47 protein-coding genes (1 of these 47 running past the window's edge) are annotated in these 57,671 nt (G+C 63.3%); 23 read left to right on the forward strand and 24 right to left on the reverse strand.

Features of this window, described 5'->3' with window-relative positions; translation table 11 throughout:
- Window positions 1-215 precede the first annotated feature (215 nt).
- Window positions 216-626, forward strand: a complete 411-nt coding sequence (locus R4P65_RS28440) for a VOC family protein (RefSeq protein WP_230817473.1) — start codon at window positions 216-218, stop codon at window positions 624-626.
- Window positions 627-716: 90 nt separating this feature from the next.
- Here the strand turns inward: R4P65_RS28440 and R4P65_RS28445 are convergent, their stop codons facing one another.
- Both R4P65_RS28445 and R4P65_RS28450 read right to left on the reverse strand, forming a co-directional pair.
- Entirely contained in the window at window positions 717-1,691 is a 975-nt protein-coding gene (locus R4P65_RS28445) for a sigma-70 family RNA polymerase sigma factor (RefSeq protein ID WP_317828996.1), read from the reverse strand.
- 53 nt (window positions 1,692-1,744) lie between these two features.
- Window positions 1,745-2,476: a GNAT family N-acetyltransferase gene (locus R4P65_RS28450; RefSeq protein ID WP_317828997.1), complete on the reverse strand. Its 732-nt coding sequence runs from the start codon at window positions 2,474-2,476 to the stop codon at window positions 1,745-1,747.
- A gap of 215 nt (window positions 2,477-2,691) precedes the next feature.
- Here R4P65_RS28450 and R4P65_RS28455 point away from each other — a divergent pair, with 215 nt between their 5' ends.
- Window positions 2,692-3,462 carry a hypothetical protein gene (locus tag R4P65_RS28455; protein WP_317828998.1) on the forward strand — a complete coding sequence of 257 codons (771 nt, stop codon included), beginning with the start codon at window positions 2,692-2,694 and terminating at the stop codon, window positions 3,460-3,462.
- 528 nt (window positions 3,463-3,990) lie between these two features.
- Window positions 3,991-9,474, forward strand: coding sequence for a carboxyl transferase domain-containing protein (locus tag R4P65_RS28460; RefSeq protein ID WP_317828999.1), 5,484 nt, complete (start codon window positions 3,991-3,993; stop codon window positions 9,472-9,474).
- Window positions 9,475-9,564: 90 nt separating this feature from the next.
- Here R4P65_RS28460 and R4P65_RS28465 read toward each other — a convergent pair whose 3' ends face one another.
- Window positions 9,565-9,693 (reverse strand): hypothetical protein, encoded by a 129-nt coding sequence (locus tag R4P65_RS28465; RefSeq protein WP_317829000.1) that lies wholly within the window; start codon window positions 9,691-9,693, stop codon window positions 9,565-9,567.
- Window positions 9,694-9,965: 272 nt separating this feature from the next.
- On the opposite strand from R4P65_RS28465, the gene R4P65_RS28470 reads away from it, so the two are divergent.
- Window positions 9,966-10,913, forward strand: coding sequence for an aldo/keto reductase (locus tag R4P65_RS28470; protein WP_230817470.1), 948 nt, complete (start codon window positions 9,966-9,968; stop codon window positions 10,911-10,913).
- A 1-nt stretch (window position 10,914) separates the two neighbouring features.
- Here R4P65_RS28470 and R4P65_RS28475 read toward each other — a convergent pair whose 3' ends face one another.
- Together R4P65_RS28475 and R4P65_RS28480 are read right to left on the reverse strand one after the other, a co-directional pair.
- Window positions 10,915-11,685 (reverse strand): hypothetical protein, encoded by a 771-nt coding sequence (locus R4P65_RS28475; RefSeq protein WP_230817469.1) that lies wholly within the window; start codon window positions 11,683-11,685, stop codon window positions 10,915-10,917.
- A gap of 136 nt (window positions 11,686-11,821) precedes the next feature.
- Window positions 11,822-13,033, reverse strand: coding sequence for a hypothetical protein (locus R4P65_RS28480; RefSeq protein WP_317829001.1), 1,212 nt, complete (start codon window positions 13,031-13,033; stop codon window positions 11,822-11,824).
- A 103-nt stretch (window positions 13,034-13,136) separates the two neighbouring features.
- Here R4P65_RS28480 and R4P65_RS28485 point away from each other — a divergent pair, with 103 nt between their 5' ends.
- A complete protein-coding gene (locus R4P65_RS28485; protein WP_317829002.1) occupies window positions 13,137-14,483 on the forward strand; it encodes a DUF5691 domain-containing protein in 1,347 nt (448 codons plus the stop codon).
- Between the two features lie 59 nt (window positions 14,484-14,542).
- Here R4P65_RS28485 and R4P65_RS28490 read toward each other — a convergent pair whose 3' ends face one another.
- The 5 genes from R4P65_RS28490 to R4P65_RS28510 form a co-directional block, all read right to left on the reverse strand.
- On the reverse strand, window positions 14,543-15,673 hold the full coding sequence (locus R4P65_RS28490) for an acyl-CoA dehydrogenase family protein (protein WP_317829003.1): 1,131 nt from the start codon (window positions 15,671-15,673) through the stop codon (window positions 14,543-14,545).
- 8 nt (window positions 15,674-15,681) lie between these two features.
- Window positions 15,682-16,857 carry an acyl-CoA dehydrogenase family protein gene (locus R4P65_RS28495; RefSeq protein ID WP_317829004.1) on the reverse strand — a complete coding sequence of 392 codons (1,176 nt, stop codon included), beginning with the start codon at window positions 16,855-16,857 and terminating at the stop codon, window positions 15,682-15,684.
- 107 nt (window positions 16,858-16,964) lie between these two features.
- Complete coding sequence (locus tag R4P65_RS28500; protein WP_317829005.1) at window positions 16,965-17,411, reverse strand: hypothetical protein; 447 nt, start codon at window positions 17,409-17,411, stop codon at window positions 16,965-16,967.
- 66 nt (window positions 17,412-17,477) lie between these two features.
- Window positions 17,478-20,012 carry an ABC transporter permease gene (locus R4P65_RS28505; protein WP_230817456.1) on the reverse strand — a complete coding sequence of 845 codons (2,535 nt, stop codon included), beginning with the start codon at window positions 20,010-20,012 and terminating at the stop codon, window positions 17,478-17,480.
- A gap of 4 nt (window positions 20,013-20,016) precedes the next feature.
- On the reverse strand, window positions 20,017-20,790 hold the full coding sequence (locus tag R4P65_RS28510; RefSeq protein ID WP_317829006.1) for an ABC transporter ATP-binding protein: 774 nt from the start codon (window positions 20,788-20,790) through the stop codon (window positions 20,017-20,019).
- Window positions 20,791-21,052: 262 nt separating this feature from the next.
- On the opposite strand from R4P65_RS28510, the gene R4P65_RS28515 reads away from it, so the two are divergent.
- The 4 genes from R4P65_RS28515 to R4P65_RS28530 all read left to right on the forward strand — a co-directional run bounded on the left by R4P65_RS28515 (window position 21,053) and on the right by R4P65_RS28530 (window position 25,686).
- Window positions 21,053-22,615, forward strand: a complete 1,563-nt coding sequence (locus R4P65_RS28515) for a long-chain-fatty-acid--CoA ligase (RefSeq protein ID WP_317829007.1) — start codon at window positions 21,053-21,055, stop codon at window positions 22,613-22,615.
- Window positions 22,616-22,637: 22 nt separating this feature from the next.
- Complete coding sequence (locus R4P65_RS28520; RefSeq protein WP_317829008.1) at window positions 22,638-23,048, forward strand: YchJ family protein; 411 nt, start codon at window positions 22,638-22,640, stop codon at window positions 23,046-23,048.
- A 56-nt stretch (window positions 23,049-23,104) separates the two neighbouring features.
- Window positions 23,105-23,695: a hypothetical protein gene (locus tag R4P65_RS28525; protein ID WP_317829009.1), complete on the forward strand. Its 591-nt coding sequence runs from the start codon at window positions 23,105-23,107 to the stop codon at window positions 23,693-23,695.
- Window positions 23,696-23,787: 92 nt separating this feature from the next.
- Window positions 23,788-25,686, forward strand: a complete 1,899-nt coding sequence (locus R4P65_RS28530; RefSeq protein WP_317829010.1) for an ABC transporter ATP-binding protein — start codon at window positions 23,788-23,790, stop codon at window positions 25,684-25,686.
- Between the two features lie 101 nt (window positions 25,687-25,787).
- On the opposite strand, the gene R4P65_RS28535 is transcribed toward R4P65_RS28530, so the two are convergent.
- On the reverse strand, window positions 25,788-27,563 hold the full coding sequence (locus tag R4P65_RS28535) for a DEAD/DEAH box helicase (RefSeq protein WP_230817450.1): 1,776 nt from the start codon (window positions 27,561-27,563) through the stop codon (window positions 25,788-25,790).
- 102 nt (window positions 27,564-27,665) lie between these two features.
- Here R4P65_RS28535 and R4P65_RS28540 point away from each other — a divergent pair, with 102 nt between their 5' ends.
- The 4 genes from R4P65_RS28540 to R4P65_RS28555 all read left to right on the forward strand — a co-directional run bounded on the left by R4P65_RS28540 (window position 27,666) and on the right by R4P65_RS28555 (window position 31,927).
- Window positions 27,666-28,493, forward strand: a complete 828-nt coding sequence (locus R4P65_RS28540; RefSeq protein ID WP_317829011.1) for a carbon-nitrogen hydrolase family protein — start codon at window positions 27,666-27,668, stop codon at window positions 28,491-28,493.
- A gap of 55 nt (window positions 28,494-28,548) precedes the next feature.
- The gene (locus R4P65_RS28545; RefSeq protein ID WP_317829012.1) at window positions 28,549-29,175 is read left to right on the forward strand and encodes a phosphoribosyltransferase; all 627 of its coding nucleotides are present in this window, start codon (window positions 28,549-28,551) and stop codon (window positions 29,173-29,175) included.
- A gap of 126 nt (window positions 29,176-29,301) precedes the next feature.
- Entirely contained in the window at window positions 29,302-30,000 is a 699-nt protein-coding gene (locus tag R4P65_RS28550) for a hypothetical protein (RefSeq protein WP_058228429.1), read from the forward strand.
- Window positions 30,001-30,139: 139 nt separating this feature from the next.
- A complete protein-coding gene (locus tag R4P65_RS28555; protein WP_317829013.1) occupies window positions 30,140-31,927 on the forward strand; it encodes a long-chain fatty acid--CoA ligase in 1,788 nt (595 codons plus the stop codon).
- A gap of 55 nt (window positions 31,928-31,982) precedes the next feature.
- Here the strand turns inward: R4P65_RS28555 and R4P65_RS28560 are convergent, their stop codons facing one another.
- Genes R4P65_RS28560 through R4P65_RS28570 form a run of 3 tightly spaced genes read right to left on the reverse strand, consistent with a single transcriptional unit; the run spans window position 31,983 to window position 35,125 of the window.
- Window positions 31,983-33,008 (reverse strand): NAD-dependent epimerase/dehydratase family protein, encoded by a 1,026-nt coding sequence (locus R4P65_RS28560; protein ID WP_317829014.1) that lies wholly within the window; start codon window positions 33,006-33,008, stop codon window positions 31,983-31,985.
- A 48-nt stretch (window positions 33,009-33,056) separates the two neighbouring features.
- Window positions 33,057-34,427, reverse strand: coding sequence for an FAD-binding oxidoreductase (locus R4P65_RS28565; RefSeq protein ID WP_317829015.1), 1,371 nt, complete (start codon window positions 34,425-34,427; stop codon window positions 33,057-33,059).
- On the reverse strand, window positions 34,424-35,125 hold the full coding sequence (locus R4P65_RS28570) for a FadR/GntR family transcriptional regulator (protein WP_317829016.1): 702 nt from the start codon (window positions 35,123-35,125) through the stop codon (window positions 34,424-34,426). The genes R4P65_RS28565 and R4P65_RS28570 overlap by 4 nt, the downstream gene beginning before the upstream one ends.
- Before the next feature lie 92 nt (window positions 35,126-35,217).
- Between R4P65_RS28570 and R4P65_RS28575 the strand changes: the two genes are divergently transcribed.
- Window positions 35,218-35,835 (forward strand): cysteine hydrolase, encoded by a 618-nt coding sequence (locus R4P65_RS28575; RefSeq protein ID WP_317829017.1) that lies wholly within the window; start codon window positions 35,218-35,220, stop codon window positions 35,833-35,835.
- 5 nt (window positions 35,836-35,840) lie between these two features.
- Here R4P65_RS28575 and R4P65_RS28580 read toward each other — a convergent pair whose 3' ends face one another.
- Window positions 35,841-36,482 (reverse strand): alpha/beta hydrolase, encoded by a 642-nt coding sequence (locus tag R4P65_RS28580; RefSeq protein WP_317829018.1) that lies wholly within the window; start codon window positions 36,480-36,482, stop codon window positions 35,841-35,843.
- Between the two features lie 83 nt (window positions 36,483-36,565).
- Here R4P65_RS28580 and R4P65_RS28585 point away from each other — a divergent pair, with 83 nt between their 5' ends.
- On the forward strand, window positions 36,566-40,009 hold the full coding sequence (locus R4P65_RS28585; RefSeq protein WP_317829019.1) for a TM0106 family RecB-like putative nuclease: 3,444 nt from the start codon (window positions 36,566-36,568) through the stop codon (window positions 40,007-40,009).
- 28 nt (window positions 40,010-40,037) lie between these two features.
- Here the strand turns inward: R4P65_RS28585 and R4P65_RS28590 are convergent, their stop codons facing one another.
- Entirely contained in the window at window positions 40,038-41,213 is a 1,176-nt protein-coding gene (locus tag R4P65_RS28590; RefSeq protein WP_230817439.1) for an amino acid deaminase/aldolase, read from the reverse strand.
- A gap of 70 nt (window positions 41,214-41,283) precedes the next feature.
- Complete coding sequence (locus R4P65_RS28595; RefSeq protein ID WP_230817438.1) at window positions 41,284-41,931, reverse strand: TetR/AcrR family transcriptional regulator; 648 nt, start codon at window positions 41,929-41,931, stop codon at window positions 41,284-41,286.
- 78 nt (window positions 41,932-42,009) lie between these two features.
- Between R4P65_RS28595 and R4P65_RS28600 the strand changes: the two genes are divergently transcribed.
- Window positions 42,010-43,323 (forward strand): D-arabinono-1,4-lactone oxidase, encoded by a 1,314-nt coding sequence (locus R4P65_RS28600; protein ID WP_317829020.1) that lies wholly within the window; start codon window positions 42,010-42,012, stop codon window positions 43,321-43,323.
- Window positions 43,324-43,326: 3 nt separating this feature from the next.
- On the opposite strand, the gene R4P65_RS28605 is transcribed toward R4P65_RS28600, so the two are convergent.
- The 4 genes from R4P65_RS28605 to R4P65_RS28620 all read right to left on the reverse strand — a co-directional run bounded on the left by R4P65_RS28605 (window position 43,327) and on the right by R4P65_RS28620 (window position 47,184).
- Window positions 43,327-44,292, reverse strand: coding sequence for an adenosine deaminase (locus R4P65_RS28605; RefSeq protein WP_003945144.1), 966 nt, complete (start codon window positions 44,290-44,292; stop codon window positions 43,327-43,329).
- A 6-nt stretch (window positions 44,293-44,298) separates the two neighbouring features.
- The gene (locus R4P65_RS28610; RefSeq protein ID WP_230817435.1) at window positions 44,299-45,060 is read right to left on the reverse strand and encodes a crotonase/enoyl-CoA hydratase family protein; all 762 of its coding nucleotides are present in this window, start codon (window positions 45,058-45,060) and stop codon (window positions 44,299-44,301) included.
- A 35-nt stretch (window positions 45,061-45,095) separates the two neighbouring features.
- On the reverse strand, window positions 45,096-46,289 hold the full coding sequence (locus tag R4P65_RS28615) for a class I adenylate-forming enzyme family protein (protein ID WP_317829021.1): 1,194 nt from the start codon (window positions 46,287-46,289) through the stop codon (window positions 45,096-45,098).
- Window positions 46,290-46,383: 94 nt separating this feature from the next.
- Window positions 46,384-47,184: an enoyl-CoA hydratase/isomerase family protein gene (locus R4P65_RS28620; protein WP_317829022.1), complete on the reverse strand. Its 801-nt coding sequence runs from the start codon at window positions 47,182-47,184 to the stop codon at window positions 46,384-46,386.
- Here R4P65_RS28620 and R4P65_RS28625 point away from each other — a divergent pair.
- On the forward strand, window positions 47,183-48,583 hold the full coding sequence (locus R4P65_RS28625) for an FAD-binding oxidoreductase (RefSeq protein ID WP_317829023.1): 1,401 nt from the start codon (window positions 47,183-47,185) through the stop codon (window positions 48,581-48,583). The two genes, R4P65_RS28620 and R4P65_RS28625, sit on opposite strands and share 2 nt — an antisense overlap.
- On the opposite strand, the gene R4P65_RS28630 is transcribed toward R4P65_RS28625, so the two are convergent.
- Together R4P65_RS28630 and R4P65_RS28635 are read right to left on the reverse strand one after the other, a co-directional pair.
- On the reverse strand, window positions 48,543-50,027 hold the full coding sequence (locus R4P65_RS28630) for a DHA2 family efflux MFS transporter permease subunit (protein ID WP_230817431.1): 1,485 nt from the start codon (window positions 50,025-50,027) through the stop codon (window positions 48,543-48,545). The genes R4P65_RS28625 and R4P65_RS28630 overlap by 41 nt on opposite strands.
- 2 nt (window positions 50,028-50,029) lie before the next feature.
- Window positions 50,030-50,653: a PadR family transcriptional regulator gene (locus tag R4P65_RS28635; protein WP_230817430.1), complete on the reverse strand. Its 624-nt coding sequence runs from the start codon at window positions 50,651-50,653 to the stop codon at window positions 50,030-50,032.
- A 144-nt stretch (window positions 50,654-50,797) separates the two neighbouring features.
- On the opposite strand from R4P65_RS28635, the gene R4P65_RS28640 reads away from it, so the two are divergent.
- The gene (locus R4P65_RS28640) at window positions 50,798-51,487 is read left to right on the forward strand and encodes a GNAT family acetyltransferase (protein ID WP_317829024.1); all 690 of its coding nucleotides are present in this window, start codon (window positions 50,798-50,800) and stop codon (window positions 51,485-51,487) included.
- A gap of 23 nt (window positions 51,488-51,510) precedes the next feature.
- Window positions 51,511-52,545 (forward strand): glutathione S-transferase family protein, encoded by a 1,035-nt coding sequence (locus tag R4P65_RS28645; RefSeq protein WP_317829025.1) that lies wholly within the window; start codon window positions 51,511-51,513, stop codon window positions 52,543-52,545.
- Between the two features lie 12 nt (window positions 52,546-52,557).
- On the opposite strand, the gene R4P65_RS28650 is transcribed toward R4P65_RS28645, so the two are convergent.
- Window positions 52,558-52,968 carry a VOC family protein gene (locus R4P65_RS28650; protein ID WP_317555185.1) on the reverse strand — a complete coding sequence of 137 codons (411 nt, stop codon included), beginning with the start codon at window positions 52,966-52,968 and terminating at the stop codon, window positions 52,558-52,560.
- A gap of 154 nt (window positions 52,969-53,122) precedes the next feature.
- Between R4P65_RS28650 and R4P65_RS28655 the strand changes: the two genes are divergently transcribed.
- The 4 genes from R4P65_RS28655 to R4P65_RS28670 all read left to right on the forward strand — a co-directional run.
- Window positions 53,123-53,872, forward strand: coding sequence for a hypothetical protein (locus R4P65_RS28655; RefSeq protein ID WP_230817426.1), 750 nt, complete (start codon window positions 53,123-53,125; stop codon window positions 53,870-53,872).
- Window positions 53,873-53,940: 68 nt separating this feature from the next.
- On the forward strand, window positions 53,941-54,942 hold the full coding sequence (locus tag R4P65_RS28660; RefSeq protein ID WP_317829050.1) for an ABC transporter ATP-binding protein: 1,002 nt from the start codon (window positions 53,941-53,943) through the stop codon (window positions 54,940-54,942).
- Window positions 54,939-55,712, forward strand: a complete 774-nt coding sequence (locus tag R4P65_RS28665) for an ABC transporter permease (protein WP_317829026.1) — start codon at window positions 54,939-54,941, stop codon at window positions 55,710-55,712. The genes R4P65_RS28660 and R4P65_RS28665 overlap by 4 nt, the downstream gene beginning before the upstream one ends.
- Before the next feature lie 36 nt (window positions 55,713-55,748).
- On the forward strand, window positions 55,749-57,671 hold the 5' portion of the coding sequence (locus R4P65_RS28670) for an ABC transporter ATP-binding protein (RefSeq protein ID WP_317829027.1). It continues 1,887 nt past the right edge of the window; only the first 1,923 of its 3,810 coding nucleotides appear in the window; its start codon is at window positions 55,749-55,751; its stop codon lies beyond the right edge, outside the window.

Here is a 57,671-nt window from a genome sequence, read left to right on the forward strand (position 1 = left end):
GGTGTCCGTGTCGCTCTGACCTGGACAAAGTTACGCGAAGATCAACACAACACCAAATCGCCAGGTCAGAGCACTGCTGCGGGTTAACAACCGAGAATTTCCTCGAATTTTCTCCTACCGCGATGATTTTCTGTCGCCGCTGCGGTCTGTATGAGCAGGAACCAACAGGAACCGAAGCGATCAGTAATCAGTCAACCGACTTCAAGGAGCACTCCATGTCTCGTCTTCTCTTCGTCAACATGCCCGTGAAGGACGTCGCTGCCACGCGGGAATTCTTCAGCGGCCTCGGCTTCGAGTTCAACGACATGTTCAGTGACGAGAACACCGTCTCGATGATCGTCAGCGATTCCGCCACGGTCATGTTCCTGAACGAACCCCGTTTCGGGGACTTCATCTCCGACGACATCTGTGACACGTCGAAAGCTCGCGAGGCACTGATGTGTGTGTCGGCCGACAGCAGGGAAGAAGTCGACACCTTCGTCGACGCAGCGATCGCTGCCGGCGGTAGCAAGTGGATGGAGCCCCAGGATCACGGCTTCATGTACGGACGCGCATTCCGCGACCTCGACAATCACGTCTGGGAGGTCATGTGGATGGACCCGGCTGCGACTGTTCCCCAGCAGTAGCGCATAGCAACAGCAGTAGCGCATAACAACAGCAGTAACGAGTAGCCGCGCGGGTCCTCCACACGGGAGGGCTCGCGCAACTCCTTGCCCCTACAACTCTGCAGGCAATCCGAACCTTGCGAACAGACTCAGATCGAAGAAACACGTCACGTGCGAGATCCCGGACTCGGTGACATCGAGAACGTGCAACTGGAAAGCACGGTGAACCCCATCGGGCTCGCGCATATAGAGGCCGAACGCCGGCTGGCCATTGGCGGCGGTCGGTAGTAGCCGCATAGCGCCTGGTCCGTCGGCCGGGCATTTGGTTGCGATGAGCTGCCCGATTGCCTCGGGGCCCTGGTACCAACCGTCGAACGGAGGCATCTCCCAGATGGCTTCGCGCGTGAACAGCTCAACGATGGCCTCGACGTCGTAACTCTCGAAGCTGTGCACGTAGTCGCGAAGCAACTTCCGGGCAGCCTCGGTAGTCGGTTCCACGAGATCGTCCTCAGTGGGCCCGATGTGATTGATCTGCGCGCGAGCCCGCTGCAGCAGGCTGTTGACCGCAGTGGTTGTGGTGTCCAGGGCCTCCGCAACTTCCGACGCCTTCCACTGCAGAACGTCACGCAGGACTAGAACCGCACGTTGGCGCGCGGACAAGTGCTGCAAAGCGGCAACAAGCGCGAGCCTGACCGAATCGCGATTGACGACCATGACAGCCGGGTCATTGACGTCGCCCAACGCGGAATCCGCGATCGGTTCCAACCAGGCAATCTCGTTGCGTTCGATCAAATCGTCGGCCGGGTCCGAACTAGGTGCGCCGAGGCCGGCCGGGAGTGGACGCCTCGATCTCCCCTCCAGCGCGGTCAGGCAGGTATTCGTCGCGATGCGGTAGAGCCAGGTCCTGAGCGATGACTGGCCTTTGTAACCGTCGAACCCGCGCCAAGCCCGGATGAACGTCTCCTGGACTTGGTCTTCGGCGTCGTGGATCGACCCCATCATGCGATAGCAGTGCGCCAGCAACTCGCGGCGGTACGGATCGGCAAGAGTGAGGAAATCACTGTCCAACGCCTGATCGACTGTCATTTGTTCAGACTAGTGGCCGAGCGCCCGAAACACAGGCGCCGGCGAGAATTGGATCAGGCGGGCGCCTGCACCGCGGTCAACCGGGATTTCTTCCGGAGCACGAATCCCAGTGCTTCGTAGAGTCTGATCGCATTCGTATTCGATTGCACTGCATGGAGAAACGGCAGCTCGCCGCGCTCGCGAATCCCGGCAGCGACGGCACGGATCAGCGTCGTACCCAGGCCTCGACCCCGAAAGTCGCTGTCAGTGCACACCGCACTGATTTCCGTCCATCCCGGAGGGTGCAACCGCTCCCCCGCCATGGCAACAAGTCTTCCGTCGACGCGAATGCCGTAATAGCTGCCCATCTCGACGGTACGAGGAAGAAACGGTCCGGGCTTGGTGCGCTCGATCAATGCCAGAATTTCGGGAACGTCGCCCGTTCCGAGAAGTTCGACCGACGGATCAACGGAGACTTCGAGTGCGGACCCGTCCATCTGCACCGAGCCGAACTGATCCACAACGCGCCATCCTTCCGGCGGGCGATGATCAAATCCTCGTAAACCTACTGTGCCGCCTGGCCCTACGAGTGCGAGTAGGTTCTCCCAGTCTTCGGCGTCCAACTCGGGCGGATGACCGACAAACGGCGCGACAGTCGGGTCGTATCGCGCAACTCTCCCTGCCCAGCGAGCAAATTGCGCATGATGTCCGCGAAGTCCTTGTCGCACAGGGTCGTCCAGTGGATGGGTGTCGACATCCGTGTCAACCGTCTCGACAAACGACGCCAGGGTAGCCTCCGTGGTCATCGAACCTCTTCCTACCCAAGTCTGCCAGTGATGGAAGCGAACGAAACTCCCCGTCCACCTCGATCACAACGCTATGAACACTTGCTGTCGTAGTCTCCGGATAGAATCAAGATGATTCTGATTTCAGCCGCACTCCCGGCGACAACCAGGGTTCGAGCGCAGATTCTCACCAAGACTTTCGTCGCGACACCTGACCAACCGGAAGGCTGTTTGTCATGAGCAACCCCGACCCGATCAGATCCGCATTCCACCAGCTGCCACTGAAGGAGATGGACGCTGCGACGCTGGTCTTCGCCATCGAGAGCGCCGTCGACGAGATGGCACTCCCGGGCGAAACATTGCGGCTCGCCATGGAGGTCGCGACCCTCGCGCACCTCGATCAGTTCAGAAAAAACGGAATCAAGTCAAGCGAGGATCCCTACATCGTTCATCCCCTTCGGAATGTGTTGCGGCTGCTTCGGTACGGGTGCTCCGATGTCGAGATCCTGAGCGCAACCGCGCTTCACGACACGGTCGAGGACCGACCACACGCCGTCATCGCACTCCTCGGTGGCCAGACTGCGGACGACATGTCCGCATCCGAAGCGCAAGAACGTGCGTCAGCACTTATCGCCTCGCACTTCACCCACAGAATCGCCGAACTTGTTGAGGCAGTGACTAATCCAATCGACTACCCGCAAGACAACACCACCGGCTACCAGGATCACGTCATCCGCGTGATCGCGGATCCCGCAGTGTTCCTCGTGAAGTTCAGCGACTTCGTCGACAACGCGGGAAGCGTGAAGTACCTGAACGGGACCGACAGACTGAGACTGGTCACGAAATACGAACCACTTGTGGAGCACTTCAAGCGGACTTCACTTGCTCTCGGCAACGCATTGCAGCTCCCTTCCGGAGGACTCGACGCGATCGCACAGCACATCGCAACCATCGAAGGCGATTTCTCGAATACGGTCCGACTGGACATAAAAAATACTCGCCAGTAGTACCGATCAGTAATAATCGAGCAATCGGGAGACTTCTCCGAATACGCGATTTTGTTACCAGTGAGTATTCACTTTCTTGCCAATTTCATCACCATCGTGATCCGTGTCACAGAGCCGAATCTTATTGCACCACAATGACTTAACCCTATAGGTGTAACCGTGGTTCACGTTGACTAATATTCTTCAATTCGCCCAGGTGACATGAGCGTCGACATACTGCATTCTTAGATAAACCAGGGATTCCCTGGAAGCAGACACAATATGTTGCTGATTCGTGATTGGAGCGGTTCTGAGTCCACGCCTGCAGGGTGGCGCACAAGGCACACGTGGTGCAGCAGCGCACACGGTGCTTCGGCGCAAGGGACTCGACGAACCGGAAGGGCAATCACCTGCCGACGCGCAACCGGGGGAAACACAGCGCATCGCGGCGTAGTTCACGAACCGGACAATCCGGGTATGTGGGACACGGTCGGCTCATATCGCAACGTACGTGACGAAGAATCTCATCAAGGGACGGTGGCAGTGACAATGTTCAAACGAATCGCAGTGGTCAATCGAGGTGAGGCCGCGGTCCGCCTGATCAGGGCTGTACGCGAACTGAACGCCGAACACGACCACGGCATTCGCGTCATTGCACTGCACACAGAGGCCGAGCGGCGCGCCATGTTCGTCCGCCAGGCCGACGAGGGCGTGACGCTGCGCAGCACCGGCGCCGGCAGTCCGTATCTCGACTACGCCGAACTCGAGCGAGCACTTCTCGCAGCCAAGGCCGACGCCGTCTGGGTCGGCTGGGGCTTCGTGGCCGAGGACCCCACGTTCGCCGAGATCGTCGCGAAACTGGGCATCACGTTCATCGGTCCGAGTGCCGACGCGATGCGTCTGCTCGGCGACAAGGTTGCCGCCAAGATCCTCGCCGAAAAGGTCGGCGTACCGGTCGCACCGTGGAGCGGCGGGCCGGTCGAGACCCGCGCCGACGCACGCCGTCACGCACAGGCAATCGGTTACCCACTGATCATCAAGGCTCGCAGCGGCGGCGGTGGACGCGGCATCCGCAAGGTGTGGGCCGAGGACGAACTCGAAGTTGCGCTCGAGCGCACTCAGGGTGAGGCCGAGCGCTCGTTCGGCGACCCCGTCGTCTTCCTCGAACGCCTTGTCACCGATGCGCGCCACGTCGAGGTACAGATCATCGCCGACAACCACGGCAACGTCTGGGCTCCGGGCGTTCGTGACTGCTCGATTCAGCGTCGCAACCAGAAGGTCATCGAAGAATCCGCTTCCCCCGTCCTCACCGAAGAACAGTCGGACCACCTCAAGGAGGTCTCGGCCGAACTCGTCAAGGCAGCCGGATACCACGGCGCCGGCACGGTCGAATACCTCTACCAGCCCGAGAACAAGCTCTTCACCTTCCTCGAGGTCAACACGCGCCTTCAGGTCGAGCATCCGATCACCGAGGTCACGACAGGCATCGACCTCGTCAAACTGCAGATTCTCGTGGCCAGCGGTGAAGAGTTGGTCGGCGACTGCCCGCCCGCGTTCGGTCATGCCGTCGAGGCTCGCCTCAACGCAGAAGACGCCGACAACGATTTCGCTCCCGCGCCCGGCACCGTTCAGCTGCTGAAGTTCCCCCTCGGCTCGGGCATCCGCGTCGACACCGGCATCGCGGCCGGCGACGTCATTCCGCCTGACTACGACTCGATGGTCGCGAAGGTCATCGCGTGGGGCCGCAACCGCTCAGAGGCACTCGCGCGTCTGCGCACCGCCCTCCGTGAAACCACCGTCGTACTCGACGGCGGCACCACCACCAAGTCTTTCCTCCTCGATCTCCTGGATCGCGACGAGGTCATCTCGGCATCCGCGGATACCGGCTGGCTCGACCGCACGGGCGCCCTCACCGGCGCCACACGCCGCGCCGACGTCGCACTGATCGCCACCGCCATCGATGCCTACGACGCCGAAGAGTCCCTCGAGCGTGCGGCCTTCCTCGCCTCGGCACGTGGCGGTCGCCCCCGCGCCAATCACGCGATCGGACGTACCGTCGAGCTCAACTACCAAGGTCAGGCATACAAACTGACAGTCGGGCGCATCGGCCCGCACCGCTACCGCGTCGACGGAGACGCAGGCGACATCGAGGTCGACGTCGATCGTCTCGGTGACTTCGAGTCACGTCTGGTGATCGGTGATCGCCGCTTCCACGTCGTTTCCGTCGTGAGCCCGGCTCGTTATCTCGTCGAGGTCGACGGCATCAGCCACCAGATCAGCCAGGACGACGCCGGAGTGGTGCGCGCGCCGGCTCCTGCCGTCGTGGTGGCCGTACCGGTCACGGTCGGCGACGACGTCGAAGCCGGCTCCACTCTGGTCGTGCTCGAATCCATGAAGATGGAGACCGCCGTCCGCGCTCCCTACGCGGGCAAGGTGCGAGAAGTTCTCGCTACCGTCAACTCGCAGGTAGATGCCGGCGCGCCGCTCCTGCGTGTCGACCAGGTCAGCGAGGAAGCTGTCACGGAAAAGGCTCAGCGAGTCGAATTCGATCTTCCTGCTGCGACTTCCGGTACCGACGCCCGCGACGACGCACTGGCACAGCTCGAAGCGCTGACCGCGATGCTCAGTGGTTACGACGTCAGCGGCAAGCACGCCAACGCTGTTCTGGCCGAGTACGACGCACTTCGCAGCGCACTCGAATCCGAGGACCGCGTACTGGTGCAGGCCGAACTGGCCGTGCTGACCACCTTCGCCGACATCTGCGAGCTCTCGCGCAACAAGCCCACCTCGGGTGAGTCGGCGAAGGACGAATCCGTCCACAGCCCCCGCGAGCACTTCCACACCTTCCTGCACTCGCTCGACGCCGAGCGCGAAGGTTTGCCCGCGTCGTTCCGCACGAGACTCGAACGCGCACTTCGCCACTACGACGTCACCGATCTGGAAGATCGCCAGGCCGTCGAGGAAGCGGTCTACCGACTCTTCCTGGCTCTGCAGCGCATGGAAGCCCAGATCCCAGTCATTGCAGCACTTCTCGAAGGCTGGCTGGTCGGTGACAAGGCGCCCGGTTGCTCGGCTCAGGAGCTGAACGAGGTTCTCGATCGACTCATCGTCGCGACGCAGGTCCGCTACCCCGTCATCGGCGACGTCGCCCGCAACCTTCGCTTCCGGTTCTTCGACGAGCCGCGAATCCGTAAGGTTCGCGAAGACGTCTACGACGGGGTACGCGGCAACCTCGCCTACCTCGAAGAGCAGCCGGACGCTGCTGATTTCGACGAGCGGATCGCCAACCTCGTCGCCACCCCCGAACCGCTCCTGGACCTGCTGGGTCGAAAGATCGGCCTTGGCAACCGCGATGGCGGGCCGCTGCTCGAGGTCATCACACGTCGCTACTACAAGATTCACTCCTTCGAGGACGTCCGCGTTTTCGAGCACGTCGATCGCCGTTTCGTGACCGGTAACTTCGATCTGAAGGGCGACGGTCTGCACCTGGTATCGACGGTGGCCGAATTCGACGCTCTCGGAACCGCTCTCGACGATGTCGCGACGATCGCGCAGGATGCTCCGTCGGGTCGCGGCCTGGTGGTCGACATCTACCTCGACTGGCCGAATCAGCCCGCTGACGGCGACACGCTCGTCGAGACACTGCGTACCGAACTCTCGCGCAACGAGACGATCACCCGTTCACGGCGCGCTACGGTGATCATCTGCAACCCCAACGGGGATCCGGTCCGATGGGTCACCTTCCGTCCAGTCGACGGTGAACTGGTCGAGGACCACATCATTCGCGACATGCACCCGCTCACGGGTCAGCGCCTGGACATGTGGCGCCTGAAGAACTTCAACGGAAAGCGCCTCCCGGCTCCGGAGAACACCTACCTGTTCCACCTCTCTGCCAAGGAGAACCCGAAGGACGAGCGTCTGATCGCTCTGGCCGAAATCCGCGACGTGACACCGCAACTCGACGACGAAGGTCAGATGGTTGCTCTGCCGGCCATCGAGCGCACTCTTGCCGCCTGCCTCGACGGCATCCGCCGTGCGCAGTCCCAGCGCGGGGACAAGCGTCGACTCGCAGCCAACCGCGTCGTGCTCTACGTGTGGCCGGTCGCCGACGTTCCCAGCGAACGCTTCTCGGTGATCGCCCAGAACGCAGCCCGACTGACCGTCGGTGCCGGAATCGAAGAGATCACGCTCATCACCCGCCTGAAGGACCGAAAGGGTGGCGCACCCAAGGAAGTTGCGCTGCGCTTCTCCTACCGCGCGGGTGCCGGTGTGGTCATCAACAAGACCACTCCCCCCACCGAACCTCTGCTCCCCCTCGACGCCTATGCGCAGAAGGTTCAGAGTTCGCGGGCACGCGGCACGGTGTACCCGTACGAGCTGGTTCCGCTCCTGACCGGCACCAAGGGCACCTTCGTCGAACACGACTTCGACGAAGCGGGCGTCCTGTCCCCCGTCGAGCGTCCGTACGGACTCAACAAGGCCGGCATCGTCGTCGGTCTCGTGAACACTCCGACGCCGCGCTATCCCGAGGGGATGACCCGTGTCGCGCTCTTCGGTGACCCCACCAAGGCGCTCGGTACCGTCGCCGAGGCCGAGTGCTCACGCGTGGTCGCTGCCATCGACCTGGCCGAGAAGTTGAACGCTCCGGTCGAGTGGTTCGCACTGTCCTCGGGTGCCACCATCTCGATGGAGAGCGGCACCGAGAACATGGACTGGGTCTCGCGTGGCCTGCGCCGGATCATCACCTTCACCCAGAACGGCGGCGAGATCAACATCGTCGTCACGGGAATCAACGTCGGCGCTCAGCCCTACTGGAACGCCGAAGCCACCATGTTGATGCACACCAAGGGCATTCTGGTGATGACCCCGGACAGCGCAATGGTGCTGACCGGCAAGCAGTCTCTCGACTACTCCGGCGGTGTGTCGGCCGAAGACAACTTCGGTATCGGTGGTTACGACCGCGTCATGGGCCCCAACGGCCAGGCTCAGTACTGGGCCCCCGACCTCACCGCGGCGTGCGAGATCCTGTTCCGCCACTACGCACACTCGTACCTCGCTCCCGGCGAACGGTTCCCGAGGCGCGCGGCGACCACGGACCCCGTCGATCGCGACGTGCGTAGCTTCCCGCACACCCACCCGTCAAGCGACTTCGAGACGGTCGGCGACATCTTCTCCTCGGCGAAGAACCCGGATCGCAAGAAGCCCTTCGACATTCGCACCGTGATGCGTTCGGTGGTCGACCAGGACCACTCGGTACTCGAGCGTTGGGCCGACATGGCCGGCGCCGACACCTCGGTCGTTCTGGACGCGCACCTCGCCGGACATCCGGTCACGGTGGTGGGCATCGAATCCCGCGCGATCCCGCGTAAGGGTCGTTTCCCCGCCGACGGCCCCGACACCTGGACATCGGGAACGCTGTTCCCGAACTCGTCGAAGAAGACGGCCCGCGCGATCAACGCCGCAAGCGGCAACCGTCCGATCGTGGTGCTGGCCAACCTGTCCGGCTTCGACGGTTCGCCGGAATCGCTGCGCAATATCCAGCTGGAGTACGGCGCCGAAATTGGCCGCGCCATCGTCAACTTCGACGGACCGATCGTGTTCTGCGTCGTTTCCCGCTACCACGGCGGCGCGTTCGTCGTGTTCTCCGGCGCGCTCAACGACAACATGGAAGTTCTTGCTGTCGAAGGTTCGTTCGCCTCGGTGCTCGGCGGCGCCCCGGCCGCCGCAGTGGTCTTCACCCGTGAGGTGAACACCCGCACCAACAACGATCCGAAGGTGCAGCAACTTGAAGCAGACTTGGCAGCAGCCAAGGACGACACGGAGAGAGCACATCTGCGCGTCGAACTGAACGCTCAGCGCATCGCCGTCCGCTCCGACAAGCTCGGCGAAGTGGCATCCGAATTCGAAGCGATCCACAATATCCAGCGGGCCCGAGAGGTCGGCTCGGTGGATGAGATCGTCCCTGCCGCAGAACTGCGTCCGCAGATCATCGCAGCAGTCGAACGCGGCATGAAGCGCGCACTCGCGCAGTAAGTTTCTCCACACGTCGAGCGGCCCCCGCGAAATGCGGGGGCCGCTCGATGTGTATTCGGACCGCCGAATCGTCTCCAGACCGCACTTCGCTCAGACACCTTCGAGGGCCTCCCCGATCTCTTCGAGGACGTGATTGTGCCGCCCCATTGCGATCAGATGCCCCGCAGAGATGGTCACCGCCGCTGGCCCCTCGATTTCGAAGGCCACCATCAGTCCCATCACCGCAAAGTAGGCAAACAGTCAATCCACCGACACGGCCGTCGAGGAGCATGGTGTTGGCGTCGCCGGATCGCTGTCGGTCGACGCCGCGCCGATCCCCTAACAGCAGTCCATCGAAGAATTCAGCATTCGGACCCAACCCAACACCGACGGCGGCAATCACGATCCGATACATTTTTCGGCGAACCTGGCGAGGGCGCGCCATCGTCAGTGCTATGAGAGGGTACGGTGCGGGATGCAGCGACCACCTTCATCGACGGGAGTTCCACACAGTGGCGATCATCGGAAATTCGGACCTCGACATCTTCCGACTTAGCTTGGGCGGCAACCCTTTCGGTTGGACCGCAGACGAGCAGACGTCCTTCGAGATCCTCGACTCGTTCGCCGAAGCCGGTGCAAACTTCATCGACACCTCCGACTCGTACACGGCGTCGGCTCCCGGAAATTCCGGTGGGGAATCCGAAACGATCATCGGGAAATGGATCACCGATCGCGGACTACAGAACGACATCGTCGTCGCCACCAAGGTGGGTAGCCATCCCGATTTCAAAGGGCTGAAGGCAGACAACATCGCAGCCGCAGCAGAGGCGTCGCTGCGCCGTCTGCAGACGGACTGCATCGATCTGTACTACGCGCATTTCGACGACCCGCAGACTCCGCTCGAAGAAACGCTCGAAGCCTTCAATTCGTTGGTCGTCGCGGGCAAAGTTCGCTACCTCGGAATCTCCAACTACAGCCCCGACCGCATCCGCGAATGGTTGCGGATCACCGAAGAGAACGGTTACGCCGCGCCGATCGCGCTGCAACCGCATTACAACCTGGTGCACCGTAAGTCGTACGAACCTGAACTCGCCGAGATCGCCACCGACAACAACATCAGCGTCTTCCCGTACTTCGCTCTCGCGTCCGGCTTCCTGACCGGAAAGTACAAGACCCGCGCAGACATCGAAGGCAGCTCCCGCGAACGACTGACCGCTGGATACTTCAGCGACGCCGGACTCGACGTCGTCGCAGAACTGGCGACAATCGCGCACGCACACGACAGCGAGATCTCGACAGTCGCGCTGGCCTGGCTGCTTACTCGACCGGGCATCACCGCACCGATCGCGAGCGTGAGCCGGCCGGAGCAGCTCCCCGCGCTACTGGACGCCCCGAACCTCGTTCTGTCGTCGAATGAACTGGACACGCTCGAACGGGTGTCGGCGGCAGTCGGCGCCTAGATCAGGCAGTTTTGAGATGGGCACCGAGGGCAGTGTTGTTGATCGTCCAGAACGACCAGCCGTCATGGCTCTCGGTGTCGCCTGATATGTGACCGGTGACGGCATTTGCGGCGGCGGTCGGATCGGGGAATCGGCGGCCTTCCATCGGTCCGCGCATGATCTCGACCATCTCGGTGGTTTCGTCGAAGCGTCCGACCCAGCGGTATCCGTGGCAATCAGCCGTCATCTCGAGGCGATTGTCGACAACTTCGATCTCCTCGACACCGCTGGCGCGGCGCTTCTTCGCCGCGACCGGCGAAGCCTTGCGCTTGGCTGCGACCGGTGTCTCGACGTGAATGCTCGGATCCTTTACGGCAGCGAGGCCCAGAGCATCCCACCGATCGTGACCGTGCACGACGCGTCCGCGAGGGATCGCGTGATGACCGGTGCGATTGCGTCCGGGGCTGTCCATGATCCAGAGGTCGACCTCGGCGCGGATGTCGTCCGCGACCTCGTTGGAGGGCAGCATGAAGAACTCGTGCGGATCTGCTGCCAGGTCGACGAAGACCCAGAACTGCGAGCGCGTGTCGTCACTCTCGAGCGACTCGTCCTGACGCCTGGCCTGCCAGTCACCGTCGAGTTTGGAACGTACTCGGACGATTCGGCTGATGCCGTCTGCGCCCGTCACCTCGACGGGGTTACGACGTGAGTGCGTGAGGCGGACAGCCTTGCCCCCACGCTGCGTAGCTTCGGAAATGAACGCATTGATGCCGCGGCTTGCGGTGTCTTCCATGATCGACCTGTCTTGAAGCGGATACGCCCGCATCACCGGATCGGCACGGGGTTGAGCAAGGAGCGAATTCTCGGCCAGTTCTTCGTTCGTGCGGCCGGTCAGTACCTCCGACCTTACAGCTCCGACGTCGGCCTGACTACGGCGCCCGACGCTCGTTCCCAGAGGTCAGCAGTGCAATGTCCCCGTAAAGAGCCGCGCGGTGAGCGAACATGAGCTCTTCCACACCGTCGAATTGATCCCCGACGTTGTGCGTGTTTGCGGCCGAAAGTTCACGTGAACCGGAGCGCGCAAGGAGGTCGTCGATCCGGCTGTCGAGGCTCGCTGCATGCGCAACCGCGCGCTGCGAACTCAACTGATCCTCGGCCCGTGCGACCAGGTCACCGATCCGCGCGAGCGCCGCGACGCGTTCGACCAACTGGTCCCAGACCGCGCCGAGCGCTTCCTTGCGCGAAGCGATCCCGGCTCGGGTTCCCTCGTCGCGTGCCAACGCGGCCGCGTCGTCCAACTCCGCGAGAATCGAACGCAGCGCTACGGTATCGACGGCGATCTGGGTGATCTCGTCGGCCAGGTCGAGTTGATTGCGTTGGATGACAAAGTGGTCGGAATGCCAAGCGCTGGAGCTTTCGATCCGGTCGAACAGATTTCCGGCGAGGTAAAGAAGAGCGTCGTACTCACCTGCGCGTCCTTCGGGTTCGGAATCGACCAGTCCGTCGAGGACCTCCGCGATCCGCCTACTCGCGTCGGCGATGACGCCGGTTCTCTGGACCCGGCCCAGCTGGGCGGCGAGTTTGTCGAGCGCAGCGTTTCCGCCACTTGCCACGACGCCCAACCCCACCGGCAGCTTGGCTGGAACCGGGGTGCGGGTGAGCCCGGCAAAAAGTGCCTCACGTTGCTCGACGTCGAGATGAAGGCCGTCGCGGCGGTCCTTGCGAATGGCACGGACACTGCTCGCGAAGTGACGATTGGAATGCACTATCGCCGAACGCATCGACTGAACGCGCTTGTCGAGCGTCTGCACCCGCCGTTCGAGGACTACCTGAACAGGACCGATGCGAGTCGAGAACAGTCTGCGTCTGGTGCGGGCCAGTTCGTCGGTGAGGTAGCGCAACTCCGAGAAGCCGCCGATCTCCGGGAACGAGCGCCCGACACTGCGCCGGTTCGCCAGGATCGATCGCGTCGACTCGTCCGCATAGCCACCGGCAATCAGCAGTGCGACATCATCGGACAACTCCGGCCGGTTCGACTCGACGGTCCCCGCCGCACACCACTCCCTGACTCGAGTGGAGATGAGCGTTCGCCGTTCGGTCACCGACGCCACGACAAAGACGTCGTCAGTTCCGTCTGTCATCTCACGCCTCCTGCTGGTCGCCGGTAACCACTGTTCCAGAATCTGCCGACACGCGCCCGACCCTGCCCCTGAGCCCGACGCACCCCTGCCATACCGTAGGCGGGTGACCTCCCTGCGATCAGACGCGCACGCAGGTCACTCGCGCGCATCGAGGACTCCTCCAGCAGTTCAACCGCTGCTTCCCGACCTCGCGATCGAACAACTTCAGTCCCTGTTGCAAGTTCGTTCCTGGACTCTCGCGGAATGGTTCGCGATGGCCGACCAACGCGGATTCCTCGCGCCCGCTGCCAGCGTTCCGCTCTTCATGGAAGCCGCGCTGAAGTATCCCGAGCACCGCGAGGCGCTACTACGCCTCGCCGGTCGACGCGGGCAGTATCTGGCGGAGCAGAACCCGGATTGGGCCCAGCTACGACGAATCGGATCACGCCGGGACGAGCTGTGGCTTTCGCCCGATCCGGACGACCGTACGGCATGGTTCGATTACATACGTACGGTCGACCCGGAACTGGCGAGTGAAGAGCTCGAAATCGCCTGGAGCGAGGCGCCGACGGCAACTCGCCTGCATTTCCTCGACCATCTCGACGTCGGGCTGGGTGAACACGACTACGCACTCCTCGAGCGCGCACTGGACGATTCAGCCGTGCGGGTCCGTGAGCGCGCAATTCAACTCCTGCGGCAACTCCCCCGATCTCCGTTTGCCTCTCGCATGGTCACTCGCGCTCAGTCGTGGGTGCGGCTCGAGACGAAGCCGTTGCGACCCCGCCTGGCCGTCCGATTGCCGGGTTCGCTCGACGACCTCGCATTCCGAGACGGCATCGAAGACGTCCACTACAAGAACAAAGGCATCCGGCGCTGGTGGTTGCGTCAAGTTGTGACCGCCACTCCGCTGGCACTGTGGGAATCGATGGCCGGGTCGGCACGCGGCGCCCTCACCATCCCCGTAGAGAAGCAGTGGCGCGACGTGATGATCGAATCATGGACTGCGGCAACCGTTCTCCAGAAGAACACCGCGTGGGCGTCGGCTTTTCTGGAGCGGGACGGGCGCACGACGGACCGGAGAATCGTTGCCATCGCGGACCCGCGCGAGCGCGTCGAGTACATCGTCGCCGGACACGCGGACGAGTACCTTCTGGGAGTCGACGGCAGCGCGCTACTCGACGGCATCGACCGCCCGTGGCCACTGGCCGTCGCCGAAAAATTGTTGAATGCCTTGGAAAACGAAGCGATGGAGCATGCTGCGACGGGCGAGGACTTAGGCATCCACTCGCGTCACAGTCACTTCTCCACCCTACGAAGTGTGCAGGCGAGCTTCCCTTTCGAAGCGATTCCGCTTCTGCAAGACGCGGCGTCCCGGACGGGTGACGTCGGATGGAAACAAGCGTTCACCGACAGCGCCGTCAATATCGAGCAGCGCCGTCTCCGCTTGAATGTATTGCGCAATCACCACTGAACGGCGAGGGGGCCGCGCCCCGCTAACGGAGTGCGACCCCCTACCTGAGTCGTGAAAGGTCAGACCACGCTGACCATCTCGTGATCAGCCACACCGGCAGCCAACACCCGAAGGTGGTCTTCGGTGCTACCGAGCGTGTGCTCGATCGCAACGAGTCGGCTCACGTAATGACCCACCGGGTATTCGGCGGTCATACCGATGCCACCGTGCATCTGAATTGCTTCCTGACCGATGAGCCGAGCCGAACGCCCGATCTGCAACTTCACCCGCGAAGCGATCACGGGATCGACGACGCCGTCGGCAAGGGACATCGTCGCGTAGAGACTCATACTGCGCGCCAACTCGAGCGAGACGTACAGGTCGGCAGCGCGGTGCGTCAGCGTCTGGAACTTCGCGAGCGGAACACCGAATTGCTTACGCGTCTTGAGGTATTCGGTGGTCAGTCGCAGCGCCTCTTCCATCGCTCCGACAGCCTCGGCACACAGAGCAGCCTGCTCACGGATCTGCGCGGCTTGAATCAGAGCGGAAGCGTCGCCGCCCTCACCGAGCGCTTCGGCCGGAGTGTCGGTGAACTCGATCTGCGCACCGCGCAAACCGTCGTGAGTGGCGTAAGACTTGCGCACCAAACCGGAGGCATCGCTCTTGACGAGGAACAGTCCGACGCCACCGCTGGGGAGCGCAGCGCTCACGACGAGGATGTCCGCCGTCGCGCCGTGCCCGACGGGATTCTTGATCCCGGTCACGGTCCAGCCGCCGTCGACCTGCGCCGCGGTCGTAGCACGTTCGGTTGCCGGCCAACGGATTCCGGGTTCTTGATCGGCGAACGCCAGGAACGTGACGCCTTCGGCAACACCGGGAAGAATCGACGACCGCTGCTCTTGGCTGCCGCCTTCGGAGATGAGTCCGCCCGGCGTCACGACCGCGTCGAGTACCGGCTCAGGGGCCAAGCGTCGACCGATCTCGGTCATGACCGCGCCGGTTTCCACCGGACCCGCGTCCATGCCGCCGTCGTCCTCGGAGAACGTCAGGCCAAGCAAGCCGACCTCGGCCAGCTGCTTCCAGACCTGCGGGCTCCATCCGGGATCGGAGTCGATGATCGCATTGCGCTTCTCGGCGTCGTAGCTGCGCGCGAGGAGATCCTTGGTGGTGTCGCGGAGAAGTTTCTGCTCGTCGTTGAGTTCGAAGTCCATGCCACGCCTCACAATCCGAGGATCGAGGAAGCGATGATGCTGCGCTGCACTTCGCTCGATCCGCTGTAGATGGATACCTTGCGGTAGTTCAAGTACGTCGGGGCAGTGAGCTGCGCCCAGCTCGCGGAGGCGATGTCGCTACCCGCGTCGTACGGCAGTGAATCGGGGCCGGCCACGTCCATCAGCAGTTCGACACTCGCCTGCTGCAATTCGGAACCGCGAAGCTTCAGCAGCGACGACGCCGGATTCGGCTGTCCGTCAGCAGAACTGGCGACCACTCGGAGCTGAGTGAGCTCGAGGGCAAGCAATTCATTTTCGAGTTCGGCGAGTCGGGCAGCGAAGAGCGGATCTTCGAGCAGTGTTCCGTTGCCGACCTTGACCTCGGCAGCGCGAGCCTTGGCCTGCGCGAGACGAACCTTCGAAAAACCGACGCGCGTGACACCCGTGCGCTCGTTGCCGAGCAGGAATTTGGCGTAACCCCAGCCCTGGTTCTCTTCACCGACCAGGTTCTCTCCCGGGACGCGGACGTCCTCGAAGAACACTTCGTTGACCTCGTAGCCGCCGTCGATCAGCTTGATCGGGCGGACCGTGACGCCAGGCGTCTTCAGGTCGACGAGGATGAACGAGATGCCCGCCTGACGCTTGGGCGCATCGGGGTTGGTACGCACGAGGCAGAAGATCCAGTCAGCGTACTGTCCCAGCGTCGTCCACGTCTTCTGGCCGTTGATGACCCAGTCGTCTCCGTCGCGGACCGCACGAGTCTTGAGCGAAGCGAGGTCGGAGCCGGCCTCGGGTTCGGAGAATCCCTGGCACCACCAGATGTCGAGGTTCGCAGTCGCCGGAAGGAACTTCTCCTTCTGCTCCTGCGAGCCGAAGGCTGCGATGACCGGACCGACCATGTTGGCATTGAACGCCAACGGTTCGGGGACCGACGCGAGCTGAAGTTCGTCGAGCCAGATGTTGTGCTGGACCGGAGTCCAGTCCTTGCCTCCCCACTCGACCGGCCAGTGCGGTACCGCCAGACCGTGAGCGTTGAGGATCTGCTGCGCCTCGACCATACGGTCGCGCCCCAACTCCTCACCGTGGGCGTACGCCTCCCTGATGTCCGCGGGGATTTGCGTACGGAAGAACGTCCGCATCTCGTCGCGGAACGCTAGTTCCTCGTCGGTCAATGCCAGGTTCATCGGGATTCCTTCGCACTCGAAACCGGATTCATGTTCGGTTTGACCGTACCCCGACGACTCTGGAGGCGGAACAGGTACCGCAAAAAACGGCACTCAGGGCCGACTCCCTACACGGTTTTGAGGACCAACAAGTAACCCCCGCCCGCAGCGTCGATGCTCGTTTCGACTTTCAGCGATGGAGCCAGCCGCGACAACCGATCGATCAACCAGTCCGACGCTTCCTGGGCGTCGTCCTTGCCGGGGCAGCGAGCGACGGCGACGCGGCCACCCTTTCGCTCGAGTTGCTCCACGACCCCGATGATCGGAGCGGGATCCACGACGAACAACCGATCCGGCCATTCCACAACAGGTTTGACCGCACCCTTCTTGGTGTTGCATGCGCGGTGTGCCAAGCGTTCGACGCCACCTTTGGTCTTGCCACCCTTTTTTGCGGTGTTGATGCTGTCGATACTCGGTCCGCGCGGATCGTTGACGGACATGTCCGGATCGACCGTTTCGTCACACAGCCAGCAGCGCCAGGATTCACGTTCGCCGACTTCTTGAAGGGTGCTCATGCGGCAACGGTACCGTGCGCACTTTCGGCTGTTACCGCTACCAAAAGTGCGCACGGGCCGAAGGCCCTACATGTCCGCAATCGCCTCCAGCGGCTTCGTCTTGGCCGCTCTGTTGGCCGGCCACAGCGCCGCCAAGACTCCGACTACACCGGAGCCGATCAGCATTCCGACTACCTGACCCCACGGGATCGTGATCTTGTCGAGGCCCTGATCCGCGAGAGTGCTGACGAACGCCCACCCGAACGCGATGCCGAGAACAACTCCGACTGCCGCGCCGTACACCGCGATGAGCACCGATTCAAGGTAGATCGTGCGTCGCATCTGTCCTCGCTGCATGCCGACAGCTCGCAGCATTCCGATTTCTCGTCGCCGCTCGACCACCGAGAGTGCCAACGTGTTGATGATGCCGAGGATCGCGATCACGACCGCGAGTGCCAGGAGACCGTAGAGGATCGCCAACAACGTGTTGATCTGCTGGCCCTGAGTTCCCTTGAACTCCTCGCGATCCTGCACCTGGACGACAACGTACTTCTCCGTCGCAGTTTCGAGTTCGGAACGCAGCGTCGTCAGATCCGCCCCCGGCTTCGCCTTCACCAGAACCACGAAGTCCGGCAGGCTCTCCGCCGGCATCAGCTTCCGGTACGCCTCGTCCGAGACGATCCACGAACCGATCAGTTGGTTGTCCTCGAACACTCCCGCGACAACGGTCTGGTACTCGACGCCGCCGGGACCGGTCAGCGTCTGAGTCGAGCCGACAGTCCACCCCTTGTCGTCCGCAGTCGACTTCGAGACAAGCATGTTGTTACCGGTCAGATCGACCGTGCCCTCGAGGATCTTGTACTCGAGCACGCCTTCGATCGGGCCGTCGAACGAAGCGCCCTGCTCGTCCTCACCGTCGACCTTCGCGCGCACTCCATGCAAGGACGTCGCGCTCTGCACATCGGGCACCTGTCGGACGGCGTCGGCCGCACCGCGCGGCACACCGATCGCGTTGGGACCGGTCAGGATGTAGTCGGCCGAGACACCCACGTCCACCAGGGCATTGATGCTCGCCTTGGCCGAAGATCCGAACACTCCGATGACCGTCACCAGCATCAGGCCGAGAGTCAGTGCGAATGCCGTTGCGGCCGTGCGACGGGGATTGCGCACCGCGTTGGTACGAGCCAATCGGCCGATGGCGCCGAACGGCTTGGCGAACACGGCACCGAGCGCACCGACGATCGGCCGCGACAGTGCCGGAGCACCGAGAAGAACCGCGATGATCAACGAGAACGCGCCGAGTCCGACTATCAGAGCGGCGCCGCCGCCGGTACCGCGAGAGCCGAACACGAGCAGTGCCACACCGACCACGCCGAGGATCGCACCGATCAGCGTCCGCACTCGCAGTGAGTCACCGGTAGAGGCGAACTCCTCACGCATGGCCGCCACAGGTGGGATCTTCGACGCACGACGAGCCGGGGCGTACGCACTGAGCGTCGTGACGACGACGCCGACCACCAACGCGACGATGATCGTGCGGGCACCCACCTGGAGCGGGCCTTCCGGCAGACCGACATCGAATGTGTTGAGCAGACTGCGCAATCCGTAGGCGAGACCGATACCGCCGAGCAGACCGATGATGCTGCCGATGAGTCCGACCACGAGCGCCTCGGTGACCACGGAACGGCCGACCTGCGCTCGGCTGGCACCGATTGCACGCAGCAGTGCCAGCTCACGAAGGCGCTGCGCCACGATCATCGAGAAGGTGTTGTAGATGATGAACGTTCCGACGAGCAGAGCAATCGCACCGAACGCCAACAGGAAGTAGTTGATGAAGCTCAGCGCCGAGTCGACCTCGGCCTTGGTCTCCTCACGAACCTGGTCACCGGTCTGCACCTTGAGATCAGGGAATACCTGCTCGACGCGTTGCTGCAGTTCCGTCTGCGAGACCCCGGCGCCCGCAACGTCGATGTATTCGACGTGCCGACCGTCGGTGAAGAGTCCTCGTGCCTGTTCGTCGGTGAAGAGCGCACCGATGAATCCACCGGTGTCGCTACCGGCACCTTCGTAGATGCCGGACAGCGTCACGTCCACGATTCCGCGGGCCGGTGCCAGAACCTTGGCGGAGTCCCCCACCTTCAGTCCGGCTCGCTCGGCGGCGCTGGTGTTCAGCGCGACCTGGCCGGTCTGTGTCGGAGGCGCGCCCTCGACGAAAGTGTCGGGTTCTGCAATCGCCTGGCCCGGCGGTAGGTAGGACTGACCGATACTCGGCGCGCCGCCGGTCTGAACAGCACCGCCGTCTGCATTGATCAGGACGATTTGTCCGCTGACGGCCGGGGCTACCGCCCGGACGCCGTCGACCGCCGCAAGTTTGTCGACGTCCTCCACTGGAACGCCGCTGGTGTTGCGGTCTTCCATCGATACCCGGACGTCGACGCCCTGGGCGGTGTTCTCGAAAATCGAATCGAAAGTCTTCTGGAGGGTGTCGGTGAAAACGAACGACCCCGCGACAAAGGCCGTGCCCAGCACCACTGAGAGAACCGTCAGCGCAAGTCGCACTTTGTGTGCCGCCAAGTTGCGCAGGGAAACCTTGCGCATAGGCGAGTTGCTTACCGAAGCCATGTGCTCAAGCCCCGGCTTCCACGTTCACGACCGCCTGCGGAGCGTCCAGACGCTTCATCCGGTCGAGGACCGAATCCGCCGTCGGCTCGCGCAATTCGTCGACGATCTTGCCGTCCGCGAGGAATACCACCCGATCGGCATACGCCGCTGCCCGCGGATCGTGCGTCACGATCACCACGGTCTGATTGAACTCGTCGACCGCTGCGCGCAGGATCGAGAGCACCTCCCCGGAGGACTTCGAATCGAGGTTTCCGGTCGGCTCGTCGCCGAAGATGATCTCCGGCTGACCCGCCAGCGCACGCGCACACGCCACACGCTGCTGCTGACCGCCCGACAACTCGCCGGGCCGATGATCGAGCCGATCCCCGAGCCCCAGCTTGGTCAGGACGCTGTCCAGCCAGGTCTGATCCGCTTTGCGTCCTGCGATGTCGAGCGGCAACGTGATGTTCTCGAGCGCCGTCAGCGTCGGCACCAGGTTGAACGCCTGAAAGACGAATCCGATGCGGTCGCGTCGTAGTTGCGTCATCTGTTTGTCGGAGAGCGTCGTGAGTTCCGTGTCGCCGATGAGGACAGAACCCGAACTGGCGGAATCCAGACCGGCGAGGCAATGCATCAGCGTCGACTTGCCGGAACCGGATGGCCCCATGATCGCCGTGAACTCACCGCGGGAAAAATCTGCGGACACCGAACTGAGGGCGTGCACCTGCGTATCTCCGGTGCCGTAGGTCTTGGACAGGCCGACTGCGCGGGCCGCGACATCCTGGGCGTGCGAACTCATGATCGCCTTTCCTGTTCACTTCGGTGCTACTTTGCGGGCGTGACGGGCGCCCGTGAAAACACGGACGCCCGCAATGGTTGGTTCCATCCTGTCGGGTGTGGGGCCCGCCCGCCATCGGGGACCACCCTGATATCCACGGCCGAGCCGATCAGGGTCTGAGAATTGACGGCCATCCCAGGGGCGTGCATTGGCGAGAAACAGCGATATGAATGGCGGGCGCACACTAACCTTGTGACACCAATCACACGAGAGAGGCGGCCGAATGTCCGACGCCACCGCTGGAATCATTTTCGATCGGCTAGAGCACTGGGCGACGGTCAAGCCTGATCAAGCAGCGATGACCTTCCAAGGGACCGAGTACACGTGGGCACAGTGGCGGGACCGCATCTTGCGTATCGCCGCCGCCCTCGCCGAATCCGGCATCGGCGCCGGCGACACTGTCGCGTTCGTCGACAAGAATCATCTGTCCTGCCTCGAAGTCACCTACGCCGCCTCACTGCTCGGCGCCGCGAATGTCATTCCCAACTGGCGACTTTCGGGCGAGGAGCTGGATTACGTCCTCGCGGACTGTAGCGCTCGCATTCTGTTCGTCGGCAGCGATCTCCTGCCCCAGATCGTCGCCATGCGCGACCGATTGACGGCCGTCGAATCGATCTTCGCCGTCGGCGGTGAACACGACGAGTTCGAACCGTGGATCGACGAGGTCACACCACTGCACTCCCGCCCCGAGGTGAGCCCCGATGCCACCGCTCTTGTTCTCTACAGTTCCGGGACGACCGGTCGCCCCAAAGGTGTCCAGCTCACGCATCGAAACCTGTTCGCGCACAGCAATAATGTCCTCGAAATCCTGCCGGCCCACGAGGATCACCGATTCTTGATCGCGATGCCGATGTTCCACGTCGGCGGAACGTGCTACGCCATCATGGCAATTCACACCGGTGGGCGCTGTTACTTCACGAGAGAAGCCGACGGACCGTCGATCTTCGCCGGTCTCGCCGCCGGAGCCAACATCGCCTTTCTCGTCCCACCGGTCATTGCCGGAGTCCTCGCCGCAGGCGAGCAGGCGGTCGCCGCCTTCAAGGCATTCAAACGCATTACGTACGGCGCCGCCCCCATGCCCCTTCCGTTGTTACGAGCAGCACTCGAGGCTTGGCCGGACACCGAGTTCGTCCAGGTCTACGGTATGACCGAAATGGCAGGTGTCATTACTGCGTTGATGCCGGACGTCCACCGCGACGAGTCGCAGATGGAGCGCATGGCGTCGGCCGGTACAGCGATTCCCGGCGTCGAGATGCGCGTCGTCGACCCCGTCACGCTCGAGGACGTGCCCACCGGTACAACCGGCGAACTGTGGTGGCGATCCGAGCAGTGCACACCCGGATATCTGGGCAAGCCCGAGGCGACGGCCGAAACCATCACACCTGACGGATGGTTGCGCAGTGGCGACATGGGCCGCGCCGACTCCGGCGGCTTCGTGTTCATCGAGGACCGTCTCAAGGACATGATCATCACCGGCGGCGAGAACGTCTACTCCCCCGAGATCGAACGCGTATTGGTGGAGCATCCGGCAATCGCGGAGGTCGCGGTCATCGGTGTTCCCGACGACCGCTGGGGTGAAACCGTCAAGGCCGTCGTGGTTCTCACCGCCGATGCGCAGATCGACGAAAACGAACTGATCACCTACACACAAGAACGTCTCGCAAAGTTCAAGTGCCCGACGAGTATCGACGTCGTCGAGATCCTTCCTCGCAATCCCACCGGAAAGATCCTCAAACGCGACCTCCGCAAACCGTACTGGGAGAACCGCGAACACAAGCTGGTCTGAGAACCCGTGCTGTAATGGGGCGGTGACCTCGAGCCGCCCCACTACACCCCGACCGAACGATCCGTGCCCGTGCGGCAGCGGCAACGAGTTGGTCGAGTGCTGCGGCAAGTACATCAGTGGGGCGGCGCATGCCCCGACCGCCGAAACCCTGATGCGTTCGCGTTACACGGCTTTCGTCGTAATTGACGACGAATACCTCACGCGGACTTGGCATCCCGACAATCGACCCACCGAACTCGATCTCGATCCCAACCAGAAATGGCTCCGGTTGGAGATCCTGGACACCGATCGAGGCGGCCTGTTCGATCCCGACGGCGTCGTTGAATTTCGCGCTCACTACGCATTCGGGCGCGAGCGGGGAATGCTCCACGAACGCAGTCGATTTGCGCGAACTGACGGCAAGTGGCTCTACATCGACGGCGATATCGGTTAGGTAACTCCGGGCACCGCCGCCGCGGAACCCGATAACGCGAGCCCTACGATCGAGTCATGACAACGAACCGGACGAGATCATTTGCCGCTGTCGCTGCCATCGCAGTGGGCGTGAGCCTGACTGCCTGTTCGCAGGACGCGGAGACCACTCCCACGGCAGCCACCTCGGCCGTCACCTCGACTTCGAGCGCCGCAGCGTCGACCACAGAACCAGTCCCGACAGACAGCTCCGACAAGACATCGGCAGCGGGCACCGAATCCAAGCTCACCGTCGTCGACGTCCGCGTGGGCGAGCACGACGGATTCGATCGCGTCGTCTACGAGATGGGCGGCACCGGCACACCCGGATGGCGCGTCAAGTACGTCGACGCGGCCACGCAGGAAGGCAGCGGAAAGCCCGTGGACATCCAGGGCGCCGCAGTGATCCAGGTCCTGATCGACGGTTCCGCCTATCCCTTCGACAGCGGAGTCGAACAGTACTCCGGCCCCAACCCGATTCCCGGCGTCGGCGGAGTCGTGACCGAGGTCAACGGGTCGAACGTGTTCGAAGGAGTCACGCAGTCGTTCATCGGGGTGACCGAGAAGCAGCCGTTCACGGTGACGACGCTCAGCGATCCTCCGCGAGTGGTGGTCGACGTCGCCCGCTGAGGCCGCACTTGACCTGAAGTTTGGTTTAGGTTCTACCTTCGTGTCGTACCGGCCGCGTAATCTTCGTGGCCGGCGACCGGAGGGGCGAAGTCATGAGCATGGAAGTCACCGCGTGGAACGCGATGTACAACGCGATGCACGCACAAGAAGATCGGCGCCCGTTCTCGAAGGCGACACTGAAGCGGATCGCGACGTTCGCAGTCCCGCAGAAACGCAATCTCAGCTGGTACCTCGCACTGAGCGTCGTCACGGCTGCGCTTGCCGTGGCAACACCTGTCCTCGCCGGGCGCGTGGTCAACGCGATAGTCGGCGGCGACGCCGTCGACGTGGTCGTCAAACTTGCCGCCCTGATCGCATTGGTCGCAATTCTCGAAGCCGCTCTGGGCCTGCTGACCCGGTGGCTCTCGGCCAGCATCGGTGAAGATCTGATCCTGCATCTGCGCACCACCGTCTTCGATCACGTCCAGAAGATGCCGATCGCGTTCTTCACCAGAACTCGAACCGGAGCGCTCGTCAGCCGTCTCAACAACGACGTCATCGGCGCTCAGCGCGCCTTCAGCGACACATTGTCCGGAGTGGTCAGCAATCTGGTCACGCTGGTGATCACGCTGATCGTCATGCTCGGGATCTCGTGGCAGATCACCGTGCTCGCGTTGGTACTTCTCCCCATCTTCGTGATCCCCGCACGGCGGATGGGCGCAAAACTCGCGGCACTCAATCGTGAAGCTGCCAACCATAATTCGATGATGAGCACCCAGATGACGGAACGGTTCTCCGCTCCCGGCGCGACTCTGGTCAAGCTGTTCGGTCGCCCTTCGCAAGAGTCTGCGGAGTTCGCGGTTCGTGCCAGGCGTGTGCGCAACATCGGAGTCCGGACCGCGATGCTGCAGTCCGTCTTCGTCACAGCACTGACGCTGGTCTCCGCGCTTGCCCTTGCCCTCGTCTACGGCCTCGGCGGCTTCTACGCGCTGCGCGGTCAGTTGGACGCAGGCTCCGTCGTCGCGATGGCGCTACTGCTCACGAGGCTGTACTCGCCGTTGACCGCACTGGCCAGCGCCCGGGTGGACATCATGAGCGCTCTGGTCAGCTTCGAGCGCGTATTCGAGATTCTCGATCTGGCACCGCTCATCACCGAGAAGCCCGATGCACGCAAGGTGCCGGAGGGCCCGGTATCCGTCGAGTTCAAGAACGTCACTTTTGCTTACCCGTCTGCCGACAAGGTGTCACTCGCTTCGCTGGAGGAGGTCGCGATACTCGACACCCGCGGCGGCGAGGACGTGCTGCACGACCTCTCGTTCCGCACCGAGGCGGGACAGATGATTGCCCTGGTCGGCACATCCGGAGCCGGAAAGTCGACCGTGGCGCAGATGATTCCGCGCCTTTACGACATCGACTCCGGATCGGTCGAGCTGGGCGGCGTCGACGTCCGAGACCTCAGTTCCGATTCCATCCGTGAGACCGTCGGCATGGTCACGCAGGACGGGCACCTGTTCCACGAGAGCCTTCGATCCAACCTGCTCCTCGCGCGACCGGATGCCACCGAAGAAGATCTGCGTGAGGTCCTGGAGCGAGCACGGCTCACCGACCTGGTTGCGTCGCTACCCGACGGATTGGAGACAGTGGTGGGTGAACGCGGATACCGCCTCTCAGGCGGTGAGCGTCAACGCCTGACCATCGCACGACTGCTCCTGGCCCAGCCTCGCGTCGTCATCCTGGACGAGGCCACCGCGCATCTCGACTCGACGTCGGAAGCCGCGGTTCAGGAAGCACTCGGCGAAGCACTCGCCGGGCGGACTGCTGTGGTGATCGCACACCGTTTGTCCACGATCCGGGCAGCCGACCTGATCCTTGTCATCGAGGCAGGCCGGATCATCGAGCGCGGCAATCATGAGGATCTGCTTGCACGCGGTGGTCGCTACGCCGAGTTGTACCGCACGCAGTTCGACACCAACGCCAGGAAGAACAGCGCTCTCGAACCGACGCCGATCTGATACTGCCCGCCCCTGCCGCCGCCCCACAAAAACAGGCGCTGACCTCCTCACGGAGGTCAGCGCCTGTTTCAGTCTTTATGTCAAGACGTTGAAGCTGTACGTCAGTCGTTGTAGCGTTCGCGTCCGCCACCACGGCGGTCGTCACGTCCACCGCGATCATCGCGGCCACCACGGTCGCCACGCCCACTCGGACGTCCCTGCGGCGGGCCGAAATCAGGCTGCAGCTGGATCAGAACTCCGGAGATGCGTGTGCGACGCAGAGCTTCGAGAGTCTCGTTGGAGAGGTCGGCCGGCAGCTCGACAATGCTGTGATCCGGGCGAATGCTGATGTGCCCGAAGTCGCTTCGACGAAGCCCGCCCTCATTGGCGATGGCACCGACGATGGCACCCGGCACGACGCGGTGACGCTTGCCGACTGCGATGCGGTACGCGGCCAATTCCTGACCCTCGGGTCCACGCGAGCGAGGAGCCGGGCCGTCGTCGAAACGGCGAGGGGGACGAGGTTCACGGGGCTCACGCTCACGACGCGGCGGTGCCGGCGGCTCGGGAGCCAGCAGGAATGCCTCACCGTCGCGCGACTGCAGTGCCAGGGCGGCAGCGATGTCGATGAGCGGAACGTCATGTTCCTGGTCGTAGTCCTCGATCATCTTGCGGAACATCGCGAGATTCTCCGATGCCAAGCTCTCGGTGATGGAGTCACCGAACTTGGTCACACGCTGGGCATTGACGTCGTCGACACTGGGAAGCTGCATCTCCGCAAGCGGCTGACGCGTCGCCTTCTCGATGGACTTGAGCAGATGACGCTCACGCGGAGCGACGAACAGCAGCGCGTCACCCTGACGACCGGCGCGACCGGTACGACCGATGCGGTGAACGTACGACTCCGTGTCATGGGGGATGTCGTAGTTGACGACGTGGGAGATTCGATCCACGTCGAGGCCTCGAGCAGCAACGTCGGTCGCGACGAGGATGTCGAGGGCGCCGTTCTTGAGCTGACCGATGGTCCGCTCACGCTGTGCCTGGACGATGTCGCCGTTGATCGCGGCAGCCGAGTGCCCGCGGGCGCGCAGCTTCTCCGCCAGGTCTTCGGTGGCCTGCTTGGTACGGACGAAGATGATCATCGCCTCGAAAGCCTCGACCTCGAGGACTCGGGTCAGTGCATCGAGCTTGCGCTGATGAGCAACCTGAATGTAGCGCTGCGTGATGTTCGAGGCGGTCGACGTCTTGGACTTGACGGTGATCTCGACCGGATTGTTCAGGTATTGCTTCGAGATCCGGCGAATCGAGCCGGGCATCGTTGCCGAGAACAGGGCAACCTGCTTGTCGCCGGGGGTGTCGCGGAGGATGCGCTCGACGTCCTCCTGGAAACCCATCTTGAGCATCTCGTCGGCCTCGTCGAGAACGAGGTACTTGAGATTGGTCAGGTCCAGGGTGCCCTTTTCGAGATGGTCGATGACACGACCCGGGGTACCGACGACAACGTGCGCACCACGGCGCAGGCCGGACAGCTGGACGCCGTAGCTCTGGCCACCGTAGATCGGCAGGACGTTGAGTCCGGGGATGTGGGCGGAGTACTTGCCGAATGCCTCGGCAACCTGAAGCGCCAGCTCACGCGTGGGAGCAAGCACCAGCGCCTGGGTCTGCTTGATCGACGTGTCGATCCGCGACAGAACGGGAACTGCGAAGGCTGCGGTCTTGCCGGTACCGGTCTGTGCGAGACCGACGACGTCCTTGCCTTCGAGCAGTGGCGGAATGGTGGCAGCCTGAATGGGCGAGGGCGACTCGTAGCCCACGTCTGACAGTGCCTTCAGTACCCGATCATCGATGTCGAGGTCGGCAAATGTTGGGGGTTCGGGGTCACGCTCAATATCACTCATTTGACCAGCAGTTTAGCGGATAGAGTATAGACACGACGACATACCGGGGGTGCATTTACGACAGATCCACCCTCCCAGCGGGTTTCGCCTAGCGTAGGAAGCATGACCGCAGCCACCACAGCCACCCCCACCCAGACCGTTGTCGCGATTGCCCAATTCGCCCCGGGGACGGACAAGAAAGCCAACCTCGAATCACTGCGATCACTGGCTTCCGATGCAGCAGCACGGGGCGCGAAAGTTGTCGTGGCGCCGGAGTACTCGATGTTCACCGCACCGAAGACGGACGAGCGACTGATCGAGTCCGCGGAGGACCTGGACGGCGAATTCGGTTCGGCACTTGCGGCGGTCGCCGCGGAGTTCGGAATCTTCCTCGTGGCAGGAATGAACGAGCGAATCGACGACGTGAGCAGAATCTCCAACACCCTCGTCGCGGTGGACCCCAACGGCGAACTGGTGGCGACCTACCGCAAACTGCATCTCTACGACGCCTTCGGCTACCAGGAATCGGCCGTGATCCGTGCGGGCGACATCACCGAACCGCAGACTTTCGGGTGCGACGGCCTGACCTTCGGCCTCCAGACCTGCTACGACCTTCGTTTCCCGGAAGTCACCCGGCGCATCGTCGACGTCGGCGCTGACGTCTTGCTCCTGCCCGCCCAGTGGGTGCCCGGGCCGCTCAAGGAAGACCACTGGACCACTCTCGTGCGCGCCCGGGCCATCGAGAACACGATGTACATCGCAGCGGCGGATCAGAGCGCGCGCGGCGGCGCGGGTGCCAGCATGATCGTCGACCCGATGGGCGTCGTGATGTGTTCACTGGGCGAGCAGGTTGGGGTCGCCACCGCGGCTGTCACGGCCGCTCGAATCGCCGAAGTACGCGAGAAGAATCCCGCTCTCGCGCTGCGGAGGTTCACGGTCTCGTCTCGGTGACCTGCAGCGAGTAGCGTCGAACAGGTCGGGGTTCGAGCTTCTCGAGGACATCGCAGTGACCCAGTATCGGGATCGATCTTCCGCCGGCAAATTTCTGGCCGGGCGGCTCGAGTCTTTGCGTATCGACAAGCCGGTCGTTCTCGGACTCCCGCGCGGCGGAGTACCGGTCGCAGCGGAGGTGGCGGCGGCACTGAACGCTCCGCTGGACATCGTGGTGGTGCGCAAACTCGGCAGTCCGTACAACCCGGAACTGGCGATGGGCGCTATCGGTGAGGGCGGCGTGCGGGTCCTCAATCACGACGTCATCGCAGCGGTTCGCGTCTCGAAAAGAGAACTCGTCGCCGTCGAACGCGACGAACGACTCGAATTGGAGCGGCGAGCGCGACTCCTGCGCGAGGGCCGGACCCCGGTTTCCCTCCACGGACGCACTGCGGTGATCGTCGACGACGGAATGGCCACAGGTGCGAGCGCTGCAGTTGCCTGCCGGTGTGCGCGCACCGCGGGTGCCGCCTCGGTGATCGTCGCTGTACCCGTCGCCTCCCCCGAAGCCATGAGAGTGATCGCGTGCACTGCCGATCGCGTCATATGCCCCTTCGTTCCGGCACTGTTGGGCGGCGTCGGTGCTGCATTCGAGGACTTTCATCAACTCAGTGACGACGAAGTGCTGACCTTCCTCGCCTGAGAGACCACCTCTCGAGCCTGAGCGCAGTCCAAGAGATCTCTGAGAATTTGTGATGTGTGCAACATTTCGCTCCTCGGTGCCGATAGCCCAAATGGAACAAAAAGAATTCGGCTTTCTGGAGGAACCGTGACCATCTCGACCGATACCGTCGACGCCGTCGCAGCCGCGTGCCGTGACCGCCTGGGCGACCCGTCCGCCTGGGTTGCGTCAGACGCTTATCGACAGAGCCTCGCGCTGTGCATCATCGAATCCGTTCAGTCCACGTCGGGCCACAGCGAAGTGACCGTCGTCGATCGCTACCTCGCCTACCGGAAAGCCCGCGAAGACAAACCCGTCACGGACGGCGCACGCGAACTCCTCCGCACGTTCGAAGAAGCCGGGAGCTCGGACCAGTGGGCAGGCAAGATCGGCTCGTACAAGCGCCGCTACACGGCGACGGGTGTCCCGATCGAGGCACGTCACATCCAACAGGTCGCCGAGAAACTCCATCACTTGCGGATCAACAGCGTCGAGGACCTGCTTTCCGCTGCTGATTCCGACAACGCACTCGATGCGGTTCACCACGCCTGGGTCGACGCATGCGGAGACGGTTCCGAAGTGACCTGGGCGCACCTGTTGATGTTGGCGGGAATCCCCCACACCGATCTGGGCACCGCTGCCGACACCTTCATCAGCGCAACACTCGGCACCACCGAACTGCCGGGAGACACCTCGGAGATCCTTGCAGCTACTGCAGAGCAACTCGGAGTGGATCCGGACCGATTGGACTACGCAATTCGCCGCTGGTTGTCCGTGCACGGCCGCACGCTCCAACACGTCGCCTGAGTACCTGTAAACAGCCGGTCACACTAAACTGCAGGTCAGCGCCCGACCAGTTCTACCGAATAGTAACGACAGTGCAAAATGCCGACTAATGTGATGCAATGCACATCAGAAATGTCAGTAGTCACTGGAGGGGTCAATAGTGCGCGAGTTCTCAGTTCCACAGTCGTTCTCAATTCCGGAGAACGTTTCAATGGCCGACTCCGTGTTCCGTCATGCCGAAGAAGACCCCACATTCGTGCCGTTCAAGAGGCCGTCGAACGGTGGATGGGTCGATGTCACCGCAGCTGAATTCGCGAAGCAGGTCTCCGCAGTTGCCAAGGGCCTGATCGCTTCGGGTGTCGAGCTCGGCGACCGCGTCGCTATCCTGTCCGCTACTCGATACGAGTGGGTCGTTCTCGACTACGCCATCTGGACTGCCGGCGGATGCACCGTCGCGATCTACGAGACCTCCTCCCCTGACCAGGCGCAGTGGATCCTCGAGGATTCCGCGACGACACTTCTGGTCGTCGAAACGGCCAAGCACGCGGAGACCCACAAGGAAGTCACCGACGGCGCAGAAGCCCTCCGCGAAGTTCTGGTCATCGAGTCGGGTGCCATCGACGAGTTGTCCAGCCGCGGTTCCGCAATCACCGACGAAGAACTGCACACTCGTCGTCACCGGGTCACCGCAGCCTCGCCCGCGACCCTGATCTACACCTCCGGAACCACCGGACGCCCCAAGGGCGTTCAGCTGACGCACTCCAACTTCTACGCCGAGTCCAACGCCTGCCGCCTGGCCATGCCGGAGTCGATGGTCCCCGGCAAGAAGACGCTGATGTTCCTGCCGCTCGCCCACGTATTCGCGCGAGCGATCTCCTTCGGCGCTTTCGACGCCAAGGTCACCGTCGCCCACACGTCGGATCTGACGACGCTCCTCGAACAGTTCGCCGGCTTCAAGCCCAACTTCATCCTGTCGGTGCCCCGCGTGTTCGAGAAGGTCTACAACTCGGCTCGTCAGAAAGCTGTCGACGGCGGCAAGGGCAGCATCTTTGACAAGGCTGCTGCCACGGCCATCGAATACAGCGAATCCCTCGAAAAGGGTGACCCCGGACTGGCACTCAAGCTCAAGCACGCGGTATTCGACAAGCTCGTCTACTCGAAGCTGCGCGCAGCACTGGGCGGCGAGTGCGAGCGTGCAGTCTCCGGCGGCGCAGCCCTCGGTGCGCGCCTCGGCCACTACTTCCGCGGCGTCGGCATCCCGATCTACGAGGGCTACGGACTCACCGAGACCAGCGCCGCGATCACCGTCAACACCTCGAGCGCGCAGCGCGTCGGCACCGTCGGCAAGCCGATCAACGGCCACGCCGCCAGAGTCGCCGAAGACGGCGAACTCCTCCTGCAGGGCCCGGTAGTGTTCGCCGGCTACTGGCACAACGAGAAGGCCACAGCGGAATCCATCGTCGACGGCTGGTTCCACACCGGCGACCTCGGATCGATCGACAACGAGGGCTACGTCTCGATCACCGGCCGCAAGAAGGAAATCATCGTCACCGCCGGCGGTAAGAACGTCGCACCGGCAGGCCTCGAGGACTCTTTGCGCGCGCACGCTCTGATCAGCCAGTGCCTCGTCGTCGGTGACGGTCAGCCGTTCATCGGTGCACTGATCACCCTCGATCCGGAAACACTGCCCGGATGGGTCGAGCGCAACGGCCTACCCGCGAACACCGCGATTGCCGATCTGGTGAAGAACGCCGATCTGATCGCCGAGATCGACTCGGCCGTTGCCGACGCCAACAAGAAGGTCTCCAACCCCGAGCAGATCAAGAAGTACACGATCCTCGAGGTCGACTTCACCCAGGAGACCGGCGAACTGACGCCGACGCTCAAGCTCAAGCGCAACATCATTCACGAAGCTCACAAGACCAAGATCAGCGACCTGTACGCCTGATCCTCGTCTTTCACACGTCTGGCCCGGTTCGAATGCGAACCGGGCCAGACGCGTTTCAGTCTCCGGCGGACAGAAGTTCTCTTTCGATCTCCGGAGGCAGTCCGTGCACCGCACGATCCTCCCGCTGGGTCGGCAGAGTTTCCTGCTGCATCCACTCCCAGGTATCGCGCACGGTGCCTTCGACGGGACGGCACTGCAACCCGGCCCGCGCTGCCTTGGCGGTGTCGGCTTCGAGGAAACCCGCGAACTCGCCCTTTTGCGGGACCCAACACGGCAGTTGTGTCCACGGCTGCGCTCCAGCGGCCGCCAGCCTGTCCTCGTCGATCCACACCAATTCCGCGCCCGAACCGGTGGCGTCCACGCACGCCTGAAGGAGCCCGGAGGTTGTGGTGTGCCCGGACGGGCTGATGACGTCATATGCCCCGCCGATCCCTGCGACCAGTCCGGACAGGACAAAAGATGCGATGTCACGAACATCGACGTATTGCAGTGGCCTGGTCGGCACCCCGGGAGCAACGACGCGGCCTCCTGCGCCGATGCGCTGCAGCCACCACGGCAATCGCCCGATGTCCTCGTGTGGTCCGAGGATCAGCCCTGCCCTCGCGAGCAGTGCATTCGGGAAGAATTCCAGGACAGCGAGTTCGGCGCCGCGTTTGGCGGACGCGTAATCGCTGCCGTCGTCGGACGTCGCGGAAGCGGCGACCACAGGTGAGCACTCGTCGACGTGCGAGCCCCACTGGTAGACGGATCCGCTGGAAATGTATGCGTACCGTTCGACGTGACCACGCAAGACGCGTGCATTCTCACCGACCACCCGAGGGCTACCCGACCACGTGTCGACGACAAAGTCCCATCGACGGTCACCGAGCGCCTCGGCCATCGCTCGCTGATCGGTGCGATCCGCGAACAGGACCTCCGCATCAAGCGGTGGCGCTCCGGTGAGCCCCCGATGGAGCACTGTCACTTCCCAGCCCCGCGCCAGAGCGTCGTCGACGAGGGCGCGGCCGAGGAACCGTGTTCCTCCGAGCATCAGCAGCTGCATGACGGCCATCGTCACTCGAAAAGCGTCGTGCGGCAACATGTTCGTCTGGTAGCGCAATTTCCGGCGAGTGAGGCTCGAACGAAACGCTCAGATACCTCGCCCCGGATTGAGAATGTTCTTCGGATCGAATGCGGCCTTCACTGCGAGCATCATTTCGCGTTCGGTCTCGCCGACCATGTCTGCCATGTACGGCGCTTTGAGAACACCGATACCATGTTCGCCGCTGATCGTTCCGCCCAACGCCAGCGCCCCGGCGACGATGTCGTCGAACGCTCCGCGGGCACGATCCTGCGCTCCGGCTTCGGCGGCGTCGAACACGATGGTCGGGTGGAGATTTCCGTCGGCGGCATGACCGAAGGTTCCGATCGTGACACCGTGACGCTCGGCCGCCTCGCGGATGCACCCCAGCATGGACGGTAACGCAGGCACGGGCACCGCGACGTCGTCGAGTAGCACCGTGCCCAACGCCTCGAGAGCAGGTAATGCCATCCGGCGAGCCGCGGTGAACTCTTCACCTTCCACCGGATCGTCGGTGTGGAAAACTTCTCGCGCCCCGACGCTTTCGCACGCCGCGGCACAGTCCGCTGCCTCGGCGGCCGCTGACCTACCGTCGCACTGGATGAGCAGCATCGCCCCGGCCGATTCGTCCAACCCCATCTTCGTCAGGCGATTGACCGCGCCGATTGTGACGTCGTCCATCAACTCCATCTGACACGGTTCGGCCACTGCCGACACGGCGAGGACGGCATCGATTGCGGACTCCGCGGAATCGAAAAACGCGACAACGGTGGTCGCGACTGTTGGCGCTGTACGCAGACGCATCGTGGCTTCGACGATGACCGCCAGAGTCCCCTCCGACCCCACGAGCAGATGTGTCAGGTCCAGCCCCGCAACATTTTTGCGCGTCCGTGCACCGGTACGGATCACACGCCCGTCGGCCAGCACCGCCGTCAGGGCCGCGACGTGATCACCGGTGACGCCGTACTTGGCGCAACAGATGCCGCCCGCATTTGTCGCCAGATTGCCGCCGATACTCGAGATGGCCCGGCTTCCCGGATCCGGTACGTACCAAAGTCCCTGCTGTGCAGCAGCTTCGGCGAGGTCGCCGTTGATCACTCCGGGCTCCACCGTGGCGGTGCGCGCGGCGGGATCGATCTCCAGAATGCGATTCATGCCCGCGACGCTCAGAACGATGCATCCGTCGAGCGCGTTGGCGGCGCCGGTCAATCCGGTACCCGCCCCTCGCGTCACCACCGGAACGGAGAGTTCGTGGGCCACCGTCATGACGGCGACGACGTCGTCGACCGTCTTTGCCTTGACCAGCGCGGCGGGTCTTCCGGCTGCGGTGAGCAGTGATTGATCCCGGACGTACGCACCCATTCGGTCGGGATCGGTTGTGGCCCTGTCCCCCAGCGCTTTCTGCAAGTGTTCGCCCAACAGATCGATACTCGTGGTCATTCCGTTCGTCCTTCGTAGAATCCGCGCACGTGGCGCTCGACCAAATCGGCAGCCTCGTCGGAGGCGCCGCGCTCGATCGCGTCGGCGATACCCTCGTGTTCTTTCAGCAGTGCGCCGAGTGTGGCTGCCGAGTTCTGTCGCGCGTCGAGTTCGCTCAGCAAGTAGCCGGCGATGCTGTCGCGCAGAACCGCCATGACCAACCCGAACGCCTTGTTCCCGCCCGCTCCGGCAAGCGCAACGTGAAAGTCGACGTCTGCGTCGTGGAAGGCGACCGAGTCGTCGGCAAGCGTCGCGACGCGCATCCGCTCGATCGCGTCCCTGGCGTCGCCTGGCACCGCACCGACTGTGCGCAGTGCAGCGGCTTCGAGCAGCACTCGTAGTTCGACAAGATCGCCCAGGGGAACTGCACCCACCTGCAACGCGGTACTGAGGGCGGTGGCTGCGGAATCGGCCGTATGCTCGTGCGTCACCCGAGGTCTGGCTGTCGACGTTGTGTCCGCGCCGGTCAGCAATCCCTGCGCCTGTAGGACGCGAAGTGCCTCACGGACCGTCGATCGACCCACCGAGAACGTCTGTGCAAGTTCCTGTTCGGTCGGCAAAGCCTCACCGACGGGAAGCGAGCCGTCGAGTATTGCAGCGCGGATTCTTCCCGACACGGCAAGGCTGAGCGGCATGCGCGACAACGGAGTCGTATCCATGCCGCGACGCTACCACCCCTTGCCTGCTTGTCTGACAAACTGTTTAATTAGTTTGATTCGTGACCCGGACCACAACAGAGAAGGTGCCGACCATGACCGACAAGCTCGAATTGGATCCCGCAACCACCGCCGTCGTGCTCATCGAGTACCAGAACGACTTCACCACCGAAGGCGGCGTCCTCCACGAGGCCGTCGCACCGGTCATGGAATCGAACGGACTCCTCGCGAACACCGCCGCGCTGGTGGATGCGGCCCGCGCGGCGGGTGTCACCGTGATGCACGCACCGATCACCTTCGCCGAGGGGTACAACGAAATCACCTCGCATCCGTACGGAATCCTCAAGGGCGTCGTCGACGGCAAGGCTTTCGTGAAGGGCTCGTGGGGCGCCGCGATCGTCGACGACCTCACCCCGAAGGACGGCGACATCGTCATCGAGGGCAAACGCGGACTCGACACATTTGCCAGTACCAACCTCGATTTCATTCTGCGCAGCAAAGGAATTCGCACGATCCTTCTCGGCGGTTTCCTGACCAACTGCTGCGTCGAATCGACCATGCGCACCGGATACGAGAACGGCTACCGGGTCATCACTCTCACCGATTGTGTAGCCGGAACTTCGGTCGCCGAACACGAGAACGCGATCACCTACGACTACCCGATGTTCTCGCATCCCGTCACGTCGAAAGAGGTGCTTGACGCACTCGCCTGAGAGGCCTACCTGGAATGCGCGAGAAGGAATTCACGGGTGACGCCAGTGACACTGGCGTAAACCTTCTCGTGCAGTAGGTCGTGACCGGCGTCCTCGAACTCGCGCATCTCGACGTTGCGCAGCGTCCGGGCCCAGCCTCGGACCGGATCGACCGGCGCGATCCGGTCGTCGGTGCCGTGAACGACCAACACCGGAATCCCGGCTTCGGAGAGTTCCGCCCACCCGTGTTGCTCGACCGCGCTGCGCGGAATGCCGCACAGCACCGCGGAGGCAAAATCGTGGTCGCGATGAGCCAGCATCGTCAGCGCCGCCACCGCACCCAAGGAATGGCCCATCACCGCCTGCGGGACGTCGGGCAGTTCCGCCAAAGCGATGTCAGCCAGCGCGGCTGCGTCGGCAGCAAGATCGGACAGCGGAGCGCCAACCCCCGGATCACCCTCCGACAAGCCGTGCCCGGTGTGATCGATCGCCCACACGTCTATCCCCGACGCCGTCATAGCACCCGCGAAGCGGTGGTACTGACCGCTGTGCTGACCGAGACCGTGAAGAAAGACCAATGACACCGTGGGCACCGCACCCCCTGCCGCCGGCCAATGCCGAAAGTGCACCTGACCGGTTCGTCCGTCGAAGAAGGGCATGATCGTCATTCTGCACTCCGCGACCGGTATCCGCGGCGCGTGGGCGATTACTGGCGGGTTGCCTTGTCGGTGAGCGATGGCACAATCGCCCTGTGTTCCTACTCGATGATCAGATCGTCTACAGCGCCAGCGACCTCTCTGCTGCTGCCTCGTGCGAGTTCGCGCTGTTGCGGCAACTCGACGCCCGTACAGGTCTGATCGCGGCCGAGGCCGTCGAGGCGGATCCGATGCTCGAGCGAACGTCGAGCCTCGGCGACTCGCACGAGCGCGAACAGCTCCAGAAGTTCATCGATCAACACGGTGACGGCGTCGTCATCATGCCGCGCCCGGAACACTCACGCTCGGGATTGACCGCCGCCACCCTGGCGACCGTCGAAGCAGCCCGATCAGGCGCTCCCGTGATATATCAGGGAACATTCTTCGACGGCCGGTTCCTCGGGTTCTGCGATTTCCTCGTCCGCGAAGGCGACACCTACGCCGTCTACGACAGCAAACTCTCCCGGCACGCCAAGGTGTCGGCGCTCCTCCAACTCGCCGCGTACGCAGACGCGTTGGAGCGCAATGCAATCGCCGCCTCCGCTCAGGTTCACCTGCTGCTCGGCGACGGCAGCACATCGTCACACGACATCGGAGACATCGCACCGGTGTTCGCGGCGCGCAGAGCTGAACTCGAACGAGTCCTCGACGAGCACCGCGCCGAGGGAAAACCAACCCAGTGGCTCGACGATCGGTACCTGCGTTGCGGCCGATGTGACACCTGCAGCGTCGAGGTCGAAAGCCATCGGGACCTCCTGCTGGTTGCGGGTGTCCGCGGCAATCAGCGCGAACAACTGATCGTCTCGGGGATCACGACAATCGACGAACTCGCCTCGAGCACTGGCCCAGTTGAGGGAATCCGCCGGGAGACCCTCGACAAACTCCGTGCGCAGGCAGCTGTTCAACTCCGCCAGGAACTATCCGGCGACGCCGAATTCGAGGTCTACGAGCCCTCGGCGCTCGGCGGTCTACCCGTCCCCGACGCCGGTGACATCTTTTTCGACTTCGAGGGCGATCCACTCTGGGCCGAGGACGGATCCACCGACTGGGGGTTGGAGTACCTGTTCGGCGTGGTCGAAGGGCCGGCGGACGACTACGTGTTCAAGCCGTTCTGGGCACACGACCGCGAGGGTGAGCGCCAAGCGCTCCTCGACTTCCTCGACTACGTCACCGCCCGCCGCGAAGCCCACCCCGGGATGCACATCTATCACTACGCCGCGTACGAGAAGTCGGCGCTGTTGCGCTTGGCCGCCCGTCACGGTGTCGGCGAGCAGACGGTGGACACGCTGCTCAGCGAGAACGTGCTCGTCGACCTGTATCCGATCGTCCGCGCCTGCCTACGGATCGGGCAACGCTCGTACAGCATCAAGAAACTGGAGCCGCTCTACATGGGTGAGCACGGCCGCGACGGTGACGTGACCAACGCCGCCGCCTCGGTCGTCGCTTATGCCGACTACTGCGAATTACGCGACGGCGGACAAGCCGACCAGGCCAGGGATCTTCTTCAGGGCATCGCCGACTACAACGAGTACGACTGCGAATCCACTCTCCGCCTGCGTGATTGGCTCGCCGAGCGCGCCGCAGAACACGGTGTCGAACTTCGTGAGCCGACCGGACAGATCAAGATTCCACTCGAAGAACTCACCGAATCGGAAATCGCGCTCCGCGACTTCGCCGGCCACAAGGCCGGTTCGACACGCACCCCCGATCAGCAGGCTGCTGCTCTATTGGCCGCAGCAGTGGGATACCACAATCGCGAGCGGAAGCCGTACTGGTGGGCCCACTTCGACCGATTGGTCACACCGATCGAAGACCTCGTGGACATCCGCGACGTCATGGTGGTCGAGCAGTCCGAAATCGAAGCAGACTGGCACAAGAGCACCCCGCGGCAGAAGAAGTTTCGTCGCCACATCCAGTTGACTGGGAGTTTCGGCACCGGAACGTCTTTGAGCCCGGGCAGTGACCTTTTCGCGCTCTACGCAACCCCCTCCCCGGATGCCGTTGCAAGCGAGAACCCCACCCAGCGCGGCACCAGCAGCGTCAAGGTCACCGCCGTCGTCAAGTCCGAAGGGCTCGACGTGGTCACCGTCGAAGAACTGCTCAGCGGTGACGAATACATCGATTCCCCAGTCGCATTGGCACCTGGTCGCCCGATTCCCACCGGACGTATGGAGAAGTCCATCGCCGCTGCCGCGTCCGCCGCCAGTGAGACCCTGCCCGAACTGCCACACATCGCAGCCGTCGACATCCTCAGGCGCAGCACCCCGAGAACCCTCTCGGGTTCACCGCTGCCAGCTGTCGGCACCGACAACAACTACGCGGACGCCATCACTGCCGCACTTCTCGACCTCGATGATTCCTACGTGGCGGTGCAAGGTCCTCCGGGTACGGGCAAAACCTACACCGGCGCTCGTGTCGTCAAGACACTGATCGAACAACACCATTGGCGAATCGGAGTGGTGGCACAATCACATTCGGTGGTCGAGAACATGCTCGGCGGCATTCTGAAAGCCGGCGTGGACCCCGCACTGGTCGCAAAGAAGGGCAGCCGCAGCAAGACGGCGGAATGGCAGGACATCGCGTCCGAGGAATACGCCGGTTTCATCGCCGAAGCGGAAGGCGTCGGCTGCGTCATCGGCGGCACTGCATGGGACTTCGCGAACACAGATCGTGTTCCCGCCGGCAGTTTGGACTTGCTCGTGGTCGACGAGGCAGGTCAATTCGCGCTGGCCAACACCATAGCCGTCGCGATCTCCGCGCGAAACCTGTTGCTACTGGGCGATCCACAGCAACTGCCGCAGGTCAGCCAAGGCACTCACCCCGAACCTGTCGACGAATCGGCACTCGGTTGGCTCGCCGAGGGACACGGCGCACTGCCACCCGAACTCGGCTACTTCCTCGAGAAGACTTGGCGGATGCACCCGGATCTGTGTGCGCCCGTGTCCGCACTGTCGTACGAGGGCAAGCTCCATTCTCAGGAAACCGTGAGTGCGGCAAGAAAACTCGACGGACTCGCTGCCGGAGTGCACACGGTGTTCGTCGATCACCGCGGTAATTCCACGTACTCTCCGGAAGAGTCGCAGGAGATCGTTCGCCAGATCCAGGGCCTTCTCGGTACGCCATGGACCGACCCGAGCGAGTTCGAGGGAACCAGGCCGCTGGAGCAGTCGGACATTCTCGTGGTCGCGGCGTACAACGCACAGGTGGGCACCGTCGAGCGCGATCTCACCGAGGCCGGTCTCACGGAGGTCGAGGTCGGCACCGTCGACAAGTTCCAGGGCCGCGAGGCCGCGGTGGCAATCGTGTCGATGGCTGCCTCTGCCGTCGAGGACGTCCCGCGAGGAATGTCGTTCCTGCTGTCGCGGAACCGCCTCAATGTTGCTGTCTCCCGCGGCAAGTGGTGCGCGATCATCGTCCGATCACACGCGTTGACGCAGTACATGCCCAATACGCCCGCAGGGTTGGTGGAGCTGGGCGCGTTCATGAGGTTGACGAGCTAGCCGAGTATTTTCACACCCAAAGCCTGTCCTACCCGAAGCATTGCCCTTCGCCGCGGTAGGTGGGAACCGAGGTTCGGGTGCCGTCGGCTTCGACCACGTACACGCGGTCGAAGCGCTCGCACAACTCGCCGGCCTTGGCGTGCCGGAACCATACCCGGTCGCCGATCGCGATGTTTCCGGCTTCCTTTCCGGTGACCGGGGTCTGAACTTCGCCTGCACCTTCGTTGCGGAGCAGTTTGAGACCGGCAGGCCAGATCGGCGACGGAACGCGGGTGGCTCCCGCAGGTCCCGACGCGATGTATCCGCCGCCGAACAGGGTCGTCACGGACGGGGTCGGCTTGCGCACTGCCGACAGAGCGAAAAACAGCGCAGGATCGGGTCGGAAGGCGCGGTAGCGGTCGAACAGGGTCGGTACATACAACCCGGAGCCTGCTGTTACCTCGGTCACCACAGGATCGGCCGAGCTGACCTCCAGCGACCCCGTGCCGCCGCTGTTGACGATCTCGAGTGCACCCACGGCATCGGTGACGGCCGCGACCACAGCGCCCCTTCTGGACGCCAATTCGCGCGCAGAGGCTTTCTTGACCCAACCGATCGGAGCACTGGTGTCAGGAAGGCCGGCAATCTGAGCTTCGTAGAACATCACTCCTACGACGGAGAATCCGCGCTGGCGAGCACGCGCCGCGAGTGCGGCGACCGCGGCAGGTTCGCGCAGTGGCGAGCGTCTTACGCCCAGATGGATCGGGCCGATCCGTAGTGACGCGTCGACGTCGAGACACACCCGGACAGGCGCATCCCCCGTCGACGCCGAACGAATGAGATCCAACTGTGCATCGTCGTCGATCATCAAAGTGATCGATTCGAGGGCGGTGTCGTCGGCCGCGAGATCCGCGATGGCGCCGCGATCCGCGGTCGGGTATCCCATCAGGATGTCCCGTGCGCCCAACCCGACCAGCCACAAAGCCTCTCGCAGTGAGTACGCCATGATTCCGCGGAATCCCCCGGACGCGGTCAGTGTGTCGCCGAGAGTTTCAGCCAGAACCGTCCGACAACGAACCGATTTGCTCGCCACTCGCACTGGTGTTCCACCGGCGCGGCGCACCAGGTCGGCTGCATTACTGCGAAGTGTGGTCAGATCCAGAGCGGCCAGAGGCGGGTCGAGTTCTCGCGTGGCAGCAGTGAGTCGATCGAGGGTCCGGGTCACAGATGATCCAATCGTCGCGGCGTGCGACCAGTCAATCACCAATACTGGACGTATGTCCAGGATGGAGCCTTTACTGGGGCGCGATCACAGCTTTGTTGGCAATCACCTGAACCATTTCTCCGAACTCCGCGATAGTCGCGTCGGAGTCACGATCGACCAGCCATCGCAGGACGAGACCGTCGATAAGGGCAAGACTCAGGCGCGCAATCGAACTCAACGGCTCGGTCCACACGGTGCCGGAAATCTTGGCGCACTCCTCGAGAAACGAAACCGCAAGCTCGTCCATGATTCGGTACTGCTCGAAAGCAACAGCCCCAGCACGTTCAGCGCCGAGATTACGACTGCGGAGAGCCTGCGCGGTGATTTCGTAGGTCAACAACTGCCTGTCCGGCGTTGCCTCGATAGTGGGCCACATTCCCGTCAACCCGATATGCAGCAATTCCTTGAGCCCCTGCACGCCGCTGAGATCCGGCGCGTGTCGCACCTGCGCGAACGCGTACTGCATCGACGCACTGAGCTGCAAAATGAGCGTTTCACCCATCGCCGCGATCAGCGCTTCCTTGCTCTCGAAGCAGTAATGAACGACGCCGAGCGATACGCCGGCCTCTTCTGCCACCGCCCTTACCGTCACAGAACTGACACCGCGTTGTTCCGCAATCGACAAAGCGGACTCGACCAATTGTGTGCGGCGTTCGTCCGCCGGGAGCCTGTTCAGCATCCAATGATCGTAGAACGCAAATGACAAAATCTTCGCGCAATACTTGCCTGGACGACCGTCCAAGTACATTATTGCGTAATGGCTTCGGACACTTGGCAGAACTGGGCGGGTACTCAAAGTGCCTCGCCGCGTCGCTTTGCGACGCCGACAAATACCCGTGAACTTTCGTCGTTGGTCGCCGAAGCTGCGGCGCGTGGCCAACGTGTGAAGGCAGTCGGCGCAGGCCATTCGTTCACCGGTGTCGCGGTCACCGACGGTATCCTCGTCAGCCTGGACAACCTGAACGGAATCGATTCGATCACGCCGACCGACGACGGCGCGCTGGTCACTGTTTTTGCAGGCACTCGCCTTCACGCCCTCAACGACGCCCTGTGGCAACGCGGATATGCGATGGCCAATCTCGGCGACATCGACGTCCAGTCACTGGCCGGCGCGACATCCACCGGCACGCACGGAACCGGCGCCCGATTCGGCGGTATCGCCACACAGATTCACGGAATCGAGATCGTTCTCGCCGACGGATCCGTCGTTACCGCAAGTGCCGACGAAAATGTCGAATTGTTCGAAGCAGGGCGTCTCGGATTGGGTGCAATCGGCATCATTTCGAAGATCACTCTCGCTTGCGTACCGCGATTCACGCTCCGCGCAATCGAGGAACCCGACACGCTGTCTCACATACTGGACACCCTCGAGAGCGATCGCCTAGGCCTGGATCACTTCGAGTTCTACTGGTTTCCGCACACCGACCGCGTGCTCACGAAGAGCAACACCCGACTCCCCGGAGATACCGAACCCGATCCGGTGGGCAAGGTCCGCGCGTTCGTCGACGACGAGCTCCTCTCGAACACACTCTTCGAAGGTGTCAATCGCGTCGCCACCCTGGCACCGGCCGCGATCCCGAGAATCAACAACGTGTCATCTCGACTGCTCGGCGCCCGCGAGTTCACCGATCGCAGCTACCGAGTATTCGCGTCCTCGCGCCGGGTGAAGTTCAAGGAGATGGAATACGCGATTCCCCGCGAACACGTCACCGAGACGCTCCACGAAATCGATCGCTGGATGAAGAAGTCCGGAACAAACGTCGCTTTCCCCGTCGAAGTACGTTTTGCTGCCGCCGACGACCTCTGGCTTTCGACCGCTCACGGTCGCGACACCGCCTATATCGCAGTCCATCAGTACCACCGCCGACCTGAAACCGAATACTTCGCCGCAGTGGAAGCCATCGCGCGCGCCGTCGACGGCCGGCCGCATTGGGGAAAAATGCACAACCGGACCGTCGACGACCTGCGTCCTACGTACGATCGACTGGACGATTTTGTCGCCGTTCGAGACAAGTACGACGCGAATCGAGTGTTCGACAACGAATACCTACGTCAGGTGCTCGGCGACTGACGGTCAGTGCCGCAGCAGTTCCGCTTTTCGCGCGTCACTGGCGAACGAGGCTTTGATCGAGTTCCGGGCGAGAGTGTCGCGCTCGGCCTCGGTCAGCCCCAAGGCTCGGCCCAGTTCGGTGAAGTTGTCGTCGACGTATCCCCCGAAATAGGCCGGGTCGTCGGAGTTGACCGTGACGATCAAACCCATCTCGAGCATCGATCGAAGCGGATGATCCGACAGCGAATCGAACACTCGCAGACGAACGTTCGACAACGGGCAGACCGTCAGTGGAATCTCCTCGTCGACCAGACGTTCGATGAGGGCAGGGTCCTCGAGCGCCCGGACTCCGTGGTCGATACGCTCGGCGCCGAGAATGTCGAGCGCCTGCCAGATGTACTCGGGCGGTCCCTCCTCACCGGCGTGAGCAACGACGTGCAAGCCCTCGGCACGCGCACGGGCGAACACGTCTTCGAACAGTGAGGGCGGGTTGCCGACCTCGGCGGAGTCGAGTCCGAGCCCGACGATCGGCGCCTGCAAACGAATGATTTCGGAGAAGATCTCTTCGGCGTCCTTGACCGGCTGATCACGGAGAATGGCGGCGATTGCCGCACTGCTGAGCCCGAACTCGCGCTCACTCGATGCCACCGCATCCATGATCCCGTCCAGGACCTCGGTCAGCGGAACACCACGGACTACGTGCGCCTGCGGATTGAAGAAGAACTCGGCATGCGCGACTCCGGCGGCAGCCGCCCGACGGAAATACGCCCGCGTCAGGTCGGCAAAATCCTCCGCGGTACGCAGGACGGCCATGTTGGCGAAGTAGAGATCGAGGAACGACTGCAGGTCGGTGAACTCGTACCTCGACTTCAGATCGTCGATGTCCTTGTACGGCAGATCCATTCGATTGCGCTCGGCGAGCCGGTAGATCTGTTCGGGTTCCAGCGAACCCTCGATGTGCATGTGCAGTTCGGCAACAGGAGTAGCCATGTCCGTTCAGCGCCCCTTCCAGACCGGGGCACGCTTCTCTGCGAACGCCGTTGCACCCTCGCGTGCATCTTCGGATGCGAACACCGGCGCCATCACCTGCAATTGCTTCGCGAAAGCTTCGTCGTCGGACCACCCGCCGGCCTTGACGATGATCTCCTTGGTGACCGCAACCGCGAGCGGTCCGTTGCGGGTGATTCGATCTGCCAGGTCGAGTGCGCCTTCGAGCGCCTTGCCCGGCTCGGTCAACGTGTTCACGAAGCCGTAGCGGTATGCCTCCTCGGCGGTGAAACTGTCACCGGTCAGGGCCAGTTCCAGAGCCTTCTGGTACGGAATCCGCTTGGGCAGGCGCAACAATCCGCCGCCACCTGCAACCAGTCCTCGCTTGACCTCCGGGATACCGAACTTCGCTTCGGACGACGCCACCACCAGGTCGGTGGCGAGCACGAGTTCCGTGCCGCCTGCCAACGCGAAGCCCTCGACCGCCGAAATGATCGGCTTGCGCGGGGGCCCTTCCGTGAATCCGAGACCGCGTCCCGGCACGAGTACGTTCTCGCCGGCCACGAATGCCTTCAGATCCATACCGGCACAGAAGTTTCCGCCTGCACCTGTCAGCACCGCCAAGGACAGATCGTCGTCCGCATCAAGCTCTTCGACCGCAGCGGCCAACGCGTGACTGACCGCCGAGTTGATGGCGTTGCGCGCCTCGGGTCGGTTGATGGTGATGATCAGCGTCCGCCCGCGCCGCTCGGTGAGAACCTCGTCCGCCATGATGTCCCTCTCGTTTGTCGACCATACTCGCGTGACTACGCGACGTTGCGTTCGACAATACGGACGAAGCCATCGGGGTCGATCTGCGCGGTGTCGTGAGTGCAGAACCACCCCTGGGTGAATCTCTGCGAGGTCGCTTCCGGCGAATTCCAATACCGACGCGTGACACTCGGCCCGCGGCACAGCAACTCACCGAAACCACCCGGCGCGTCCGGGCCGTACAACGCCACTTCCATTCCGCCGAAGGCGATTCCGACGCTGCCGAGGTGTGTGGGTGCCGACTCGGCCGGCAGAATGAGACCGGCCCCACAGGTTTCGGTTTTACCCCAACCGATCACATGTCGAGCGGCCGGGAACATCGTCAGCAGCTTCGCTTCTTGCTCGGCCGTGATCGGCGATCCGCTACAGTCGATCCACTGCACCGACCTCGAACCGGCACGCGCCGCCGGTCCGAGCGTGAGCAACCGTGGCTCGAGCAAGTCCTCGGGCCGCCCGGTCACGATGTCGACGGTATGCACACTCTCGCGCCAGAAGTCGCCGGCGAGGACCACCGTTCCACCGACCACCAGCGTCGCGAGCACGTGCACGAACTGACGCACAGACTTGAAATCATTGTCCACCAGCAGATTCCGCACACCTTCGACGCCGTAGTCGCGCGAGTGCAGAATACCGACGATAGCGGAGAGCACGTTCTCGTTACTCAACTCGACGCCCAGCATCTCGCCCGAAGAATCGGCGGTGTACGCGAGGATAGCCATCTCGTCCGGGGCCGCACCGTCGTCGATGAACGGAACACCTTGTGGGAGTTCACCATCGAGCACGAGCACCGAGCCACTGTCCGCGATGACGAAGTCCGCTGCATCGTCACTCAGGTGCACACCGACAGAGACCGGGACACCTCCCGCGAGGATGACGCCGAGGCACCCCTCCATCCATCGCACCCCCGCAGCGAAACGAATCGCCACACGATCGCCGATCTCGACGCCTCGCGACTTCAACCCGCCTGCGACCCGCGACGCTTCGGCCCACAGTTCCGCGAAGGTGACCTGCTCGCCGTCGACCTCCTCGACCGCAATGCGTGAAGAGAACCGATGGACGGCGATATCGAGGAGTTCGGACAGCGACGGGTCCAGTTGGCTGTACCGGAGCACCCCGTCACCCGCGCGAGTGACGCGGGCGTCGGCGAGGAGCAGATTTGAACACGGGTATTCCACAAGCGTCGACCGCATCGATACCTCCACGTCACTGACGAACCCACCGGCCCTTCGACTATATGACGTGGATCACAGTTCGTGGAGGTCTCTGACGATAAATGTCGGATATCTAATTTCCGGAGTAGACGGCCTTACCCGGGCCGACGTCGAGGAAACTGCGGACGGCGCCGCGCAGGTCGTCGGTGTCGAACAGCGCACCGGACACCCCGGGAGTCACCGAATCTGCATGAGCGATGCCGCCGGAACGCCACGCCGCCACGATCTGCTTGGTGGCGTCGTGGGCTCGCGTGGGTCCGTCCGCCAACCTGGTCGCGAGGGACCGCGCCGCACCGTCGACGTCGTCGTGGACTGCATTGACGACGCCCCAGGCGTGCAGGGTTGCGGCGTCGTACAGATCGCCGGTCATGACCAACTCCCGAGCCCGTCCGGAACCGGCGCGCTCGGCCAGGCGTTGCGGTCCGCCCATAGACGGCGTCAGACCGACCACAGTCTCGACCAGCCCGAACTTTGCCTTGGGCCCCGCGAGGATGATGTCGCAGGCCAAGGAGATCTCGAATGCCGCAGTCAGAGTCAACCCGTGCGCCGCGTAGATCACCGGGCACGGCAATGCCTCGAGCGGATGGCAGATCTGGGCGAACAGTTCGCGCCACAACTCCGCGCCCTGCTCCGGGTTCAGTCCGTCGAAGACGTGGACGTCGACGCCGGCCGAGTTGACCTTGCCCTCCGCGCGCAGGAGGACAGCTCGCGGCGGATTCTCGGTCAACGCTGCAACGTCGGCGATGACCGCGTCGAACATGGCCTGATCGAACAGATTGAGTGGTCCGTGCGCGAACGTCAGGACAGCCACCTCGGCACCACCATCGGTGGTGAAGCGCTCGAGACGGGTGGGGTGCGATTCGGGAGCAGTCATGCCGCCACACTGCCACATGGAACCGGCCTACGATCGTCGGGTGGACGGTCTGAGAAATGCGCTCGCGGACGTTGTGGGACACCGGTTCGTCGTCGACGACACCGACGTGTTGGCGACCCGTTCCACCGACCAGACGGGGCGCTACAGCGGGCACGCCAGCGCCCTGGTCCGACCCGGAAATACCGCCGAAGTCTCGGCAGTGCTGAACGTGTGCCGCTCCCACGGTGTACCGGTCACCGTTCAGGGCGGACGAACCGGCCTGGTCGCGGGCGCGGTGCCGGAGCACGACGACGTCCTGCTCTCCACCGAACGTCTCACGACGATCGGTGAAGTCGACGCGGCTGGCAGGCGGATCACCGTCGGCGCGGGAGTGACACTCGCGCAGGTACATTCCGCTGCGGCCGACGCCCGCCTGAAATTCGGCGTCGACATAGCGTCACGGGACACGGCGACCATCGGCGGCATGGTCTCCACCAATGCCGGTGGCTTGCACACGGTTCGATACGGGAACATGGCCGAACAGGTGCTCGGCCTCGAGGTAGTGATCCCCGACGGAACCACGATGCGCCGGTCACCGAAAGTGTTGGCCGACAATTCCGGATACAACCTGCCTGCACTGTGGGTGGGCAGCGAAGGAACTCTTGGTGTGGTCACGGCAGTCGATCTGAAACTGCGCCAGGTGCCGGCACACCGGGTCACGACACTGACCGGTTTCGACAGGCTGGAGGACGTCGTCGACGCGGGGCGAACGTTGCGCACTCTCGACGGCGTCGACGCACTGGAATTGTTGGACGGCCGCGGACTCGAACTGGCCGCACGACGGTTGAACGCGGCAGTGCCGACGGGGCGCGCGTGGTATCTCCTCGCCGAGGTATCCGCGGCTCACGATCCGATGGAAAGCCTGGCCGAAGCACTCGAACGCATCGCCCCGCCGGAAACTCCGTCGGTGGCAGTCGACGGCCCAAGTTCGACGCGCTTGTGGGCGGCGAGGGAATGCTTCGCCGAAGTGGTCGGACTCTTCGGTCCCCCACTGAAATTCGATGCGGCACTGCCCCTGGACTCGCTCGCAACCTTTGCCGAGGACGCCGCCGCGGTGATCGCGAATCGCGCACCGGAGGCGATCCCCGTTCTCTTCGGACACATCGCCGAGGGAAACATCCACCTCAATGTCCTGAACTGCCCGAACGCCGACACTGTCTACCGCAACGTCCTCGAACTGGTTCGCGATCACGGTGGAAACGTCAGCTCCGAGCACGGAGTGGGCTCGCTCAAACGCAACTATCTGGACCTGGCGCTCTCGGCGGAGGACATAGCCACGATGTGGGCGATCAAGCGAGCCCTTGACCCGAGCGACTATCTCAATCGCGCAGTGATGTTTCCCGACGCGCTTCGGCACTGACGGCCATCGCGTCGTCGTGGGCGTCGCCGCGTAGAGGCCGAGCGAAGCACACCGAGGCGACGAAACCGATGAGCAGCACACCTGCGGGCAGCCAGATCGACTCCGACATCGCCGTGCTGAACGGTTCACGGACGAACTCGGGTAGGTGACCCACCCCGGCTTCGGAACTACCGCCGGTCAGACCCTGGGCAGCCAATCGCGCGGTGATCAGAGCGCCGATCGCAGCGCTGCCGAGAACCGCACCCACCTGCCTGGTGGTGTTGTAGACGCCGGCGCCCGCGCCCGCCTGCATCGGAGGCAGGTTATGTGTGGCGGTGGCCGCGAGCGGAGACCAGATGCACGCGTTGGCGAAGCCGATCAGACCGATCGGCAGAAGCAGTTCCCAGATCGCGACGTCGGGAGACATCACCAGTGCCAGCCAGCCCAGGGCGATCGCGAACAGCAGGAAGCCGGTGCCCGCAATGTAGCGCGGATGCGTCTTGTCGACGAGCTTGCCGATGATCGGGGCAAAGATGCCGGTCAGCACGGCCATCGGAACGAGGAGGAGCGCCGACTGCGTCGGGGAGAGTCCGCGAACTGCCTGGGTGTAGAACATCAGCGGAAGGACCATCGACGTGATCGCGAAGCCCATCGCGGTGATGGCGACATTGGCGAGTGAGAAGTTGCGGTCCTTGAAGAGTTCGAGGGGAAGCAACGGCTCGTTCTTGTTGCGCGACTGGTAGAACACGAACACCGCGAGCAACACCACACCGGCGCCGATCAGACTCCAGACGAATCCGTTCCAGTCGTACGAACTGCCTTCCTGGATTCCGAACACGAGCAGGAACATGCCTGCGGCGCTGAGGATCACGCCGGGGATGTCGAACTTGTGCTCGCTCGTCGGCAGCGACGGAACCAGCTTCCAGGCGAGCAGGAAAGCGATGACACCAACCGGGACGTTGACGATGAAGATCCATTCCCAGCCGAGATTGTCGACCAACACACCACCGGCAAGCGGACCGACCAGCGTCGCAACGCCGGCAACGGCGCCCCACAGGCCCATTGCGGCACCACGCTTGTTCGGCGCGAAGGTGCGCGTGATGACCGCCATGGTCTGCGGAGTCATCATTGCGGCACCGAAGCCCTGGAAAGCCCTTGCCACGATGAGCATCTCGACGCTGCCGGACAGACCACACCACAGTGATGCGCCGGTGAACAGTACGAGGCCGATCATGTACAGGTTCTTCGGTCCGAACCTGTCACCGAGTCGGCCGGTGACGAGCAGCGGCACCGCGTACGCCAGCAGGTACGCGCTGGTGACCCAGACGACCTTGTTGATGTCGGTGCCGAGGTCCTCCATGATCGCAGGGTTGGCGACAGCAACGATGGTGCTGTCCACCAGAATCATGAAGAACCCGATACACAGCGCCCACAGCGCGTGCCAGGGATTGACCTGCTTTTCCATCTTCAGTCCTTAGGTAGTGCGGACGAGCCTGCGGAGCCGGCCAGCCGGTCGAGAAGTTCTTGTGAGAGCCAGGGCATTTCGCCGCTCTCGATGTCTGTCACCAACGCGCCGATCCACTCTCTTTCGGCGATCGTGAGTGCGTGGGCGTAGTCCGCACCCACCGTGAAGATTCGTGGTTTTTCCGCGGCCTTCACCGCTTCGTAGTCGACCTCGAATTTCGCAATCGTCTTGTCGAGGTGTGCGAGACGGATCCGAAGCATCTGACACGCAGTCGATGCGGAGAGGTTGTGCATTTCGGCGAGCGCGAGCGGCAACCGCGGATACTCCCGCACCGGAACCGCCAACATCTCACGTAGTTGGTGCTCGAGAGCATCACGGCCTCGGGCGGTGATCTCGTACGTCGTCCGTTCCGGTCGATTGCCCTCACGATCGGTCCCGATCGAAGCCAGCAATTCCTGCTTCTCCAGCCGGGAGACCGTGTGATAGAGCGATCCCGGCTTGATCTTCACCAGCTGATCGCCCCGTCGAACCGAGGCGAGTTGATACATCTCGTACGGGTGCATCGAACGCTCGGACAGCAGGCCCAGAACGGTGATTCCCAAAGGCGTCAGTGACACGTCACCCATGAGTCCCCCTCCCTGACAGGCCGCAGGTGCCTGACGAGCCGTATTTGACTATTTCTTGACTATTCCACGCGAAATAGTCCACATGGAATATACGACCTTCGGCCATCTCGATCAACCCGTTCGAACCGGACTAGCCTGTAGCGAGTGGACGATCATCACCTCGACATCATCCGACTCGCATGGGCACGCGAACTGGGCCTCGGCGACTCCGCGTTGCGACCAGCACACACCGCCAGAGTGGTAAGCGCCGACATCCACGTGCTGGACCTGGCCGGCGGTGGCGCGATTGTCGGACCACAGTGGTTCATCGAGCGCACGACGGACATCTCCGTCGAAGCGCTACTACAACCTGCGCGTCTACTCGACATCACCGGCGATCATGGCGGCCGAATCACCGGACCCGTCGACCTCGCTTTCCTCGGCGACTACACCGAGACACCACCAGAGGAACAACTGTTGATCTCCCACGAGGTCGACGACGCCCTCGCCGTTGCCGCTCTGTGCCCACCCGACGACAGCACCACCGCCGACCTCGAGACCCGCACGCGGTGGTTCACCGCACTCACCGATGACAACGAGGTACTCGGATGCGCGGCGTACTCCGAATTCCAAGGTTTCGTGGCAGATCTCACGACCCTGACAGCCCCAGCGCACCGCCGGCGCGGAATCGGCTGCGGAGTAACACTTCTGGCCGCGGAGGACGCACTGGATTCGGGATTGATCCCACAACTACGCACGAGTCGGGGCAGTGCGATCAGCGCAACGCTTCCACGTAAAGCCAAATTCGACGTTCTGGGGGCATACGCTCGGGTACACGTGCACCTGCCCAGTTGACACTCGAACGAGAGGAACCGCAGATGAGTACGGAAGATGGCGCGAGCGAACCGACATTCGTCGAAGAGGGTCGTGAATTCAAGCGCGACACCAACTACATCCAGACCCGGATCACCGAGGACGGTCGCGACGGTTACCCCGTCGAACCGGGGCGATACCGGTTGATCGTGGCGCGTGCCTGCCCCTGGGCAAACCGCGCCATCATCGTCCGCCGCCTGCTCGGCCTCGAAGACGTACTGTCGATGGGCATCTGCGGTCCGGTCCACGACAAGCGAAGCTGGACCTTCGATCTCGATCCCGGTGGCGTCGATCCGGTACTGAAGATCCCACGACTACAGGACGCGTACTTCGCCCGAGATCCCGACTACCCCAGGGGAATCACGGTACCCGCCATGGTGGAGATCTCCACGGGCAAGGTGGTCACGAACGACTACCCACAGATCACCCTCGACTTCTCGACGCAGTGGAAGAAGTACCACCGCGAAGGTGCACCGGATCTGTACCCGGAGCCTCTGCGAAACAAGATCGACGAAGTAGCCGAGTACGTGTTCCGCGACGTGAACAACGGCGTCTACCGCTGCGGGTTCGCCGGTTCACAGCAGGCCTACGACGAGGCATACGACACGCTGTTCGCCCGTCTCGATTGGCTCACCGAACGTCTTGCGCGGCAACGCTTCCTGGTAGGCGACACCATCACCGAAGCTGACGTACGCCTGTTCACGACACTGGCGCGATTCGATCCCGTCTATCACGGCCACTTCAAGTGCAACAGAAGCAAACTCAGCGAGATGCCGGTGCTGTGGGACTACGCGCGCGATCTGTTCCAGACTCCCGGATTCGGTGACACCATCGACTTCACACAGATCAAAGCTCACTACTACATCGTGCATTCCGAGATCAATCCCTCCGGAATCGTGCCCAAGGGACCGGAATTGACGCACTGGCTCGAACCACACGGCCGCGAACAGTTGGGCGGCCGACCGTTCGGGGACGGCACACCGCCTCATCCGCCCATCCCGTCGGAAGTGGTTCCAGCGCAGCACTGGGCCACCAGATAGATCGGGGCGACGCTACTCCCCTGCGTACGTCCCGAAACTCCAGTACACACCTTCTGGATCACGGCAGGTGAAACCTCGCGAACCGTAGTCTTCGTCGCGCAATCCCTGCGTGATCGTGGCACCGGCCGCGACAGCGCGTTCGTAGAGTGCATCGGCGGCGTCTGCGTCGTCCACCACGATGTACACCGAACCGATTCCGGGTGGTAGGCCGGCGATCGCCGAATCGGTCCGCGGGGAACCCAGCATGATGCCGCCACCGCCGGGCCAGTCGAGTTGGGCGTGGTCGACCACGTCCCCCTCTCCGTAGACGGCCTTCTCCACGAAACCGAAGGTGCTCACCAGAAAGTGGATTGCCGATCGGGCGTCGAGGTAGCGCAGTGTCGGCCAGATGGTCGTCGAACGAGGTTCCGAAGTGGCGGTCATAACACTCGAACTCCTGCCTGGGAAAACTCACGAAGAAAACCGAGTCTCGTACGAGCCTATGGCCCCTGCGATCACCGCCGCTACCGAAAACTTCACCTATTCTCGAGATACGGTCCACCTCGCTTCAGAGGAGGACAACTGTGGAGGGGCAGCAATGAGCAAGTCGACGAACAACGACAGCGGGCGTATCGAGAAGGTCCTCGTTTCCGTTCTCGACAACGGAAGCCGCCTGCAAGCGCCCGCAGTGGCCAAATACGTCAACCATGTCCGTAAGGCGCACCCCGACGAGTCACCCGCTCAGATCGTCGAGCGGATGGAGAAGATGTTCATTCTCGCCGTGACCGGAAGCGGCAGTGCCGTCGGTGCCACGGCCGCGGTGCCGGGCGTCGGAACGGTCGCGTCCATCGCTGCCGTCGGTGCGGAATCGGCTTTCTTCCTCGAAGCGTCGGCGCTGCTGACGTTGGCGATTGCGTCAGTGCACGGAATCTCCGTGCAGGATCACCAGCAACGACGCGCCCTGGTCCTGGCAGTCGCCCTCGGCGAATCCGGCATGGAGATCGTCCAGAAGGCCACCGGAATCACGGCCAAGAACTGGGGAACCGCGATCACGAGCAAGATTCCCGGACCCACGATGAAGGGAATGAACAGCACCCTCGTGCGGAAGTTCGTGACCAAGTACGCCGCCAGGCGCAGCGCACTGATCCTCGGCAAGCTCGTTCCCGCCGGGATCGGTGCCGTCATCGGTGGCGCGGGTAACCGGGCCATCGGCAAGGGCGTCGTCAAGAACGCGCGCGAAGCCTTCGGACCCGCGCCCGCCAGGTGGACCGATCACCTCATCGTGATGCCTGCCGACGATGCCGCACTCCTCCCCGAAACGCAGACACGCCGGGCCATCCGCAGATAGCTGTCCGGGCCGTAGGCTCGCATCACGTATTCGCCGCCGACCCGGGAGCAGCATTGACGAACACCGCAATGGGATCCTTCTCTGCGCCCATCGAGATTCGTGGGTTGACGAAGACGTTCAAGGCGGCGCACGCGGTCAACGACCTGAGCTTCGACGTCCAGGCAGGTTCGATCACCGGGTTTCTCGGCCCCAACGGTTCAGGCAAGACGACAACGTTGCGGATGCTCCTCGGGCTGGTGTCGCCGACTTCGGGATCGGCCACGATCAACGGCGCGCCTATGCGTTCGCTGCCCAACCCGGCGCGAACCGTCGGTGCCGTCCTCGACGTGGGCAGTCTCCATCCCAAGCGGACAGCGCTGGCGCACCTCGAGATCTACGCAGCCGCCATCGGTATGCCCACTCAACGCGCCGCGCAGGTACTGGGAATGGTCGGTCTGAGTTCGGTCGGAGCCCACAAGACCGGCACCTTCTCGCTCGGGATGCGCCAACGCCTGATCCTTGCCACGGCGATGCTCGGTGATCCCGAGATCCTTGTGCTCGACGAACCCGCGAACGGACTCGACCCCGAGGGCATGGCGTGGCTTCGTCAGTTCCTGCAGACCTTCGCCGGTTCCGGCCGAACGGTTCTGATCTCGAGTCACGCGCTTCGTGAAGTGGAAGCGACCGTCGACAGCGTGGTCATCGTCAGCGCCGGCTCACTCGTCTACCAAGGGACCATGGACGAACTTCGCCGCTCCCAGCGCAGTCGACTGCTCGTCTCGTGTTCCAACCCAGCGCTCCTCGCCACGGCATTGGCCGCTCGCGGAATCATCGACACCCAGATCACCCAGGACGGACGGCTCGCGGTGGGCGGCACCGATACGTCGGTGCTCCCGCCGGTGGCGTCGGCGGCCGGTGTCACGATCTTCGGTGTCGCGACCGAAGGCGCAGATCTCGAGCAACTGTTCCTCGCGATGACAACACCGCAGTACGCGGTTCCCCAGGTCGGTTACCACCGGCCTCCCGGCCCGGGTTCGGGACCGGGCTACTACGGCCCTGCCGCATACGGACCTTCCGGAGGACACCGATGACCACGCTCGTGCGCGCGGAGACACTCAAAGTCCTCACCCTGCGCTACTGGTGGGCACTGGCAATCGCACCGGTCGTCGTGGCTGTGCTGATTGCTGCCTCGACTCGGACGTTCGTCGAAGTTGTGGCCGATTCGGCCGACACCACTTTCGACGTCGATGTCGTGTCCACCGGCGTCAGCCTGGGTGTCTCGAACACGCTTGTCCTGGTGTTCGCGGCTGTCTTCGGAGCGCTCACCGCCGGATCCGAATTCGGCTACAAGACTCTCACCACAACGTTCCTCACAGCTCGCGGCCGCGACGGAGTTCTGGGCGCAAAACTTGCCGTCGTCGCGGTATTTGCCGTCGGCTACGCACTGGCGGTCGAAGTAGTCAGCATCGGCACGATGTTGCTCTTCGGCCGGGACTTCAGCTTCACCACCGATCTCTTCGCCATCTGCACCGCAGGCATTCTGGCGTGTGCGCTGTGGGCACTACTTGGCGCCGGGGTGGCCCTGCTCACCGGTTCGTCGATGGCCGGTGCCCTCTCGGTCATCCTGTGGTTCGTCTTCGGTGAATGGATCGTCCGCGCAGTGCTGCTCGCGATGGATCTCGGTGGGATCGGGGCCGCGCTTCCGGTGTCGGCCACGATCGGCACGATCGTCAACGCGGCACCGTCGATCGACGTCGACGCCTTTGCGTCCTGGCCGAGTGGCCCGATGATGTTGGCCGCTTGGGTCGTTCTGTTCTGCGGGCTCGGTTGGCTGCGAACCCGGACCCGCGACATCACCTGAAAAAGCTGTCTGGGGCCGGGTCTACCGTGGATCTCGATGAACACGATCAACACGGGCAGTCCGGTAGTTGGAGAGGCGGATCGAGCTCCGGGCTGGATCCGCCGCTTGGCCCACGCATGCTGGTTGCACCGGAGAGTTGCGATCGGCGCGCTTCTCGTCACCGTCATCGCTTCGGCGATCGACATCTCGTTTCCGCTCCTGACCCGCTATGCGCTCGACGCCGCCGGCCAGGAGAACCCTGGCAAGGTGATCGGGTTCGTCGCGTTGGCGATCGCGTTGCTCGCGATCGTCCGCTTCGCGTGCCAGTACGGCCGACGGATGCTTGCCGGCCGACTCTCGCTCGACGTTCAACACGACTTGCGGCTCGCCCTGCTCGGTTCGCTGCAACGCCTCGACGGACGAGGACAGGATCAGATCCGCACAGGCCAGGTGGTCTCCCGGTCCATCACGGATCTGCAGCTCGTCCAGGGTTTGCTCGCGATGGTGCCGATGTCCGCGGGAGCGCTCCTGCAATTCGTGCTGGCGATCGGCATCATGGCGTGGCTCTCGCCGCTGTTGACTCTCGTCGCTGTCGCCGTCATCCCCGCAGTAGGGCTGGTGGTGTTCCTGATGCGACCGATGCTCTTCGCCGCAACGTGGTCCGCGCAGCAGCGGGCCGCCGACCTCGCCCAACACGTCGAGGAAACCGTCACCGGCGTTCGCGTCGTCAAGGGATTCGGGCAGGAACAACGAGCCGTCGACCAGCTGGAGAAACATAGCCGCACGCTGTACTCCGAGCGCCTTCGCGCCGCGTGGTTGAACGCGAAATTCGCGCCAACCATGGCAGCCTTGCCCCAGCTCGGGCAGGTGGGAGTGATCGCTCTCGGCGGGTATCTCGCACTGCACGACAAGATCACCGTGGGAACGTTTCTCGCGTTCGCCACCTACATCGTGACGATGACCGGAGTCACCCGAACTCTGTCGTCGGTCATCGTCATGGCGCAGCTGGCGCGCGCCGCTGTCGAGCGTGTCTACGACGTCATCAACGCCCAGCCCGACATCGCCGATCCAGACCATCCGGTGGACCTGCCCGACGGTCCTCTCGGAGTCACCTTCGACGACGTGGCATTCGGATTCGACACCGAACGCGACGTCCTGACCGGGCTGAACCTCCGCATAGAACCAGGCGAGACCGTCGCCGTCGCAGGGCCGGCTGCGTCGGGAAAGACTGCGTTGTCTTTGCTTCTCCCCCGGTTCTACGCGCCGACATCGGGTCAGGTCAGCGTCGATACAGCCGACGAGACGTTCCCCATCGCCGAACTGCGTAGCGAGCAGCTTCGTGCGGCGGTCAGCCTGGTCTTCGACGAGCCTTTCCTGTTCTCCGACACCATTGCCGCCAACATCGCGCTTGGCCGCGAGGACGCCTCCGGCGAGGAGATCCGTGCTGCCGCTGCTTTGGCACAGGCAGACGCCTTCATCGAGGCACTCCCGGACGGGTACGACACCGTCGTGGGCGAACGCGGCCTGACGCTGTCGGGTGGACAGCGTCAGCGCATCGCGCTTGCCAGAGCCCTGCTCGTCGACCCGAGGATCCTGGTCCTCGACGACGCGACCTCCGCGGTCGACGCGGCAACCGAAGCCGCGATCTTCGACGCGTTCCGAGCCAGACGACGGCAGACCACCCTGATCCTCGCTCACCGGCGGTCCACCCTCACGCTGGCGGACCGGGTCGCGGTACTCGACGGCGGACGGATCATCGACTCCGGAACCGTGGACGAGTTGGAAGCGCGATGTCCCCTCTTTCGGGCGCTGTTCTCCTCCGCATCGGAACTACCGGCCGAACTCGACCAGGGCGACTCCGATGCCTTCGATCATGACCACCGCGAGCCGACAACCGCGCAGTTGTGGCCGCAGGCACCGGAATCCGAAGCCGACAACACCACCAGTGCCTCGCAGGGTGCCGGCGGTCCGATGGCCGGA

Source organism: Rhodococcus sp. IEGM 1318 (assembly GCF_033142465.1).
In the GTDB taxonomy this organism is placed as follows: domain Bacteria; phylum Actinomycetota; class Actinomycetes; order Mycobacteriales; family Mycobacteriaceae; genus Rhodococcus_F; species Rhodococcus_F qingshengii_B.

Bases quoted from the DNA above. Each gene is read 5' to 3' on its own strand.
- R4P65_RS28575 (WP_317829017.1), top strand. From the start codon at position 35,218: ATGACCGACAAGCTCGAATTGGATCCCGCAACCACCGCCGTCGTGCTC.
- R4P65_RS28515 (WP_317829007.1), top strand. From the start codon at position 21,053: ATGTCCGACGCCACCGCTGGAATCATTTTCGATCGGCTAGAGCACTGG.
- R4P65_RS28510 (WP_317829006.1), bottom strand. From the start codon at position 20,790: ATGAGTTCGCACGCCCAGGATGTCGCGGCCCGCGCAGTCGGCCTGTCC.
- R4P65_RS28460 (WP_317828999.1), top strand. From the start codon at position 3,991: ATGTTCAAACGAATCGCAGTGGTCAATCGAGGTGAGGCCGCGGTCCGC.
- R4P65_RS28630 (WP_230817431.1), bottom strand. From the start codon at position 50,027: ATGGAAAAGCAGGTCAATCCCTGGCACGCGCTGTGGGCGCTGTGTATC.
- R4P65_RS28635 (WP_230817430.1), bottom strand. From the start codon at position 50,653: ATGGGTGACGTGTCACTGACGCCTTTGGGAATCACCGTTCTGGGCCTG.
- R4P65_RS28560 (WP_317829014.1), bottom strand. From the start codon at position 33,008: ATGTTGCCGCACGACGCTTTTCGAGTGACGATGGCCGTCATGCAGCTG.
- R4P65_RS28615 (WP_317829021.1), bottom strand. From the start codon at position 46,289: ATGCGGTCGACGCTTGTGGAATACCCGTGTTCAAATCTGCTCCTCGCC.
- R4P65_RS28535 (WP_230817450.1), bottom strand. From the start codon at position 27,563: ATGAGTGATATTGAGCGTGACCCCGAACCCCCAACATTTGCCGACCTC.
- R4P65_RS28570 (WP_317829016.1), bottom strand. From the start codon at position 35,125: ATGGATACGACTCCGTTGTCGCGCATGCCGCTCAGCCTTGCCGTGTCG.
- R4P65_RS28650 (WP_317555185.1), bottom strand. From the start codon at position 52,968: ATGACCGCCACTTCGGAACCTCGTTCGACGACCATCTGGCCGACACTG.
- R4P65_RS28530 (WP_317829010.1), top strand. From the start codon at position 23,788: ATGAGCATGGAAGTCACCGCGTGGAACGCGATGTACAACGCGATGCAC.
- R4P65_RS28450 (WP_317828997.1), bottom strand. From the start codon at position 2,476: ATGACCACGGAGGCTACCCTGGCGTCGTTTGTCGAGACGGTTGACACG.
- R4P65_RS28625 (WP_317829023.1), top strand. From the start codon at position 47,183: ATGCCGCCACACTGCCACATGGAACCGGCCTACGATCGTCGGGTGGAC.
- R4P65_RS28665 (WP_317829026.1), top strand. From the start codon at position 54,939: ATGACCACGCTCGTGCGCGCGGAGACACTCAAAGTCCTCACCCTGCGC.
- R4P65_RS28440 (WP_230817473.1), top strand. From the start codon at position 216: ATGTCTCGTCTTCTCTTCGTCAACATGCCCGTGAAGGACGTCGCTGCC.
- R4P65_RS28505 (WP_230817456.1), bottom strand. From the start codon at position 20,012: ATGGCTTCGGTAAGCAACTCGCCTATGCGCAAGGTTTCCCTGCGCAAC.
- R4P65_RS28645 (WP_317829025.1), top strand. From the start codon at position 51,511: ATGAGTACGGAAGATGGCGCGAGCGAACCGACATTCGTCGAAGAGGGT.
- R4P65_RS28610 (WP_230817435.1), bottom strand. From the start codon at position 45,060: ATGGCGGACGAGGTTCTCACCGAGCGGCGCGGGCGGACGCTGATCATC.
- R4P65_RS28660 (WP_317829050.1), top strand. From the start codon at position 53,941: ATGGGATCCTTCTCTGCGCCCATCGAGATTCGTGGGTTGACGAAGACG.
- R4P65_RS28500 (WP_317829005.1), bottom strand. From the start codon at position 17,411: ATGAGCACCCTTCAAGAAGTCGGCGAACGTGAATCCTGGCGCTGCTGG.
- R4P65_RS28445 (WP_317828996.1), bottom strand. From the start codon at position 1,691: ATGACAGTCGATCAGGCGTTGGACAGTGATTTCCTCACTCTTGCCGAT.
- R4P65_RS28595 (WP_230817438.1), bottom strand. From the start codon at position 41,931: ATGCTGAACAGGCTCCCGGCGGACGAACGCCGCACACAATTGGTCGAG.
- R4P65_RS28540 (WP_317829011.1), top strand. From the start codon at position 27,666: ATGACCGCAGCCACCACAGCCACCCCCACCCAGACCGTTGTCGCGATT.
- R4P65_RS28580 (WP_317829018.1), bottom strand. From the start codon at position 36,482: ATGACGATCATGCCCTTCTTCGACGGACGAACCGGTCAGGTGCACTTT.
- R4P65_RS28455 (WP_317828998.1), top strand. From the start codon at position 2,692: ATGAGCAACCCCGACCCGATCAGATCCGCATTCCACCAGCTGCCACTG.
- R4P65_RS28495 (WP_317829004.1), bottom strand. From the start codon at position 16,857: ATGAACCTGGCATTGACCGACGAGGAACTAGCGTTCCGCGACGAGATG.
- R4P65_RS28480 (WP_317829001.1), bottom strand. From the start codon at position 13,033: ATGACAGACGGAACTGACGACGTCTTTGTCGTGGCGTCGGTGACCGAA.
- R4P65_RS28465 (WP_317829000.1), bottom strand. From the start codon at position 9,693: ATGGGACTGATGGTGGCCTTCGAAATCGAGGGGCCAGCGGCGGTGACC.
- R4P65_RS28525 (WP_317829009.1), top strand. From the start codon at position 23,105: ATGACAACGAACCGGACGAGATCATTTGCCGCTGTCGCTGCCATCGCA.
- R4P65_RS28565 (WP_317829015.1), bottom strand. From the start codon at position 34,427: ATGACCACGAGTATCGATCTGTTGGGCGAACACTTGCAGAAAGCGCTG.
- R4P65_RS28600 (WP_317829020.1), top strand. From the start codon at position 42,010: ATGGCTTCGGACACTTGGCAGAACTGGGCGGGTACTCAAAGTGCCTCG.
- R4P65_RS28490 (WP_317829003.1), bottom strand. From the start codon at position 15,673: ATGGACTTCGAACTCAACGACGAGCAGAAACTTCTCCGCGACACCACC.
- R4P65_RS28620 (WP_317829022.1), bottom strand. From the start codon at position 47,184: ATGACTGCTCCCGAATCGCACCCCACCCGTCTCGAGCGCTTCACCACC.
- R4P65_RS28655 (WP_230817426.1), top strand. From the start codon at position 53,123: ATGAGCAAGTCGACGAACAACGACAGCGGGCGTATCGAGAAGGTCCTC.
- R4P65_RS28475 (WP_230817469.1), bottom strand. From the start codon at position 11,685: ATGGAAGACACCGCAAGCCGCGGCATCAATGCGTTCATTTCCGAAGCT.
- R4P65_RS28605 (WP_003945144.1), bottom strand. From the start codon at position 44,292: ATGGCTACTCCTGTTGCCGAACTGCACATGCACATCGAGGGTTCGCTG.